This is a genomic window from Microbacterium sp. HMH0099, from assembly GCF_049384025.1.
Lineage (GTDB): Bacteria > Actinomycetota > Actinomycetes > Actinomycetales > Microbacteriaceae > Microbacterium.
In genome coordinates this window covers 606,800-664,470 of sequence record NZ_JBMRJR010000002.1, presented here as the reverse complement: position 1 = coordinate 664,470, position 57,671 = coordinate 606,800, and the positions used below count along the sequence as shown (strand labels likewise).

Below are 57,671 nucleotides of genomic sequence, written 5' to 3'. Positions count from 1 at the left end.
GCCGCCGCGCGCCCGCCCGCGGCCGAGCGGTTGGCGATGAGGCGGTGGCCGAAGACGGGGGCCAGCAGCGCGGAGAGGTCGTCGGGGATGACGTACCCACGGCCGTCCAGGGCCGCGCGCACCTTCGCGGCGCGCACGAGCTGCAGCGTCGCGCGCGGGCTCGCGCCCAGGCGGATGTCGGGGTGGCTGCGCGTGGCCTGCGCGAGCGCGACGGCGTACTCGCCGAGGGCGGGGGCCAGGTGCACGTTCCGCGCCCACGCGATCATCGCGGTGATCTGCCGCGCCGAGACGACCGGTCGCAGGGTGTCGAGCGGGTTGCGGGTGTCGCGCTGGCGCAGCATCTCAGCCTCCGCGCCCGCGTCGGGGTAGCCCATCGAGATGCGCATGAGGAAGCGGTCGCGCTGCGCCTCCGGCAGCGCGTACGTGCCCTCCATCTCGAAGGGGTTCTGCGTCGCCACGACCAGGAACGGCGAGGGGAGCACGTGGGTACGGCCGTCGACGGTGACCTGCCGCTCCTCCATCGCCTCCAGCAGCGAGGACTGGGTCTTCGGCGACGAGCGGTTGATCTCGTCCGCGATGACGATGTGGGCGAACACGGCACCCGGCGTGAACTGGAACTGCCGGTCGACCGGGTTGAACACCGAGACGCCGGTGATGTCGCCGGGCAGCAGGTCGGGCGTGAACTGGATGCGGCGCACGTCGGCGTCGACGGTCGCGGCGAGCGCCCGCGCGAGCATCGTCTTGCCGACGCCGGGGACGTCCTCGATCAGCAGGTGCCCCTCGGCCAGCAGCGCGGTCAGCGCCGCGCGCACGGCCTCGGGCTTGCCGTCGATGACGCGGGAGATGGATGCCACGATCTCGCCGGTCAGCCGGGCGAAGGACTCGCTCGTGAGCTCCGACTCCGGCCCGCCGGCATCGGAGCGTCGCAGGCGGGCGACCGCCTCGGGCATGACCGTCTCGTCCATGGCATCCCTCTGCTCGTGGATGTGCCGGAGGCGCGTCGTGGCCGCCGTGACCCGATCGTAACCTGCCGACGTGGCGAGAAGGCCGTGAGTCGGGGACCCCCCAGCCGCCGCACGGTCGCCGCCCAGGCCCCTAGGATCGGACCGCCGACCGAGGAGGCTCGATGAGCGACGACCGTGTGCCCGCCCCCGTCCTGGCCGTCGACATCGGCGGGACGAAGGTGGATGCCGCCGTCGTCACGGCCGCGGGCGAGGTGGTGCGCGAGAGCGTGACCCGCCGGCCGACCGGCCGCGACGCGTCTCGCGCGGGGATCGCCGGGAACATCCGGGCGGCCGCGACCGCCGCGCTCGCCGCCGTCCCCCACCTGCGCGTCGGGGCGATCGGGGTGGGAAGCGCCGGTCCGATCGACCGGCCGGCACGGGCCGTGTCGCCCCTGAACCTGCCGGACGCGGCGGGGCTCGTGCTCGACGAGGTGCTGCGCGGTCTCGTCGACGGCCCGCTCCACCTCGCGCTGGACGGCACCTGCATCGCGCTCGCCGAGCACTGGCGCGGCGCGCTCGTCGGGTGCCGCGACGCGATGGCGATCGTGGTGTCGACGGGAGTGGGCGGGGGCCTCGTCCTGGACGGCCGCCCCGCGAGCGGGGCGAGCGGGAACGCCGGGCACCTCGGGCAGACGTTCGTCCGGACCGTCGAGGACGGGGACGTCGTGGCATCCACTCTCGAGGCCGTCGCGGCCGGTCCGGGGACGGTCGCCTGGGCCCGGTCGCACGGCTGGGCGGGGGAGACGGGTCTGGACCTGGCGGCGTCGTACCGGTCCGGCGACGAGGTCGCGGTCGCGGCGGTCCGCCGCTCGGCCACGGCTGTCGGCCAGGCGATCGCGGCGGCGACGACCCTGTGCGACCTCGAGGCGGTCGCGATCGCCGGCGGGTTCGCCCGCGTGGCCGACGACTACATCGATCTGGTCCGCGCGGCCGCGCAGCGGGCCGCGGTCCACGCGTACGCCCGCCGGTGCCGCATCGTGGGGTCGGGCCTGGACGGCGACGGTCCGCTCCTGGGCGCCGCCGCCCTCGCCCTCCGCCCCTGACGGGGCAGGGGCAGGGGCTAGAGGACGGCGAGGGCCATCAGACCCGTGGATGCCGCCATCCCGAGGATCTGCGCGCGATCGAGCCGCGTGCGCATCCGCCGGGCCGCCACCGCCGAGAGGCCGAGGTACCCGGCGGCCACGACGAGCAGGAAGGGGATGAGACCGACGCCGTGCGCGTGTCCCGCGCCCGCGGCGTGCCCACCCATCCCGGCCTGGAGGGCCGCCATCACCACCATCCCGAGCGTGGTGTGCACCGTCATCAGCGCGGGCACCCGCGGGGCGCGGCGCTGGCGGGGGCGCCGCCAGACGGCCAGGCCCACCGCCGCCGCCGACAGCAGCGCGGTCCAGTACACCGGCGGAACCCACCCGGCGAGGGCGGCGTCGAGCATCGCGAGCAGCATGAGGACGGATGCCGCCAGCTCGGGCGGCCGCACCCGCGCGCGGTCGGCGGCCACGCAGCAGGCGCCGATCGCGGCGGGGGCGACCGCCCACGCGTGAAGGACCTCGCTCATCCCGTCAGCAGTGGCATCCGTGGCCCGGCGCCTCGCCGGCGTGCGGACCGTGCCCGGGGGCGTCGTCCTCGGCTGCGGGGTGCGCGGCGGGCGCGCAGTGGGTCATGGCCGGCGCGGGGACGTTCAGCACGGGGTTCCGCTCGAAGAAGTTGTACGGCTTCAGCGTGAACTTGGCGTAGTCCATCGGCATGACCGGCCAGTCCTCGTTGCGCGGGAAGTGCGTCAGGCCGAAGGTGTGCCAGAGCACGACGTCCTCGCCCACGAGCGGCTCGTCGCCCGCGATGAACGCGGGGATGCCGGCGCCGCCGGGGTGCTGGTTGACGAAGTCGCCCGCGGCGTAGCGCTCGTCGGGGTCGTACTTCGTGACGAAGAGGTTCTTCGTGGCGAAGGCGGCGCGCGCGGCGATCGACGAGGCGTCGTCGGCGAGCAGGACGGGCGTCTCGGTCGGGAAGAGCATGTACGAGGTCGCCTGTCCGCGTTCGGTCGTCTTCTCGGTCGACGCGATCTGCCAGACGCGGTTGACCGCGCCGTCGGCGACGCGGCCCGACACCTTCTCGGAGGCGATCGGCGTCACCTTCTTGGTGAAGGCGTTACCGGCCGGGTTGGTCTCGGAGATCGGCAGTCGCACCGCGTCGATCTCGTTGACGACGTTGGCGACGCCGTCGACGGTCATGTCGAGTCGGGCGGAGAAGAGGTGCTGGTGGTACGGCGCGCCGAGCCCCGGCGCGACCTCGGACGCGAAGGGGTAGTCCGCACCCGGGTAGGCGGAGGTGAACAGGATGCCGGTGAGCTTGGCCTCGCACTCGATGGTGCCGTCCAGGTAGAGGTACCAGTAGAAGCCGTAGTCGTAGTTGCCGACGGTCGTGAAGAAGGAGATGACGAGACGGCGGGCGCGGCGGACCTCGCTGGAGCCCGTGAAGATGTCGGTGTGCTTCCACAGGGTGCCGAAGTCCTCCTCGTGCATGCACACCGCGTTGCGGACGGTGCGCGGCATCCCGTTCTCGTCCGAGAGCACGGCGTCGACGTAGGTGATGTCGCCGACGCAGTCGCAGCCGAGTTCGAGCTCGTTCGTGTAGCGACCGAAGAGGTACTCGCCCGTGTCGAAGTAGTTCTGCCAGAAGCGGTTGGGCGCCGGGTCGGCGTAGGGGACGACCATCTCGCTGATCGAGCCGCGGTACATCACGGGCCGCCCGGCGAAGGACAGCTGACGCAGGATGAGCCCCTCGCGGGTGTCGAAGCCGATGCGCAGGTCCCACTCGCCCCACGTGACGTGCTCGTCGTCGACGGTGAAGCTCGAGCCCTCCGGCTGCGTGATGACGATCGGCTTCAGCCCCTCCAGCGGCGGGCCCTGGAGCTCCGGGTCGTCGAAGTTGCCGGACGTCTCCGGCACGGTGAAGCCGGGGGTGTCGACGATCTCGATGATCTTCCGGTCGGCGACGTCGATGTACGCCGTGAGGCCGTCGACGGGGTGGGCCCACGGGTGGTCGGCCGGGTGGTCCTGGCGGAACGCGAAGGTGCGCAGCACGCGCCGGCCCACCTCGTTCTCGTAGCCGTAGTGCCCCGCCGACAGGGGGACGAGGACGACGTCGGCGGTGGTGAGCCCGCGCGCGGCGAGCGCAGCGACCCAGTCGGCGCTCTCGTTCGCGATGACCCCGACCTCCTCGAACTCCGCGTCGAGGATCGGCAGCTGTCCGTCGGACCCGTCCAGCTCGGTGGAGCGCAGCACCTCGCCGATCGTGAGCGAGACGACGAGGTCGAGCGAGTGCGCGGTGCGCAGGTTCAGCAGCTGCACGCGGGCGCGGCGGTCCGGGAACGCGGTCTCGCCGCGCTCCCACGCCAGCACCTCGCCTTTGGGCGCCTCCTCCAGGCCGACGTAGGCGAAGCGGGTGGCCTCGTCGACGCCGTCGAGGCCGGCGACGACCGCGTGGACGGCGGTGATCTCGGCGGGGGTGAGGGAGGCCAGGGGATGGGCCGGGGGGGCGGGGGCGGCGAAGGCGGTCGAGGTCGGGTCGGTGAGCGTCATGGTGTCTCTCTCGGGTGGAACGGGTGGGACGGGAAGGAGGAGGGGAGGGATGCCGCGGCGCCGAGGCCGCGGCATCCGGTCAGCCCGCCGCGATGGTGTCGGTGAGCTTGGCGTAGGCGGCCGGTCGGCGACGGCGGATCCACGCGGCCTGGGCGTAGCCGAGGGCGGGGAAGACGACGACGAGGGCGAGCAGCGCCCAGCTCACGGCGCCGAAGACGGGGGCGCCGTCGGCATCCATGTCGCCGACCATCACGGGGAAGTACGCCACGATGATCACCGCCGACACGGCCAGGCCCGCGAAGCCGAGGGCCGGGGCGATCACGGTGTTCCAGACGCGGCGATCGGCTCGCGTGCGCCGGAAGTACACGATGACGGCGACCGAGGTCGCGGCCATGAGCACGGCGATCGCGAGGGTGGCGACGCCGGCGAACCACGTGAACACCTGCAGCAGCGGGTCGAGGTTCAGCACGGCGAAGACCACCGTCAGCACCGCCGCCGTCGCGGTCTGGACGATCGAGGAGACGTGCGGGGACAGGTGCCGCGCGTGCACGCCGCCGAGGCGGTCGGGGAGCACGCCCGCGCCGGACATCGCGTGCTGATAGCGGGTGAGGACGTTGTGGAACGACAGCACGCACGCGAACATCGACGTCAGCAGCAGGACGTTGACGATGATCTCGCCCGCGGTGCCGAGGTAGATCGCGACCGTCCGCAGCATGAGCGTGCCGGGGTCCTCCGCCGCGGCGGCGAGCACCCCCTCGGGACCCCACGCCATCACGAGACCCCACGAGGCGAGGGTGTAGAACACGCCGATGCCGATGACGGCGCCGTAGGTGGCGCGGGGGATCGTGCGGTCGGGGTCGCGGGCCTCGTCGCGGAAGATCGCGGTCGCCTCGAAGCCGATGAAGGCGGCGATCGCGAACATCAGGCCCACGCCGGGGGAGCCGCTGAGGACGTTCGCCGGCTCGAAGGGGGCGGCGCTGAGGCCCTCGGGACCCCCGTTCACCACGACGGCCGCGACCAGCACGAGGACGATGCCGACCTCCGCCACCAGCAGCACGCCGAGCACCTTGCTCGAGAGGTCGATGTGGCGGTAGCCCAGGATGCCGACCAGCCCGACCACGGCGAGCGCGTACAGCCACCAGCCCAGGGCCGGGCCGCCGAGCGAGACGACCGTGATGCTCAGCAGGTAGCCGATGTAGCCGTTGACCGAGATCTGGATGGTCGTGTAGGTGAGCATGGCGGTCCAGGCGGCGGCGAGCCCGGACGGGCGGCCCAGGCCGTAGCCGATGTAGGTGAAGAACGCGCCGGGGCGGGGGACGTGCCGCGTCATGGCGGCCAGGCCGACCGCGAACAGCAGCAGGATCACGGCGCTGACGGCGTAGAGGGTGGGGAAGCCGGCGCCGTTCCCGATGAGGATGCCGAGGGGCGCGGCGCCCCCGACCACGGTGAGCGGCGAGGCCGCGGCGACGACCATGAAGACGATCGCCGTGACGCCGAGGGAGCCCTGCAGCGTCCGCTTCGCCGACGCCGCCACCCCCTTCGATTCGAGCTGGGTCATTCGGTTCCTCCGGAGTGTCGGGTGTCGCGTCCGAGGTTCCTCCCGCGCCGTTGCGGAGCGGTGTAGCGGGCGTGAAGGTGTGCGCGCACCCGGTGAGACGGGCCGCCGCCGGTGTCTCACCCGCGGTCACTCCCCGGAAACATGGGCGTCGCGGCGGGGCAACCGCGTTCCCGTACGGTCGGGGCATCCCGACGGAGACCGACATGACCGCACTCTCCCGCGCCATCGCGCGGCCCGCTCCCGTCGCCGGGTTCGGCGACCGCTCGCCCCTGCACGGTCTGGAGCGGCGGCGGATCGGCGTCGTCGATCTGGCGGCGCAGTCGGTCGCGGCGGTGGCGCCGGCGGCCGCGGCGACCACGGTCGTGCTGATGGTGGCCGGGGTCGCTCCGGGGGTCACCGTCACGGCCATCCTCGCCGCCGCGATCCTCGCCTTCGGCGTCGCCCGCACCGTCGGCGTCTTCGCGCGCCGCTTCGCCGCCAGCGGCGGCCTCTACACCTACACCGCGCGCGGCCTCGGCACGCGGGCCGGGCTCGCCGGCGGGGCCGCCATCCTCACCGGGTATGCGGCGGTGGCGATGTTCGCGCTGCTGGGCGGGGCGTACTACACGTCCTATCTGCTGCGCGGGCTCTGGCCGGACCTGGACGGGGTCCTCGTCGCGGCGGGGGCCGTCGTCGCGCAGGCCGCGCTGGTCGCGTTCGTGCTGGTCCGCGGCATCCGGGTGTCGGCGCGCGCCGCCCTCGTCGTCGAGACGCTGTCGGTCGTCCTCATCGTCGCGCTGCTGGTCGCGCTGCTCGTGAGCATCGGCCCGATCGACCCGTCCGTGCTCCTCGGTGCCGGGGCGGCGGGGGCGACCCCCCTGTCCTTCGCCGCCGGCGCGGTGATCGCGCTGACGGCCTTCGTCGGCTTCGAGTCGGCCGCCACCCTCGGCGTCGAGTCGGTCTCGCCCCTGCGCAACGTGCCCCGGGCCGTCACCGGCACGGTCGTGCTCTCGGGGGCGCTGTACCTCCTCGCCGCGGTCACGCAGGTCGCCGGGTTCGACGCCCTCGGCGCCGACCTCGCGGCCAGCGCCTCGCCCGTCAACGACCTGGCCACCGCCTCCGGGCTCGGCGGCTGGGCCGTGGTGGCCGACGTCGGCATCGCCGCGTCGTTCCTCGCGTGCGCCATCGGCACGACCACCGCCCTCGTGCGCGTGCTGTTCGCGATGAGCCGGGACGGGGTCCTTCCCGCCGCCGTCGGCCGGACGCACGGCCGCTTCGGGACGCCGGCGGCCGCGGTCGGCGCGGCGGTGCCGGTCATCGCCGGGGTCCCGCTCGTGCTCGTCGTGACCGGCGTCGACCTGCGCGACGCGATGCACGTGACGCTGTCCGTGGGGGCGGCCGGATACATCCTGGCCTACGTCCTCGTGTGCGCCGCGGCGCCCGTCTTCCTCCGGCGCATCGGCGAGCTCACTCCGGCCCCGGCCGTGGTCGCGGTGCTGTCGGCCGTCGCGCTCGCCTCGGCGCTGCTGGCGTTCTTCGCCGTCGACGTCTCCTCCGGAGGGACGGTGCTGATCGTGCTGGCCGCCATCGCTCTGTCGTCCGCCGTCGTCATCGGCGTGATCCGCCGCCGGAAAGGTCCGGGCGCGATCGGCCGCTACGACGAGCCGGTCGCCGCCCAGGTCCTCGGCGGGGTGCCCTCGCCGACGCGTCCCGACGATGCGTGAGCGCGGGATGCCGTCCGAGCCGGCCCGTCCGCCGGGCACCGTCCACTCGGCCCTGTCGCTGCTCGAAGCCGTCGCCCACCTCGGGGCGGGGGTCAGCGCCCAGCGCATCTCGGCCGAGGTCGGACTGCCCCGGGCGACGACGTACCGGCTGCTGAACGTCCTCGTTGAGGACGAGTACCTCGTGCGCACGCCGGACCTGTCCGGGTTCGCCCTCGGCGCGAAGGTGGCGCAGCTCGCAGCGGTGGCCGCCCCGCCGGCGCGGCTGTCGTCCGCCGCCCGCTCCGTGATGGACGAGGTGCGCCGGGCCGTGCGCGGGGGAGTGCACGTGGTGCTCTACGTCGACGGGAGGGTCGTCGTGCTCGACGCGGACCCGGACTTCCCGCTGTCCGACCACGGCCGCCTGGCCCGGGAGCCGGCCCGCTACGCGCTCGGCCGTCTGCTGCTCGTGGACGACGCGCGGGCGACCGGCGAGGTGGCCGAGGCGGCCCGCGCGGACGTGGCCCGCTGGGGGGCGACACGCCAGTGCGGCGAGATCGCGCCGACGACCGGATGCCTCGCCGTGCCGCTCCGCGACGACGCCGGCGGTCTGGCCGGAGCCCTGGGATTCTCGGGCGCCCGCCATCGCGTCGACGAGCCGGCCGGGGTGCTCGCCGCCCTGCGGCCGGCCGCTGCGGCGCTCGGGCCGCTCATCGTGTGAGCCGCGTCGGGTAGACTGTTGTCAGCTCTCCGCGCGGCGGCATCCAGGCCAACTCCCCCAGGACGGAAACGTAGCAAGGGTAACCAGGCTCTGCCGGGTGCGCGGAGAGTCTTTTCATGCCCGGGCGAGGGCGCCGCGCGTGCCGCGGCTCAGGCCGGCGCGAACGGCCCGTCGAGCACGGCCCACTGCAGCAGCATGATCGTCTTGGCATCCTGGATCCCGCCGGATCGGATGAGTCCCCGCGCCTCGTCGATGTCGTACTCGAGGATCTCGATCTCCTCGCCCTCCTCCGCGAGGCCCCCGCGGTCGCCGGTGCGGGTCGACCCGTCGTAGGCGGCGGCGAAGAAGTGCAGGCGCTCGGTGACCGAGCCGGGGCTCATGTACACCTCGAACACCGGCTGCACCTCGGTGACCACGACGCCGGTCTCCTCCTCGGCCTCGCGGCGGATCGCGGTGACCGCGTCGTCGTCGTCGAGCAGGCCCGCCGCGGTCTCCACGAGCATGCCGTCCGGGTGGTCGTTGACGTAGACGGGGTAGCGGAACTGCCGGGTGAGCAGCACCGTGCGCCGCGCCGGGTCGTAGAGCAGGATCGTGGCGCCGTTCCCGCGGTCGTAGGTCTCGCGCTTCTGCGTCGCCCAGGAGCCGTCGTCGCCGCGGTAGCGGAAGGTCGTCGCCCGCAGCACGTGCCACCCCGCCGCGAGGAGCTCGACATCGGTCACCTCGACGCGGGGGTTCCGGTCGAGGTCGCGGCCCGTGAGGTGGAGCCCGGTCCGACCGCGGTGGTCGGGGACGGTGGTGCCGGGGCGCGGAGTGGTCGTCATGCCTCGAACGATAGCGGCGGCGGCGCGGACCGGCCCGCCCGTCGCCGCGCGCCGGTCCGCCCGTCGCCCCGCACCGATTCCGATGACTCGACGCCGAAGCAACCCCGTGGCCGTGTCCGAGGCCCGCAATAGTCTGGTCGCGTGACGCAGAGCATCTACATCACGTCAGCCGAAGGACACTCGGGCAAGTCCACCGTCGCTCTGGGCGTGCTCGACGCGCTCAGCCGCGTGACCCCGCGGGTGGGGGTGTTCCGCCCCATCGCCCGCTCGACCGCCGAGCGCGACTACGTCCTCGAGATGCTGCTCGACCACGACGGCGTCGGACTCGACTACGACGAGTGCGTCGGCGTCACCTACGACGACGTCCGCGACGACGCCGACGCCGCGCTCGCCCGCATCGTCGAGAGGTACAAGGCGGTCGAGGCGCAGTGCGACGCGGTGGTCGTCATCGGCAGCGACTACACCGACGTCGGCAGCCCCGCCGAGCTGGCCTACAACGCCCGCATCGCGGCGAACCTCGGCGCGCCGGTGCTGCTCGTCCTCGGTGGCCGCGCGCAGCAGGGACAGGGCGAGACGCTCGGTCTGTCCGTGTCCCGGACGCCGCAGGAGGTCGGGCAGATCGCCGCCCTCGCACTCCCCGAGCTGCTGCACGAGCGGGCCGAGCTCGCCGCCGTCATCGTGAACCGCGCCGATGCCGAACGGCTCGACGAGGTCGTGGCATCCGTCCGCCATGTCGTGGACGTCTCTCCGGTCCTGGCCGCGGGGGACCGTCGGGCCGTACCCGTCTGGGCGCTGCCGGAGGACCGGTTCCTCATCGCGCCGTCGGTGCGCGGAGTGCTCCGGTCGGTGGAGGGCGAGCTCATCAAGGGCGACCCCGAGCTGCTCACCCGCGAGGTGCTCGGCGTGGTCGTCGCGGGCATGTCGATGGTGAACGTGCTGCCGCGCCTGAAGGAGTCCGCGGTCATCGTCATCCCGGCCGACCGCACCGAGGTGCTGCTGGCCACACTGCTGGCCAACGCGTCCGGCACGTTCCCGTCGCTGGCGGCGATCGTGCTCAACGGCGGCTTCGAGCTGCCCGACACCATCGTCCGCCTCATCGACGGCCTCGGATCGCCGCTGCCGATCATCGCGACCGACCTCGGCACGTACGACACGGCCGTGCGCATCATGAACACCCGCGGGCGTCTCGCCGCCGACTCGCAGCGCCGCTACGACACGGCTTTGGCGATGTTCGAGCGCCACGTCGACACCGAGCTGCTCACGCGCGAGCTCGGGGTGGCCCGCACCAGCGTCGTCACCCCGCTCATGTTCGAGTACGGGCTGGTCGACCGCGCCCGCAGCGACAAGCGACGGATCGTCCTGCCCGAGGGCAACGACGACCGCGTCCTCCGCGCCGCCGCCACGGTGCTCTCCCGCGGCATCGCCGACCTGACCATCCTCGGCGAGCCGATCGAGGTACGCGGGCGCGCCATCGAGCTGGGCATCGACATCCGCGACGCCGAGGTGCTCAGCCCCTTCGACGCCGTGCACGTCGACAAATTCGCCACCGAGTACGAGCGTCTGCGCGCGCACAAGGGCGTCACCTACGCGCAGGCCGCCGACACCGTCACCGACGTGTCGTACTTCGGCACGCTGATGGTGCACCTCGGGCTGGCCGACGGGATGGTCTCGGGTGCCGCGCACACCACGGCCCACACCATCCGCCCGGCCTTCGAGATCATCAAGACCGCGCCGGGCGTCTCGGTCGTCTCCAGCGTCTTCCTCATGGCGCTCGCCGACCGCGTGCTCGTGTACGGCGACTGCGCCGTCATCCCCGACCCGACGAGCGAGCAGCTCGCCGACATCGCGGTGTCGTCCGCGGCGACGGCCGAGCAGTTCGGCATCGAGCCGCGCGTGGCGATGCTGTCGTACTCGACGGGGGAGTCGGGCACGGGCGCCGACGTCGAGAAGGTCCGCGCCGCGACCGCCCTCGTCCGCGAGCGGGCTCCCGAGCTCCTCGTCGAGGGACCGATCCAGTACGACGCCGCAGCCGACGCCGCCGTCGCGAAGGCCAAGATGCCGGGCTCCGACGTCGCCGGCCGCGCGACGGTCTTCGTCTTCCCCGACCTCAACACCGGCAACAACACGTACAAGGCGGTGCAGCGCTCCGCCGGGGCCGTCGCCATCGGCCCGGTGCTGCAGGGGCTGAACAAGCCGATCAACGACCTGTCCCGCGGGGCGCTCGTCGACGACATCGTCAACACGATCGCGATCACCGCGATCCAGGCGCAGGGGGGCGCGCAGTGAGCGTGGTCCTCGTCGTCAACAGCGGCTCGTCGTCGTTCAAGTACCAGCTCCTCGACATGCGCACCGAGGCGGTCCTGGCATCCGGGCTCGTCGAGCGCATCGGCGAGGGCACGGGCGTCGCCACGCACACGGTCGCCGCGGCGGCCCTGGCCGGCGACGGGTCGTCCCCGGCGCCGACGGTGACGGACGCCACCAGCCGCATCGAGCGCGAGATCCCCGACCACACGGCGGGCTTCGCGGTCATGCTGGACGCGTTCGCCGCGCACGGGCCCTCTCTGGACGCGCACCCGCCGACCGCGGTGGGCCACCGCGTGGTCCACGGCGGAGCGCGGTTCTTCGAGCCCACCGTCGTCACGCCCCTCGTCGAGATCAACATCGACGAGCTGTCCGTGCTCGCGCCGCTGCACAACCCGGCCAACCTCGCCGGCATCCGCGCGGCGAAGACGGCCTTCCCCGACGTGCCCCACGTCGCGGTCTTCGACACCGCGTTCCACCAGTCGCTGGCCCCGGAGGCGTTCACCTACGCCATCGACCGGGAGGTGGCCGCGGCGCACCGCATCCGCCGCTACGGCTTCCACGGCACCAGCCACAAGTTCGTCAGCGAGGCCGCCGCGGCCTTCGTCGGGCGTCCGCTCGGCGAGCTGCGCCAGATCGTGTTCCACCTCGGCAACGGCGCGTCGGCCGCGGCCATCGAGGGAGGGCGGTCCGTCGACACCTCGATGGGGCTCACCCCGCTGGAGGGCCTGGTCATGGGCACGCGGTCCGGCGACCTCGACCCCGCGGTGCTGTTCCACCTCGCCCGCCGCGCCGACATGGGCATCGGCGATCTCGACACGCTGCTGAACAAGCGGTCCGGCATCCTGGGCATCGCCGGCGTCTCCGACATGCGCGACATCGAGAAGGGCCGCGCCGAGGGAGACCCCGCCGCGCAGCTCGCGTTCGACGTCTACATCCACCGTCTGCGCGCCTACGCCGGCGCCTACCTCGCCCAGCTGAACGGCGTGGACGTCATCTCCTTCACCGCCGGCGTCGGCGAGAACTCCGCCGCCGTCCGCGCGGGGGCCGTGGCGACGCTGGGCTTCGCCGGGGTCGAGCTGGACCCCGAGCGCAACGCGGCCCGGGAGCGTGGCATCCGTCGTATCTCGACGGACGCGTCGCGCGTCGAGGTCCTCGTCGTCCCGACCAACGAAGAGCTCGAGATCGCCCGCCAGACGCTGTCCGTCGCGCGCTGACCCGCCCCGCGCCCCCCGTCGCCGCGCCATGCGCCGTCGCCTCGGCCGGGGCGCCGACCGCTAGCCTGGACGGGCGGCGCCGGGGGGGCGCCCGTGACCGCCGTCCGCCCCGTTTGGAGCCCGTCATGACCGACACCCCCGACCTGCCCGACCTCCGCACCGTCGACGCCGTGCTGTTCGACCTCGACGGTGTCCTCACGCCGACGGCCGACGTGCACATGCGGGCGTGGAAGGAGATGTTCGACGAGCTCTTCGCCCAGTGGGACATCGCCCCGCCGTACACCGACCGCGACTACTTCGAGTACGTCGACGGCAAGAAGCGCTACGACGGCGTCGCCAGCCTGCTGCGCAGCCGCGACGTCGAAGTGCCGTGGGGCGACCCGTCCGACGACCCGTCCGCGGACACTGTCTGCGGCGTCGGCAACCGGAAGAACGCGGTCTTCTCGCGCATCCTCCGCGCGGAGGGCATCGCGCCCTACCCCGGATCCGTGGCTCTGCTGGACGTGCTGGCCGAGGCCGGCGTGCCGACCGCTGTGGTCTCCAGCTCCAAGAACGCCGTCGAGGTGCTCGACGCCGCCGGTCTCCGCGACCGCTTCGACGTGATCATGGACGGCGTCGTCGCCGAACGCGACCATCTCGCCTCCAAGCCCGCCCCCGACGTCTTCGCTGAGGCCGCCCGCATGGTGGGGGTCGACCCGGCCCGCTCCGTCGCCGTCGAGGACGCCCTCAGCGGCGTGCAGTCCGCCGTCGCGGCGGGCTTCGGCATCGTCGTCGGCGTGGACCGCGGCGCGGGGGCCGACGACCTCCGCGGTGCGGGGGCGACCGTGGTCGTCGACGACCTCGCCGCGTTCGTAGACTGAGCCGTCGCACCCGAAGCGACAGCCCCCTTTCCGGAAGGCCCCGAATGATCGACCGCGATCGTTTCCCCGTCGACGAGTGGCGTCTCGTCGAGACCCGCTTCAACGTCGACGACGTCGGCGTGACCGAGACCCTCTTCTCCGTCGGCAACGGCTACCTCGGGTTGCGCGGCAACTACCCCGAGGGGCGTTTCGCCCACGAGCAGGGCACGTTCATCAACGGCTTCCACGAGACGTTCCCCATCCGTCACGCGGAGCAGGCGTACGGGTTCGCCGAGGTCGGGCAGACCATCATCAACGCGCCGGATGCCAAGGTGATGCGCGTCTACGTCGACGACGAGCCGCTGTCGCTCGATGTCGCAGACGTCCGCGAGTACGAGCGCGTGCTCGACATGCGCCAGGGCATCCTGCGCCGGAACCTGCTGTGGGTCACCCCGTCCGGCAAGCACGTGCGCATCGAGGACGAGCGGTTCGTCTCGTTCGACGAGAAGCACCTCGCCGTGCTGCGCCTGACCGTCACGGTCCTCAACTCCGACGCGCCGGTCACCGTCAGCAGCCAGCTGCTGAACCGGCAGGACGGCGAGGGCATCTACGGCGGGTCGCCGATGGCATCCAAGGGGTCCGACTTCGACCCCCGCAAGACCGAGAAGCTCACCGACCGGGTGCTCCAGCCGCAGGAGTACTGGCAGGACGGCGACCGGTCCGTGCTCAGCTACAAGGTCTCGCAGTCGCAGATGACCCTCGCGGTCGCGGCGGACCACCTCGTTGACACCGACAACCCGTACACCGCGCGGCACCTCGTCGAGCCCGACATCGCCAAGAACGTCTTCCGCGTCGAGGCGCGCGCCGGGGTCCCCACGACGATCACCAAGCTGACGAGCTACCACACCTCGCGCGGCGTGCCCGCGGGCGAGCTCATCGACCGCTGCCGCCGCACCCTCGACCGGGCCCGCGACCTCGGCGTCGAGGAGCTCGTGACGCGCCAGATCGACTGGTACGCCGCGTTCTGGGACCGCTCGGACGTCCGCATCGGCGGCCACCCGGACCTGCAGCAGGCCACGCGTTGGTGCCTGTTCCAGCTCGCGCAGGCGGCCGCCCGCGCCGACGGCCAAGGCGTGCCGGCCAAGGGCGTCACCGGCTCCGGCTACAGCGGCCACTACTTCTGGGACACCGAGGTCTACGTCCTCCCGTTCCTCGCCTACACGACGCCGCTCTGGGCGCGGAATGCGCTGCGCATGCGGTCGCTCATGCTGCCCGCCGCGCGCAAGCGCGCGCACCAGCTCAACGAGGCCGGCGCGCTGTTCCCGTGGCGGACCATCAACGGCGAGGAGGCCTCGGCCTACTACGCCGCCGGCACCGCGCAGTACCACATCAACGCCGACGTCGCCTTCGCCCTGGCCAAGTACGTGCGGGCCACCGGCGACGAGGAGTTCCTCGCCGGCGAGGGCGTGGACATCGCGATCGACACCGCCCGTCTCTGGTCGACGCTGGGCTTCTGGCGCTCCAGCGACGCCGGTGAGGACGGCGAGCGCGACTCGTTCCACATCCACGGCGTCACGGGTCCGGACGAGTACACGACCGTCGTGAACGACAACCTGTTCACGAACGTCATGGCGCGGTTCAACCTCCGCTTCGCCGCGCGCACCGTGCGCGACCTGGCCGAGAACGACCCCGAGGCGTACGGCCGCATGGTGCAGCGGATGAACCTCGACCCGTCCGAGCCGGAGCGCTGGGACCACGCGGCCGAGGCCATGCACATCCCGTTCAGCCCCGCCCTGAACATCCACCCGCAGGACGCGGTGTTCCTCGAGCGCGAGATCTGGGACCTCGAGAACACCCCGCCCGACCAGCGCCCGCTGCTGCTGCACTTCCACCCGCTGGTGATCTACCGGTACCAGGTGCTCAAGCAGGCCGACGTCGTGCTCGCGCTGTTCCTGCAGGGCAACCACTTCACGGATGCCGAGAAGCTCGCGGACTTCGAGTACTACGACCCGCTGACCACCGGCGACTCCACGCTGTCGGCGGTCGTGCAGTCGATCCTCGCCGCCGAGGTGGGATACCAGGACCTCGCGCTGGAGTACTTCCGCCAGGCCGCGTTCGTCGACCTCGGCGACCTGCACCACAACGCGGCGGACGGCGTGCACGTCGCCTCCGCGGGCGGGGTGTGGACGGCGCTCGTCAGCGGCTTCGGCGGCATGCGCGACCACTTCGGGCGTCTCACCTTCGACCCGCGCCTTCCGGTCGACTGGCCCGAGCTGGCGTACGTGCTGCACTGGCACGGCACCCGCCTCGACATCACGGTCACCGCGACCGCGATGACCGTCGCGGCCGGCGGCGAGGGCGGACCGGTCGAGTTCGCCGTGCGGGGCGCCGAGTACGTCGTCGCCCCGGGCGAGACCGTCCGCGTCACGCTGCACGGGCAGGGCCCGGTCCGTCCGGGACGCCCGTCGATCCGTCAGCTCGAGGGCTCGGTCCGCGAGGACGGCACGCTCCTCTCGGCGTCGGTGCCCATCGTCACCGCCGCCATCCCCATCGTCACGGACGAGGAGCAGCCGCTCGCGGTCGGCCTCGACGTCTGATCCGTCTCTCCTCGCGAACGCGGCGGTGCCTTCGGGTGCCGTCGCGTTCGCGTGTCCGGCGGCGGCGGCAGGCGTCGCGCGCGGGGCAGGCGTCGCGTCCGGGGCGGGCGGTGCGTCCGGGGCGGGCGGTGCGTCCGGGGCAGGCGGATCCGTCGCAGAGGCGCCTGTCTCCGGCGCATCGCCTGTCGCGGGTGCGGGGCGCGGCCGCGCCCGCGGGGGAGGGGGAGGGATGCCGCCCGGCCCCGGCCCCGCGGTCGGAGACGCGATGTCGGTGGCACGCCGTAGGCTGTTCGGGTGACGACCGCTCTGTACCGCCGCTACCGCCCGCAGGCGTTCGGCGAGATGATCGGGCAGTCCCAGGTGACCGAACCGCTCATGACCGCCCTCCGCGGTGATCGCGTCGGCCACGCGTACCTCTTCTCGGGTCCGCGCGGCTGCGGCAAGACCACCTCCGCCCGCATCCTCGCCCGCTGCCTCAACTGCGCCGCCGGCCCCACCGACACGCCCTGCGGCACCTGCGACAGCTGCGTCGAGCTCGGTCGCGGCGGCGGCGGGTCCCTCGACGTGGTCGAGATCGACGCGGCCAGCCACAACGGCGTCGACGACGCCCGCGACCTGCGCGAGCGCGCCATCTTCGCCCCGGCCCGCGACCGCTTCAAGATCTTCATCCTCGACGAGGCGCACATGGTGACGCAGCAGGGGTTCAACGCCCTGCTCAAGCTCGTCGAGGAACCGCCCGCGCACGTCAAGTTCATCTTCGCGACGACCGAGCCCGAGAAGGTGCTCGGCACCATCCGCTCGCGCACCCACCATTACCCGTTCCGGCTCGTGCCGCCCGCCGCCATGCTCGAGTACGTCCAGGAGCTCTGCGAGACCGAGAGCGTCGGCGTCGAGGCGGGTGTGCTGCCGCTCGTCGTGCGCGCCGGCGGCGGGTCCCCCCGCGACACGCTCTCCCTCCTCGACCAGCTCATCGCCGGATCGGACGTGGATGCCACGGGCTCCGTCCTCGTGCGCTACGAGCGCGCCGTCGCGTTGCTCGGCTACACCCACTCCGAGCTCCTCGACGAGGTCGTGGACGCGTTCTCCGCCGAGGACGCGGGCGCAGCCTTCTCGGCGGTGGACCGCGTCATCCAGACCGGTCAGGACCCGCGCCGCTTCGTCGACGACCTCCTCGAGCGTCTGCGCGACCTCATCGTCGTCGCGGCCACGGGAGCCGGGGCGTCGGCGGTGCTCCGCGGCATCCCGGAGGACGAGCTCGAGCGCATGGGACGCCAGGCCGGCTCCTTCGGGGCGGCCCGCCTCTCGCGCACGGCCGACCTGACCGTCGCCGCGCTCGACGAGATGACGGGAGCCACCTCGCCGCGGCTGCAGCTGGAGCTGCTCGTCGCCCGCGTGCTGGCCCACGCCGGCAGCGCCGGCGTCGCCCCGGCCGCCGCGACCGCGCAGACGGTCACCGCCGCCCCCGCGGCGCCGCCGACGGCGCGCACGGAGGCGCCGTCGCGCCCGGCCCCTGCGACGAACCCCCGCGTCGCCTCGCCCGGCGTCGCGGCACCGGTCGCGGCGCCCGCCGTGGCATCGCCGAGCGCATCGCCGAACGCCGCCCCACGGGTCGCGTCGCCGGGCGTCGCGTCGCCCGCTGCCGCATCGCCGGTCGCGTCGCCGAACGCCGCCCCACGGGTCGCGTCGCCGGGCATCGCGTCGCCCGCTGCCGCCTCGCCGAACGACGCCTCGCGGGTCGCGTCGCCGACCGCCCCCTCACGCGTCGCGGCACCGACCGCGGGTCCGGACGCCTCGAGCCCCGCGCGGGGTCCGCGCGACACCGCCCCCGCCGTCGACATCGACGACATCCCGCCGCTCTCCGACGACGACGCGCCCGCGCCGGACGACGAGCCGCATCCCTTCGACGTGGCCCCGACCGAGGAGCCCCCGGCGGCACGCCCCGCCGCGGGCGCACCCGGACGCGACGACGCGGCGTCCTCGCAGGCTCCGGCGGCCCCGCAGGTTCCGGTGACCGCACAGACCCCGCAGTCACCGGCCGGCGCACAGACCCCGCAGGCTCCGCCCGCCGCACAGACCCCGCAGGCTCCGCCCGCCGCGCAGACTCTGCCGGCGGAGCAGGCCCCGGCCGCCGCGCAGCCCCCTGCAGTCTCCCCGGCGGAGAAGACCCCGTCGGCCTCGCCCGCGGCCTCCGCGACGGCCGGCCCCGCTGCGACCGAGCCCGCTCCGTCGTCCGAGGAGGAGGCCGGTCCGTTCGACCCCTCCCCGCCGACGCCCCCGGCGCCGCCCACCGGTCCCCTCGAACTGTCACAGGTGCGCGACTCGTGGCCGGAGGTGCTGGAGCAGCTCGAGGTGCTCAGCCGCCCGTCCTGGCTCGTGGTGTCCACCGCGTCCGTCGCGGCGTTCGAGGTCGACGTGCTGACCCTCGCCTTCCGCTCGCCCGGCGATCTGACCGCCTTCAAGACCCGCGTCGAGGGCGCCGGCCCCAGCGAGGACCTGCGCCAGGCGATCCAGACCGTGCTCGGCATCCGGGTCAAGTACCTCGCCCGTCTCGAGGGCGACGCCGGCCCCGGTGGTCCGGGCGCGCCTCCCACCGGCGGTGCGCCGCGCGGCGGCGGCTCGACCCCGCCCTCCGGCGGCGGTCGGGCGGAGCCCCGCGCCACCGCCGCGTACTCGTCGGCCTCGGTCACGGAGTGGGCGGTCGCGCCCATCCCGTCGTCCGACGGCACCGCCGGAGCACCGCGGGCCTCCCGTGCGTCGGTCACGACGGCCGAGCGCCCGCCGGTGGCCCCGGCCCTCGCCGTGGACGACGAGCCCGACGAGACGCCCGCGGCTGCGGTCGTCGCCGTCCGGGAGGGCGCCGTCCTGCCCGCCACCGACGTGACCCCGTCCGTCGCCGTCCCCGAGGAGAGGGAGGACGACGACGTCATCCCGCCCGCGGACGAGCAGCCCGACGCCCCGGTGCCGCCCGTGGTCGTCCCCCGTATGGCCCCGCTGGCCGGGGGCGTGCAGCGGTACGGCGAAGCCGTCGTCCGCCAGATGCTCGGCGCCGTCTACGTGCGCGATGAGCCCTACGAGCCGCCCGCGAGGTTCAGCTGATGTACGACGGCATCGTCCAAGACCTGATCGACGAGTTCGGCCGCCTCCCCGGCATCGGTCCGAAGTCCGCCCAGCGCATCGCGTTCCACATCCTGCAGTCGCCGAGCTTCGACGTCTCCCGGCTGTCGACCCTGCTCGGCGAGGTGCGCGAGAAGGTCAAGTTCTGCGAGGTGTGCGGCAACGTCTCCGAGCAGGACCGCTGCTCCATCTGCCGCGACCCGCGCCGCAACGCCACGCTCATCTGCGTCGTCGAGGACGCCAAGGATGTCGCCGCCATCGAGCGCACACGCGAGTTCCGCGGCCTCTACCACGTGCTCGGCGGGGCGATCAGCCCCATCGCCGGCATCGGTCCCGACGACCTGCGCATCGCACCGCTCATGCAGCGTCTCGCCGACGGCACGGTCCAGGAGGTCATCCTGGCCACCAATCCCAACCTCGAGGGGGAGGCCACGGCGACCTACCTCAGCCGGCTGCTGCACGCCCTCGAGATCCGCGTCACGCGGCTGGCATCCGGTCTCCCCGTCGGCGGCGACCTCGAGTACGCCGACGAGGTCACCCTCGGCCGTGCCTTCGAGGGGCGCCGCACGCTCTGAGCCGGAGGCTCCGGGGGAGGGATGCCACCGCTCCCGACCGTTGCGGGCTCGTGCACCGCTCGTTCACCCGCCGCACCCGGGACGGCCATGAGATGAGAGCACTTTCATCTCTGCGGAACAGCACCGGACGACCCGAAAGTCCGGCGCGCACGGCCGCCAGACAGGGGCCCCTCCGTGAGCGATCCGCTCTCCCCGCGCGCCAGCGCGCGCGCACGCGTCGTGTTCGACACGTTCCGTTCCCGCCACGACCCGCTGCTCGCGGCGTGGCTGTCCTTCCGCGCGCAGGTGCTGCCCGGCGCCGAGCTCCCGCCTGCCGGTCCCGTGCGCTCGGTCGACGGCCCGGCCGTCGGCGGCGTGTTCGGCGTCTGGCGCCTGCTCGCGTCGAACAACCGCGAGCTCGCGCGGGGCGCCGACCTGTCGGCATCCCCCGACCGGGCGCGTGCCGCCGTGGAGCTGGCGCAGACCCGCTTCGTCGAGCTCGCCCCCGCCACCGTCCGCGGGACGTCCGCGATGCGGCACGGCTGGTCGCTGCGCCTCGACGGCGAGCCGGTCCTCATGTGCGCGCGGTGGTACGAGTCGCCGGGGGAGGCCGCCGCGGCGGCGAGATCCGTCCGCACCGTCCTCGCCGGCGCGGACATCGCGCTGAGCGTCACCATCGGCACCCGGTCGGGCCGACGGCACCGGCACGGCGCCCTGGATCTCGTTGGCTGACCGAACGACGTCCGCATCCGGCGACGAGGTGCTCGTCGCGGGGCGGTTCCGCGTCTCCGGGCTGCTCGGCTCCGGAGCCACCGCGTCGGTGTACGCGGCGACGGACGTCCGGTCCGCGGCCCGCGTCGCGCTGAAGGTGCTGCACCCGCACCTCGCGGGGGAACGGGCGCTGTCGGCGGCGTTCCTCCGGGAGGCGCAGGTCGTCGAGGGGATCCGGCATCCCGGCCTCTGCGCGCTCCGCGGCTGGGGAGGGGGAGACGGGGATGCCACGACGTGGACGGCCTGGGACCTCGTCGACGGCCGCTCGCTCGGCGAGGTCGTCCGCGCGGAGGGACCGCTGACCCCGGAGGCGGCGACGGCGATGGCCCGCCGGATCCTCGACGGACTCGACGCCCTTCACACGGCCGGGCTCGTCCACCGGGACGTCTCGCCGGCGAACGTGCTCGTCGACCTCGCCCCCGACGGCCTCCTCCGCGACGCCCGCCTGGTCGACTACGGTCTGACCGCCCCCCGCGGGGAGACCGCGCGCGGCGCCGACGTCCTCCGCAGCACGACGGGCGACGGGGTCGTGGGCAACGTCGGCTACGCCTCGCCGGAGCAGCTGCGCGGGGAGGGCGTGGGCCCCGCCGGCGACCTCTACCAGCTCGGCGGCGTCCTGTACTTCGCGCTCGTCGGCCGGCCCCCGTTCGACCGGGCCACCACGGACGAGGTCGTGCGGGCGCACCTCGGCGCTCTGCCGCCGACCCCGTCCGTCTCCGCACCGCGTGTGCCGGTGGCGCTGGATCGCGTGGTCGTGCGGGCGCTGCTGAAGGACCCCTCCGCGCGCTTCGCGGATGCGCCGGCGATGCGGAAGGCCCTGGCGGAGGCGATGCCGTCCCCGGGCCTCCGGGCGGGGCGCGGGACAGCGGGCGCCGTCGCCGCGGACGCCGCCGCCACACGGCTTCTCGCCGCGGGGCCCGGCGCGGCCGCACGCGCCGCCGCGGCGCCCGCCCCCGCCCCCGCCGTCCCGACCGAAACCGCCTCCGCCCCCGCCCTCCCGGCCCCGCCGGCCTCCACCGCCCCGCCCGCCGCGTCCCGGTCGACGTCGCCGTGGCTGTGGATCCTCGCCGGCACCGCGACCGCCGTGGTCGTGGCCGTCGTCGCCGTCGCGGCCCGACCGTCGCCGGCACCCGCGGGCGAGCCGGCCCCGGCCCCGTCTGTCGTCGCCCCCGCGGCATCCGTTCCCCCGCCCTCGCCGACCACGTCGGCGACCGCAGCGTCCTCCGCGCCGCCGCCGGCGACGGTCGCACTCCCGGAGCTGCGCGGTCTGCCGCTCGCCGACGCCGTCGCCCTCCTGGGGCGTCTCGGCCTCCAGCCGGGGACTGTCACCGCGATGGACGGCACGGACGCCGCCGACACGATCCTCCAGACGGACGTGGCGGCGGGAGCGGCGCTCGCCCTCGGCACCCCCGTCGACCTCACCGTCGCGAGCGGCTGGAACGCCGTCCCCGGGATCGTCGGGCTGCAGGAGCGCGACGCCGTCGAACGCGTGTCGGCGGCCGGTCTCACCCCCGTCGTCGTTCGCGAACCGCATGCCGGCATCGCCGGCACGGTGGTCGAGACGGATGCCGCCGCCTCTCCCCGGCTCGCCCTCGGCAGCCCCGTGGTGCTCACCGTCGCCACCGCGCCGACGCCCGCCCCGACCGCCACCCCCACGGCCGGACCGACGCCCACCGCGACGCCGACGCCGGGGGCGACACCGTGACGTGCCTCGATCATGGACGGGTCAGCCGTCCTTCGCGCACCGGTCGTCCGGCGTTCACCTTCCGCCCCCACGATGACCAGGATCCGGTCGGAACCCGCCGCCGGTCGCTCTGCTCAGGACACCCGATGAGTCGATTCCTCCGCGCTGTCGCGCACCCCAGCACCGGCGTGCGCGCGTGACCCCCGCCGGCTCCGACGACCTCACGCAGGTCCTCTTCGCCCCCGACGAGGTCGCGCCGGACGAGGCGACTCCCGCCGCGCAGGCCCCCGCCGCGCAGGCCACCGCCGCGCCCGCGCGCCGCTCGCTGGTCTCCCGCCGCCCGCTCGGCGACACCGTCTTCCGCACGACGGCGTTCGCCGCCGGCGGCATCACCGTGGCGATCATGCTCGCCGTCGGCTTCTTCCTCACCCTCCGCGGGGGCGACGCCCTCTCCGTCGCCGGTCCGTCCTTCCTCACCACGCAGGAGTGGTCGCCCGAGACGCGCACGTTCGGCATCGCCGCGATCCTGGCCGGCACCGTCACCATCGCGCTCGTCGCGATGACCTTCTCGGTCCCGCTGGCGATGGGGACCGCGCTCCTCATCTCGGAGGTCGTTCCGCCGCGCGTCCGGACGCTGCTCGTCTCGCTGGTCGACCTCATGGCCGCCGTGCCTAGTGTCGTCTACGGCCTGTGGGGACTGTTCTTCCTGCAGCAGAACGTCATCCCGGTCGCGCAGTGGATCTCGCACTACTTCGGGTGGATCCCCGTCCTCGCCGTGACCGACCCCGACGGCACCCCGCTCACCGACGCGAGCCAGTTCACGTCCTCGGCCTTCATCGCCGGGATGGTGGTGGCCCTCATGGTCGCGCCGACCCAGACCTCGGTCATGCGCGAGGCCTTCTCGCAGGCGCCCGTGGGCGAGCGCGAGGGGGCACTGGCGCTGGGGTCGACGCGGTGGGGGATGATCCGCACCGTCGTGCTCCCGTTCGGCCGCGGAGGCATCATCGGCGGCACGATGCTGGGGCTCGGCCGCGCCCTGGGCGAGACGATCGCGGTGTACCTGATCATCTCGCCGATCTTCACGATCAACACCGAGGTGCTCAAGACCGGCAGCAACTCCGTGTCGGCCCTCATCGCGCTGCGCTACGGCGAGGCCAGCGAGTTCGGCCTGTCGGCCCTCATGGCCGCGGGGCTCGCCCTGTTCCTGATCACGCTCGTGATCAACTTCACCGCGTCCTCGATCGTCGCGCGATCGCGCTCGGGCGCCCAGAGCGAGGGATGACATGTCGATCGACGACACGATGACCGCCATCGTCGGCGCCGCTCCCGCGCCGCGGGGGACGGGGACCATGGATGCCACGGCCTCCGCCGACGCCGTCGCGCTCGCGCGCACGTTCCGGCCCGTCACGACGGACGAGCCCCTCGGCCCCCGCCGGCGGATGAGCGGGGCCACCGCGGAGGACGCCTTCAACCTGACCGGGGCCCTGGGCGCCGCGGTCGCCGTCGCGACCCTCCTGTTCGGGTGGTTCACCCCGATGACCGGCGCCGTGGGCTGGGCCGTGGTGACGTACCTGCTGTTCGTCGTCGTCTACGCCCTCCTCGTGGCGCTGCGGGCGACGGGGCAGGAGGTCACCGACCGCGTCATGACGGCGCTCCTCTACAGCGCGGCGGCCCTGCTCATCGCCGCCCTGGTCTTCGTCGTCTGCTTCGCGGTGTTCCGCGGACTGCCCGCGCTGCTGAACCTCAACTCGTTCGTGCAGACCATGGAGCCCGCAGGCCCCCTCGACCCGCTGAGCGTCGGCGGCATCGCCCACGCGATCGTCGGCACGCTCATCCAGATCTCCATCGCCCTGTCGATCACGGTGCCGCTCGGCATCGCCACCGCCGTCTTCATGAACGAGATCGGCGGGCGCTTCGCCCGGTTCGTGCGGACGATCTCGGATGCCATGACGGCACTGCCCTCCATCGTCGCCGGCCTGTTCGTGTACTCCGCCGTCATCCAGCTCATCACCCACGAGCGCTCCGGGTTCGCGGCATCCCTCGCCATCACCGTCATGATGCTGCCCATCGTCATCCGCGCGTCCGACGTCGTCCTGCGCCTGGTGCCGGGCAACCTGCGGGAGGCCTCCTACGCGCTGGGGTCGTCGCGCTGGCGGACGGTCTGGCACGTGGTGCTGCCCACCGCCCGCTCCGGACTCGTGACCGCCGTCATCCTCGGCACGGCGCGCGGCATCGGCGAGACGTCACCCGTGCTGCTCACCTCCGGCGTGACCGCGGTGATGAACCTGAACCCGTTCTCAGGACCGATGATCTCGCTTCCGCTGCAGGTGTTCGACTTCGTCAAGTCGCCGGAGCCGAACATGATCGCCCGCGGCTTCGGTGCGGCGGCGACGCTCATCCTGCTCGTGCTCCTGCTGTTCGTCGTCGCCCGCGTCATCGGCGGCAAGGGGCCGGGTCAGCTGAGCGCCCGGCAGCGCCGCGCCCGCGCGACCCGCTCCCGCGACGACCTCCTCCGCATCGAGGGTCGGCGCTCCGCCGCCGTCCCCGCCGCGCCCGATCCCTCCTCCGCCCCCAACCCCCGCGCCGTCCCCGCGACGCCCCCGACGAAGGACCTGCCGTGATCCGCCGCTTCCGCTCATTCCTGGCGGCCTCCGCCGTCGCGCTCCTGGTGGTCACCGGGTTCGTCTCGTCCTCGGGCGTGCCCGCGCGCGCCGACTCCTGGGCCCCGATCTCGGGCACCGGCTCGACCTGGTCGCAGAACGCGCTCGACCAGTGGCGGCGCAACGTCGGCGAGAACTACGGCATGACCGTGAACTACTCGGGCGTCGGCTCCTCGGCCGGCCGCCGCGACTTCATCAACGGCACCGTCGACTTCGCGATCAGCGAGATCCCGTTCCAGTCCCGCCCCGAGGACGGGTCGCAGCCCGAGACGCCCCGCTCGGGCTACGCCTACATGCCGATCGTCGCCGGCGGCACCGCGTTCATGTACAACCTGAAGATCGGCGGCAAGCGCGTCACGAACCTCCGTCTGTCCGGCGCGGTCGTGACGAAGATCTTCGCCGGTGCGATCACCAAGTGGAACGACCCTGCCATCCAGGCCGACAACCCCGGGCTCGCCATGCCCGACCGGGCGATCGTCCCGGTGGTCCGCTCGGACGGCTCCGGCTCGTCCGCGCAGTTCACGCTGTGGATGTCGAAGCAGCACGGCGACATCTGGACCCGCGGCATGACCTCGCAGTTCCCGACCCCGGCCAACGGCAAAGCGCAGAACGGCTCGCTCGGCGTCGCCGGCTACGTCAGCCAGGACTACGGCGAGGGGGCCATCACCTACGTCGAGTACTCCTACGCGGTCAAGTCGGGCTTCCCCGTCGCCAAGGTGCTGAACGCCGCCGGCTACTACATCGAGCCGACCGCGCCGTCGGTCGCCGTCGCGCTCATGCAGGCCCAGATCAACACGGATGCCAACTCGCCCGACTACCTCACGCAGATCCTCGACGGCGTCTACAACAACGGCGACAAGCGCACCTACCCGCTCTCGAGCTACTCGTATCTCATCGTCCCGACGCAGGTCGCGGGGATCTTCACGGCCGAGAAGGGCCGCACGCTCGGCGGGTTCGCCGAGTACGTCCTGTGCGAGGGGCAGCAGTCGGCGACGGCCCTCGGGTACTCGCCCCTGCCGATGAACCTCGTCATGGCCGGATCCGAGCAGCTGAAGCGCATCCCGGGCGCGAACGCCAACGGGATCGACATCAACACGTGCAACAACCCCACCTTCAAACCCGGCGACTCGCCCTCGAGCAACCAGCTCGCCGTCTCGGCGCCGCAGCCCGCGGAGTGCGACAAGGTCGGACCCGACCAGTGCACGTCGGGCACGGCGGGCTCCGCCGGCACCGACACCGCCGTCACCGGCTCCGGTGCGGGCGGATCCTCCGCCGAGGCCGCCGCGGCCGGCGGCGCGGGCGCCGCCGCGAGCGCGGGAGGCGGGGCGGCAGCGACCGGCGGTGCCGCCGCCGGCGCGGCGGACACCGGGGGAGCGGCATCCACGTCCGACGCCGTCTTCGACGCCAACGGCAACCTCGTCTCGGGGAGCGCGGGCGGGGCGGCCTCCGTCGTCGCGGCCTCGACCCCGTACACCCTCGCCGACGACGGGTGGAAGGCGCCGCAGTGGCTGATGCTGGCCGGTGCGGTCCTGCTGCTGGGGGCGATCGTCGTGCCCCCGCTCACCTCCCGCCGCCTGCGCAGCGGATCCCGGCGGAGCTGACCCCGCCCTCTCGCCCCGCCCTCCCGTCGACGGCCGCCGTCGCGGTCCGCTGCCCGCGGACCGCGGCTCGGTCGCGCCGAAAAACACCAGATCAAAAACCCTATCGGCGGCGCCACGAATGTTCTCGACCTCGTTGGTCGACCGTTCACGTGATCGTCACGACCCGCCCTTACTTTCATCGCTGTCGGCACCCCGTGCCGCTCGAACCTGGAGATGTCCGTGCGTAGTGCTCTACCCGAAGGGCGCGCCGCCCGAGGCGCGCTGTCCGGCCTGGCCGGCGCCCTCGTCGGCGGTCTGGTCTTCGCCGCCCTCACCGCCGGCGGTGCCGCCGGCGCGTCGGCCGCGACCGCCGCCGACGACACGCCCGCCACTTCCATCGCCGGAGCCGTGACCGCGAAGGGCTACGACCCCGACTGGGAGAGCTCGCCGTTCCCCGACCTGGCGGTGACGGTGTCGCAGACGAAGGGTCTCGTCGCCCAGGGCCTGAAGGTCAGCTGGACCGGCGGGGCCGAGTCGACGCCGCCCACGCAGCAGTCCGGCGGTCAGAACTACCTGCAGATCGCGCAGTGCTGGGGCGACGACCCGGAGAACCCCGGCCGGCCCGACCGCACGACCTGCCAGTACGGCGCCTTCGGCACGCCCGGCGCGACCCGGGACGGCAACCGCACCGAGGGCAGCGTCGCCGCCTCCGACGCCGCGCTGACGACCACGGCGGCGGGCGCGCTGGACCCGGCCTACACGTCAATCCCGTTCCGGTCCGCCACGGGCGACACCATCGCCTCGGTCGTGGACGGCCGGCGCGTCCCGGGCGTCGACGTGAACACGAACCCGTTCTTCACGCAGTACACCTCCAACGAGATCCCCTGGGCGGGCACCGGCGCCGACGGGACCGGCAGCACCAAGTTCGAGGTGCAGACGGTGACGCAGTCGCGCGGCCTCGGCTGCGGTGCGCGCACGTCCGACGACGCCGCCGCCACCAGCGGCGCCTCGTGCTGGCTCGTCGTCATCCCGCGCGGGACGGCCGACACGGGGGAGTCGGCCAACGTCTCCTCGGGGCTGTTCGCCGACAACTGGAAGCACCACCTCGCCGTCAAGCTCGACTTCCGTCCGGTGGGGCTGCGGTGCGCGATCGGTGCGGCCGAGCGTCAGCTGGCCGGGAGCGAGCTCATCTCCCGCGCGGTGTCGTCGTGGCAGCCGACGCTGTGCGCGCAGGACGGCGGGAGCGTGTTCACGCTTCTCACGGGCACGGAGAGCGACGCCGCGACGGCCGCGAACGCCGCGGCGGGCGACGCGCCCCTGGCGCTGACCTCACTGCCCTACAGCGGTCCGGACGAGGACCGCCTCGTCTACGCACCCATCGGGCTGACCTCCGTCACGGTCGGCTTCGCCATCGACCGGTTCCCGGCGCAGGACGGCTCCGCCTCCGAGGAGGCGCTCGCGCGCGCCCGGCTCCCCCTGACCGACATGAAGCTCACTCCGCGCCTGATCGCCAAGCTGCTGACGTCGTCCTACCTGGACTCGCTGCCGTACCAGGCCGATCGCGGGCATCTCGGCGCGAATCCGCGCAACCTGCTCTTCGACCCCGACTTCCGGGCCATCAACGACCCGGAGTGGTCGCAGCAGGCGATCGCCGGCGTCGCCGTCGCCGACATGCTGCTCCCGCAGGGCCGGTCCGACGTCGCCACGGCGCTGTGGACCTACGTCATGGCCGACCCGGAGGCCCGGGAGTTCCTCGCCGGCATGCCCGACGACTGGGGGATGGTCGTCAACCCGTTCGCGTCGACGACCCCCGAGAAGAACCCCACGGGCACGGGGCTGACGCTGCCCCGCGACAGCTTCCCCAAGCCGGACCCCGTGGAGGTCGCGGCCACCCCGAACGGACCCGCCGCGATCAACTCGGTCACCTGGCGGCCCTACACGAACGACCTCGACAGCGCCGCCTACGCGACGCTGCGCGGCGACGGCCTCGTCCTGAGCGCCTGGGACCCGGCCGGCAACCCGCCGCGCTACTCCCGCAGCCCTCGCAACCTGCCGGGGACCCAGGCCGTCATCTCGCTCACCGACGGTGCCGCGGCCGAGAAGTACCAGCTCGTCACCGCCGCGCTGCGCAACCCCGCCGGGGAGTTCGTCCTCCCCACGACGGAGGGCCTCACCGCCGCCGCGTCCGCGATGACCGCGACCGGCTCGCAACCGCAGGTGCGCTCGTTCGCCCCCACGACGGACGAGGCGGCCCGGGCGGCCGGGGCCTACCCGCTGGCCATGCCGGTCTACGCGGCGGCGAGCCCCTACCTCGGCGATGCCGGCGTGCGCTCCGTCTACGCCGACTTCATGCGGTATGCCGCCGATCAGGGGCAGGTCCCGGGCGTCGAGACGGGTCAGCTGCCCGCCGGGTACGCCCCGCTGCCCGACAGCTGGCGCGTCCAGGCGCGTGCCGCGGCGACGGCGCTCGAGAACGGCCTGACGGCCGCGGCGCCGACGCCCTCCGCCGCTCCGGCCGGGGACACCGCCGGGATCTCGTCGGGGGCGCTGCCTGCCGCCGGCTCGACCTCCGCGGGCGGCTCCGGTGCCGCAGCGGGTGCCTCCGCAGGTGCGGCGGGGGCCGCGCCGGCCGCCGAGGCGACGAACCCCTCCGCGTCGGGCGCCGTGGCGGGGGCCCTCGCCGGCGCTCGGACGGCCGCCGACCCCGACTCCGGACCCCTGCCGGCGGCACTGCCCATCAGCCTGCTCGCCGCGCTGATCGCCGCCGCCGTCGTCCTCCTCATCCCGCGCCTGCCGCGCAGGCCGTGACCCTCGACCTTCCCTTCCCGCAGTTCCCTACCCGCAGTTCCGTTCCTCCTCACCCACAGATAGGTCATCAGTGAAGATCAAGAAGATCGCCGCCCTCGGTGCGGCCGTCGGCCTCGTCCTCGCCGGCGCCGGGTTCGCCTCCACGGCGTCCGCCGAACCGGTGTCGAACAGCTACGCCGTCGTCGGATCCGACACGCTGCAGGACTCCATGAACGCGCTCAGCAACGGCACCACGGTGTCCGGCGCCAGCGTGCGCATCCTGGCCGCCGGACAGACCATCGGAAACTTCGATGCGTTCGGCTCCGCCGCCATCCAGACCAAGCCGGGCGGCGTGTACTTCGCCCGTCCGAACGGCTCCGGCTCCGGTCGCGACGCCCTGCGTGCCTCGGTGAGCGGCGCGGACTGGTCGATCAAGCTCAACCCGACCCCCGCCCGGGCGATCACCGGTCAGGTCGACATCGCCCGCAGCTCCGGCGGCCCCGGCTCCAACGCCAACGCCGACGGTCGTCTGCTCTACGTCCCCTACGCCCGCGACGCGGTCGGGTACGCCTACAAGGGCGGCACCGCCGCCTGGGCCTCCCTCACGCCCGCCCAGCTGAAGTCGATCTACGACGGCACGCTGACCTCGATCGACGGCGTCCCGGTGACCCCGCGCCTGCCGCAGGCCGGCTCGGGCACCCGCACGTTCTTCCTGAACGCACTGGGCTACTCCGGCAGCGCCCCGACCGCCCCCGCCGTCAACGACACGGGAAACGCCACCCCGGAGAACGACGCGACCGTCCTCGGTGACAACGAGATCATCCCGTTCTCCGTCGCCAACTGGGTCTCGCAGGCCAACAACGTCTCGGGCGTCAACACTCTCGCGACGGCTCCGACGGTCCAGCTCGGCTCGCCCGTGTCGGGTCAGGTCCCCTTCACCGGCACCGCGCCGAACCTCGTGCCGAACTCGGGCTTCTACGCCAACACCACGTTCGGTCGCGACACCTATCTGATCGTCGAGCGCGCCAAGGTCGTGTCGTCCTTCACCTACAGCGGCGCGCCCGCCTACGACCCGGTGCTCGCCGGCCTGGTCGACTCGAGCAAGACCACGAGCTTCACCAACTTCAGCACCGCTCCCTTCGCGCCGGGCGCCGTCAAGCGCAAGTACGGCTTCCTCGCTCCCAGCACCACCACCCCCATCGCGGCCTACGCCGCGGGTTGATCCTCACCTCTCCCGAAAGGCATTCCTCTCATGAACCGCATGTCGAAGGTGAAGGCGGCCCTCGCCGCCGCCGTCGCCCTCACGCTGCTCTCCGGTGGGGCGGTGTCCTCGGCCTCGGCCGCCGACACCACGACCTCCGCGCCCCCGTCCCTCGAGGCGATGTACCTGTGGAACAGCGACGAGACGCTGCTCACCAGCTCCTCGACGATCGGCTGGGGCCAGCAGGTGCTCGGCTACCCGAAGAACACGGACTTCACGAACTACGACGCCTACTTCACGGCGCCGTCGCAGGCGGCGCAGCCGTACGTCTTCCTCGCGCCCCGGGGTGACGAGCTCGACCCGCAGAAGTGGATCTCGAAGGCGATCAACGGCTTCGCCCCCGGCACCAAGAAGGTGCTCACGCCGAACCTGGCGCCCGAGAACACCGCCGGCGTGAACCTGGCCTCGGCCAAGGCGAACGGCGGCACCTTCTCGCTCGGTCTGGCCTTCACCGACCAGAACGCGGCCGTCGTCTACGGCGTCACCTTCGTCCACATCACGGTGCAGCCGGGCGGAAGCTACACCTACGAGCCGACCACGTTCGTGACCGGCACCACCCCGACCCCGGCCCCGACCGGGAGCTCGACCGACGTGGGCATCTCGGCGGACGTGCAGGAGGCGGCCGGCGCGCTCACCTTCAAGGTCCCGACCACCTCGATCGCCCTCACCACGGCGATCAACGCCGCGACGCAGCTCTCCGAGTCCACGGGCACGATCAGCGGCATCCGCGTCGACGACACCCGCCGGACGGTCGACCGCAAGGGGTGGAGCCTCACGCAGTCGGTGACGGACTTCACGTCCGGGTCGAACGTCATCGACAAGAAGAACCTGGGCGTCACCGTGTCGAAGGTCTCAGGCTCCGCCGCGAGCGCCGCCGTCGCGCAGGCGGCCGGCTCGGCCGTCTTCCCGTCGCCGTTCGCCACGGGCGACGCGGGCGTGCCCGCGCAGCCCACCACCGAGCTGAAGGCCGACCTCAAGCTCGTGGCCCCCGCCGGCACCCCGGCGGGCACCTACACCTCGAAGATGACGCTCACGCTCGTGTCGAAGTGACCCGACGGGGGAAGGGGCGGCACGACGCGTGCCGCCCCTTCTCTCGGACCAGGGGCGTTCACACCTCGTTCAGCACGGCGCTGCGCCGCCGTAAGCCTTCCCTGCGGAGATATATCGTGCAGTTCTTCCGGACCGCGGTGCGCCCGAACGCCCGCCCCCTCCCCGCGCTCGCCGCCGTCCTGGCCGCCGCGATCGCCCTCGGCTCGGCCGTCCCGGCCGGGTCCGCCCGCGCCGACGACGCGGCCCCCGTCGACGAGATCGGCATCTCCGCCCAGCCCGTCAGCGGTGACGGCGCGACGCGCAGCCGCTTCGACTACACGACCGCCCCCGGGCAGAGCCTCGACGACGCGTACCAGGTCATCAACCGCAGCACCGCGCCGCAGACGTTCACGGTCTTCGCCACCGACGCCTTCAACACCGACGACGGCTCGTTCGCGCTGCTCGAGACCGGCACCGCTCCGACGGACGCCGGCGCGTGGGTGTCCTTCGACGGCCAGAGCTCGGTCGTGATGACCCTCCAGCCCGACGAGAGCGCCACTGTGCCGTTCACGCTGCGGACGCCCGACGACGCGACGCCCGGCGATCACGCCGCCGGCATCGTGGCATCCGTCCAGACCTCCGACGGCCAGGTGCTCGTCGACCGCCGCCTCGGTGCGCGCCTGTACGTGCGCGTCCCCGGAGACCTGCAGCCCAGCCTGTCGATCGCGGGCATGTCGGCGTCGTACAGCCCCGGCCTGAACCCGTTCGCCGGCGAGACGACCGTCACGTTCACCGTGCGCAACGCGGGCAACGTGGCGCTCTCGGGCGACCTCAAGACCGAGGTGCGCGGGCTGTTCGGCATCGGGCTGTCCGCGCCGCTGGAGGAGGAGGTGGCCGAGATGCTGCCCGGCAGCACGCGGACGATCACCACGACCGTCGCCGGCGTCGGGCAGTGGGTCTACCTCGCCCCCGTCGTCACGCTCTACCCCCGCGTGGATGCCACGGCGCAGAACCCGGGTGTCCTGACGAGCGTCAGCCGCGACACGGTCGTCTTCGCCGTGCCGTGGGCCGCGCTGGGGCTGCTGCTCGTCGCGGGCCTCGTCGTCCTGATCGTCCGCGTCCGCCGTCGTCGGGACGCCGTCCGCGCGCAGCAGTGGATGGACTTCGCCGAGGCGGAGGCCCGTCGCAAGGCCGAGGCCGAGCGGGAGCCCGCTGTGGCCGAGACGCGCTCGTGAGGCGCGGGATCGGGGCGCGCCGGGGAGCGCTCGTCGCCGCGCTCGCGGGAACCGTTCTCGCGCTGGCGCCGGTCGTGGTCTCGGCCGCGACCGCCGCGCCGTCCGCCGCGTCCGCCGGCATGGTGCTCGTGTGCCCCACGCCGTCCGCGGCACCGACGCCGGCGCCGACCGGGGCCCCCTCCGACGGCGTGGGCATCACCGCCGTCGTGTGCGGTCCGACGGCCGCGAGCGGCGGCGGCACCTCGCCCACTGCCGGTCTCGGCGGGGCGCGCGGCTCCTCGTCCTCGACCGGGTCGCGTTCGGGCTCCGGCTCGGCGACCGGCACCGCGCAGACGCCGTCGTCGGTGGCGCCGGGAACGACCGACGACGCCGTGGCGGAGGACGCCGTCGACCTCGGCGGCATCCTGTCCATCGGGGGCCTGACGACGGGCAGCAGCCTGTCGCTGAACCCGTTCGGCGGCGACGTGCAGGTCTCGTTCACCGTGCGCAACACGTCGCGCTCGACCATCGACGCGACCGCCGATTTCTGGATGGAGAACGCCTTCGGGATGCGCCTGGCGACCGTCGACGGTGTCGCGGTGGCCGGGCTGAAGCCGGGGGAGACCCGGACCGTCGGCGCCGACCTGCCGGGAGCCGGCCAGTGGACCGTGCTCACCACGCACGCGAGGCTGAACCCGCCCGCCCAGGTGGACGGCGTCGACCTCTCCTCCCTCACCCGCGACGCGACGGTCATCGTGGTGCCCTGGCTCCTCCTGCTGATGCTCCTGGGGTCGGCGGTCGCGGCGACGGCCGTCGTGCTGCTGCGTCGTGCCGTCCTCGGACCCGTCCTGACGGAGGCGCCCGCATGACCGTCTCGGAGATGCACGTGCCCGCTCGCGCCCGCCGTGTGCCGCGGCCGCCCCGTCCGCCGCGCAGGGCGCCCCGCCTCCGGCGCACCCCGGTGCCCCTCACCGCGACCGAGGCGCTGGTCCGCGCGGTCGTGGGGATGATGGCGGCCGTGACGCTCATGTTCGTCCTCGACGTGACGGTGTTCAGCCACCTGCAGCACCTGGTCTCCCAGCAGCGTCTGTCGGACGACTTCCGCGCGCAGCTGGAGGCCGGCACCGCCCCCGTCAGCGAGTACACCTTCGACGACGACCTCCTCGCCGACGGGGCGCCGGTCGGGATCATCGAGATCCCCCGCCTGGGCGTGCACGAGGTCGTCGTGGAGGGCAGCAGCGCCGCCGAGACCGCGCAGGGCGTCGCGCACCAGCGCGACAGCATCCTGCCCGGGCAGGCGGGCGTGAGCTTCCTCCTGGCGCGGTCCGCTGCTTTCGGGGGTCCGTTCTCCGGCATCCAGAGCCTCAGCCCGGGCGACGCCATCTCGGTCCGCACCGGCCAGGGCCTGCAGGAGTTCGAGGTGGTCGGCGTCCGCTACGCCGGCGATCCGACGCTGCCGAACCTGCGGCCCGGCGAGAGCCGGCTGGTCCTGATGACCTCGCGGGGGGCGCCGTACGTACCCACCGGTGTCGCCTACGTCGACGCCCGCCTGGTCGGCGACGCCCAGGCCCGCGGCGCCCGCGTGACGAGCACGGCGGCGCTGCCCCCCGAGCAGCGCCCGATGGCCACGGACACGACCACGGCATGGGCGCTGGTGTTCGCCCTCCAGTTCCTCATCGCGGCCGAGATCGCCGCCGTCTGGGCGTTCCGCCGCTTCGGTGCCCAGCGCACGTGGATCGTCTTCGTGCCGGTGCTCCTGCTCGCGGGCTTCCTCGTCGCCCACCAGCTCACGCTCCTGCTGCCCAACCTGCTCTGACCGTGCCGCGGCCGCCTCGCGGCGGCATCCCCACCCGACCCGCTCGACCCGAGAGTCCCGATGAACACTGAATCCGCATCCTCCGTCGCCGCCGGCGACCCGGCGCCCGCCGACGCCGCGCCCGCGCTGCGCACCGCGGTCGTCCGCGTGCCCGCGCCGGAGCCGTCCCTGCTGACGGAGGTCGTCCGCGTGCCCGACGCGCACGGCCCGGTCGTCCGTGTGCCCGACGCGCACCCCCCGGCCGGGACGCCCGACACCTCGCTCACGGAGGTCATCGTCGCCCCGGCGTCGGGGGAGCCGCCGGTGACGGGCGTGCCCGACGTGGTCGTCGTCCCGGCCGCGTCGCCCCCGGCGGGCCTGCGGCGACGTTTCGGCCGACGCCCCGCCGCCGCCCCCGGCCCGCGCCGTTCCGGTCCGGGTGCCGCGGCGGCCGGCGAGAGCGTCCTGTCCGCCCCCGCCCCGCTCGCCACCCTCGACGCCCGCGGGATCACGGCGTGGTTCGGCGACCACCAGGTGCTCGATCGGGTGTCGCTGACCATGCCCGCCGGCCAGGTCACCGCTCTCATCGGCCCGTCGGGCTGCGGCAAATCCACGTTCCTCCGCATCCTGAACCGCATGCACGAGCTCGTCCCGTCGGCGTCCCTCGCGGGGGAGGTGCTCCTGGACGGCGTCGACATCTACGACCCCGAGCGGCGCCTCACCGACGCCCGCCGCGACATCGGGATGGTCTTCCAGAAGCCGAACCCGTTCCCGGCCATGTCGATCTACGACAACGTCATCGCGGGTCTCAAGCTCACCGGCATCCGCGCCGGCCGCGACGAGAAGGACCACCTCGTCGAGACCTCGCTGCAGAGCGCCGGCCTGTGGAAGGAGGTCAAGGACCGGCTGCGCGCCCCCGGCGGCGGCCTCTCCGGTGGGCAGCAGCAGCGTCTGTGCATCGCCCGCTCGCTGGCGATCAAGCCGAAGGTGCTCCTCATGGACGAGCCCTGCTCGGCGCTGGACCCCACCTCGACGCGCGTCATCGAGGAGACGATGGGACAGCTCCAGCACGAGGTGACCATCGTCATCGTCACGCACAACATGCAGCAGGCGCAGCGCGTGTCGCAGCAGTGCGCCTTCTTCCTGGCATCCCAGGGTCAGCCCGGCCACATCGTCGAGCACGGCGACACCGCGGCGATGTTCGACTCGCCCGTCGATCCGCGCACGTTCGACTACGTCAACGGCCGGTTCGGCTGAGCGCGCGCCGCCCCCTCGGGACCATGGATGCCGCGATCCCGACGCCCGGTCGGAGGCGTGGCATCCCCGGTCCTACTTGCGCAGCCGGGCCCGGGTCCGGATGACGCTGGACAGCGTCGCGCGCAGCGGCTGCCCCAGGTAGATGCCGAGGGAGGCCCCGACGGCGAGCGCGATGCCGATCGTCGCCGCGCTGGCGAGGGTGGTGACGCCGGTCATGAGCACCGCCGGGTCCTCGCCGGACTCCACGACGCCGAGCAGACCGCGGAACACCGCCGCCCCGGGGACCAGCGGCAGGATCGCGGCCGTCGTGATCGCGACCGAGGGCACGTGCAGGCGGTACGCCACGACGATGCCGACGAAGCTGCCGACGAACGCGCCGACGCCGCTGGCCGCGGCGACGTCGAACCCCAGCGACGACGTGGTGACGTAGCCCAGCCACGCGACGATGCTGAGCGCCGCGCTGACGAGGACGATGCGCGCCCCGGCGCCGTTGAACACCGCGACCGCGACCGCGATGACCGCCGCGCCGAGGAACTGCACGGGCAGCGGGCCGAGGGGGAGGGCATTCGAAGGCGCGGACATCCCGAGCCCCAGCACGCGCACCGTCTCGAGCCCGGCGAGGATGCCGATGACCACGCCCAGGGTCTGGGTCGTGAGCTCGAGGATGCGCCCCGTCGCGGTGAGGGCGAACCCGTCGATCGCGTCCTGGGCCGCGCCGACGACGGTGAGCCCGGCGAGCATGAGGACGATCCCGGATGCCACGATGACCGACGGCCGGATCGCCGCCGCCGCCTCGATCCCGGTGTACTCCAGCAGCGGCGAGAGCGCCGCGACGACCGTGAGGACGAAGCCGCCGGCGATCTGCGCGAAGAAGTAGGGCACGCGGGCCCGCGCGAGGGCGTACTGGGTGGTCGCGGCCATCGCCGCCGCGATGAACGACAGGACGAGGGCGAGCCAGTTCGCGCCGAACATGATCGCCACGCCCACGGCCAGCGACGCCTGCGCGGCGACGACGACCGGCGGCCGGTAGCGGAACGGCACCCGGCGGATCGCGCGGCAGCGCGCGACCGCCGTGTCCAGGTCGAGGCCGCCGCCGATCTCGGTGACGAGGGCCTGCAGACGCTGCAGCTTCGCGTGGTCCGGCACCGATCCGCGCACGACCCGCAGCAGCGTCGTCGGGTTCGTCGCCCCGGGGCGGCTGTGCGCGACCGTGATGGAGTTGTACGTCACGTCGACGTGGACGGGGTCGAGGCCGTACGCGCCGCACACCCGGACGATGGTGAGCGTCACCTCGCTGGCGGGCGCCCCGACCACGAGCATCGTCTCGCCGATGCGGATCGACAGGTCGAGCACGCGCGCGGCGAACGCGTCGTCGATCACGGGGAGCACCGTCGTGTCCGGCCCGGACGCCTCCTCGGTGTGGACGATCCGTCGCAGGGACGACAGCAGCCGACGGGAAGTGGGGGGCACCGCACGCCTCCAGGAGCACGACAAGGCGGAACAGGGGGACCGCCCCGATCCTACCGACGCCGCCTCCCCGGATCCTGGGTGGCGCGGCACCGTCGGCGCGGGGACGAGCGCATGGCCGAGGGGGAATGCACGCGCCCCTAGGATGGGTCGTCGGGTGCGTCGTCCGAGCGCCCGTCGCGGCATCCCGACTGCCCGACACATCCGGGGAGTTCCTCTTATGGCGCTGATCGTCCAGAAGTACGGCGGTTCGTCCGTCGCCGATGCCGAGAGCATCAAGCGGGTCGCCAAGCGCATCGTCGACACCCGCCGCGCGGGCCACGAGGTCGTCGTGGCCGTCAGCGCCATGGGCGACACCACCGACGAGCTGCTCGACCTCGCCGGACAGGTCGCGCCCATCCCCGCACCGCGCGAGCTGGACATGCTGCTCTCCAGCGGAGAGCGCATCTCGATGGCGCTGCTGGCGATGGCCATCCACTCGATGGGCTTCGAGGCGCGGTCCTTCACCGGCAGCCAGGCCGGCATGATCACGGATGCCACCCACGGAGCGGCCCGCATCGTCGACGTCACCCCGGTGCGTCTGCGCGAGGCGCTGGACGAGGGCGCGATCGTCATCGTCGCCGGGTTCCAGGGTTTCAACCGCGACACCCGCGACATCACCACGCTCGGCCGCGGCGGCTCCGACACCACCGCCGTCGCGCTCGCCGCGGCGCTGAACGCGGACGTCTGCGAGATCTACAGCGACGTCGACGGCATCTTCACCGCCGACCCGCGCGTCGTCCCCCTCGCCCGCAAGCTCGACCGCGTCGGCAGCGAGGAGATGCTCGAGCTCGCCGCCAACGGGGCCAAGGTCCTCTACATCCGCGCCGTCGAGTACGCGCGCCGTCACGGCGTCCTCATCCACGCGCGGTCCACGTTCAGCTCGGGCGAGGGCACGTGGGTGCTCGACGCCTCCAAGAAGTCCCCGCTCGTCCCCGAGGGAGCCACCATGGAAGAGCCCATCGTCGCCGGCGTCGCCACCGACCTCAGCCAGGCCAAGATCACCGTCATCGGCGTCCCCGACGTCCCCGGCAAGGCGGCCGACATCTTCAAGATCGTCGCCAAGTCCGGCGCGAACGTCGACATGATCGTGCAGAACGTCTCGGCCGCCGCCACCGGGCGCACCGACATCTCGTTCACGCTGCCGAAGGCCGACGCCACCGCCGCGCTCAAGGCGCTCGCGGGGGAGCAGGGCGAGGTCGGGTTCGCCAGCCTCGTGCACGACGACCAGATCGGCAAGCTGTCGGTCGTCGGCGCGGGCATGCGCACGCACTCGGGCGTCTCGGCGACGCTGTTCGAGGCGCTGAGCATGGCCGGCGTCAACATCGAGATGATCTCGACCTCCGAGATCCGCATCTCGGTCGTGGTCCGCGGCGTCGACCTGGCCGAGGCGGCGCGTCTCGTGCACACCGCGTACGGTCTGGACGGCGACGCCGAGGCGACCGTCCACGCCGGCACCGGCCGCTGACCTGACGCCCCCGCGGGGTCCGGCGCGCGCGTCCGCTCTCGTCGAACTCCTGAGTTTTCCCGCGCGGCCGCCCCTTCCGCGGCGTATTTCCGCCACTCGGCGCTGCATTCCGGACCGATTCTCCGGAGTTCCGCGGGGGCGAGGACGCCCCCCGGCGTTCGCGCTAGTCTGACCCGGACGCCGCGCTCGCGGCATCCATCCACCCGAACATCCGAGGTACCCGCATGACCCGCATCTCCGATTCCGGAATATCGCTCGCCGTCGTCGGCGCCACCGGCCAGGTCGGCACCGTCATGCGCGAGATCCTCGCGGAGCGCTCGTTCCCGATCCGGGAGCTGCGCCTCTTCGCCACCGCGCGCTCCGCCGGCACCACCGTCGAGTTCGCCGGGCAGCAGATCGTCGTCGAGGACGTCGCCACCGCCGACCCCGCGGGCATCGACATCGCCCTCTTCTCCGCCGGTGCCACCGGCAGCCGCGCGCACGCGCCCCGATTCGCCGAGGCCGGCGCGACCGTCATCGACAACTCCAGCGCCTGGCGCATGGACCCCGAGGTGCCGCTCGTGGTCAGCGAGGTGAACCCGCACGCGATCGATCAGGCGGTCAAGGGCATCATCGCCAACCCGAACTGCACCACCATGGCGGCCATGCCCGTGCTGAAGGTGCTCGACGCCGAGGCCGGTCTGGAGCGCCTCATCGTCAGCACCTACCAGGCCGTCAGCGGCTCGGGCCTCGCCGGTGCGCAGGAGCTCCTCGGCCAGGTCGAGGGCGTCCTCGCCCAGGGCGACGTCGAGCGTCTCGTCCGCGACGGCTCGGCGCTGGACTTCCCGGCGCCGCAGAAGTACGTCGCGCCCATCGCCTTCGACGTCATCCCGTTCGCGGGCAACCTCGTCGACGACGGGCAGAACGAGACCGACGAGGAGAAGAAGCTCCGCAACGAGAGCCGCAAGATCCTCGAGCTGCCCGACCTGCGCGTCGCCGGCACCTGCGTCCGCGTGCCCGTGTTCACGGGGCACTCGCTCAGCATCAACGCCGAGTTCGCCCGCGACATCACGCCCGACCGTGCGCGCGAGCTGCTCGCCGACGCCCCCGGCGTCCGCCTCGAGGAGGTGCCCACGCCGCTGCAGGCCGCCGGCGCCGACCCGAGCTTCGTCGGCCGCATCCGCGCCGACCAGTCCGCCCCCGAGGGCAAGGGCCTCGTGCTGTTCATCAGCAACGACAACCTGCGCAAGGGTGCGGCCCTGAACGCGGTGCAGATTGCCGAGCTCGTCGCCGAGCGTCTGGGCGCGCGCGCCTGACCACCGGCATCCGGATGCCTCCGGCCCGCTCTCCCGCGGCCGGAGGCATCTCCTTTGTCTCGATGTCGAAGGGACGTTTCTCTCGATGTCGAGAGACCTCCCAGGGCCCGCCTAGAATCGTCGGGTGACTGAAAACGTCGACGTTCTCCTCATCGGTGGCGGCATCATGTCCGCGACGCTCGGCACCCTGCTGAAGGACCTGCAGCCGGACCTCAAGATCGCGGTCGTCGAGCGCCTGAGCGAGGTCGCCCAGGAGAGCTCCAACGCCTGGAACAACGCCGGCACCGGCCACGCCGCCCTCTGCGAGCTCAACTACATGCCCGAGGGCAAGGACGGCTCGCTCGACCCGTCCAAGGCCGTCGCGATCAACGAGCAGTTCCAGCAGAGCCGTCAGCTGTGGGCCTCGCTCGTCGCCCGCGGCGTGCTCGACGAGCCGTCGACCTTCATCAACGCGACCCCGCACATGACCTTCGTGCGCGGCGAGAAGGACGTGGCGTTCCTCCGCAAGCGCTACGAGGTGCTCAAGCAGCAGCCGCTGTTCGCCGGCATCGAGTACAGCGAGGATTCCCGCGTCATCAACCAGTGGGCCCCGCTGCTCATGCACAAGCGCCGCAAGGGCGAGCCGTTCGCGGCCACGCGCGTCCCGGCCGGCACCGACGTCGACTTCGGCTCCCTCACCCGCCAGCTCTTCGCAGACCTGCGCGAGAAGGGCGTCGACGTCGCCACCAACCACGACGTCAAGAAGCTGAAGAAGCTCAAGGACGGCACCTGGCGCGTCAGCTACCGCCACGTCATCGGCGGCACCCCGGGCACGATCAACGCGAAGTTCGTCTTCGTCGGCGCGGGCGGTTGGGCTCTCAAGCTCCTGCAGCGCTCGGGCATCCCCGAGATCAAGGGCTACGGCGTCTTCCCCATCGGCGGCCAGTGGCTCAAGACCAGCAACCCCGACCTGGTCGCCAAGCACCGCGCAAAGGTGTACTCGCAGGCCTCCGTCGGCGCGCCGCCCATGTCGGTGCCGCACCTGGACACCCGCGTGGTCGACGGCGAGGCGTCGCTCCTCTTCGGCCCGTTCGCGACGTTCAGCCCCAAGTTCCTCAAGAACGGCTCGATGCTCGACATCGTCACGCAGGTGCGCCCCCACAACATCCTGCCGATGCTCAAGGTCGCCATCGACAACCCCGGCCTCATCAAGTACCTCGTCAGCGAGCTGCTGAAGAACCACGCGAAGAAGGTCGACAGCCTCCGCGACTTCATGCCGTCCGCGAAGGACGAGGACTGGGAGCTGCTCGACGCCGGGCAGCGCGCGCAGGTCATGAAGCGCGACAAGCAGAAGGGCGGCGTGCTGCAGTTCGGCACCGAGGTCGTCACCTCGAGCGACCGCTCCATCGCGGGTCTGCTCGGTGCCTCGCCGGGGGCCTCGACGGCCGTCTCGATCATGCTCGGCCTGATCAAGACCTGCTTCCCCGAGCGCATGCCCGAGTGGGAGCCGCGTCTGCGCGAGCTCATCCCGAGCTACGGCGAGACGCTCAACACGCGTCCCGAGGTGGCCCGACGCGAGCTGGATGCCACGGCGCACGCGCTCGCGATCAACGCCTGACCCCGTCGTGGCGAAGCTGTACTTCCGCTACGGGGCGATGAACTCGGGCAAGTCGACGGCTCTGCTGCAGGCGGCGTTCAACTACGAGGAACGCGGGCAGCGCGTGCTGCTGGCCAAGCCCGCGATCGACACGAAGGGCGCCGACCAGATCGACAGCCGTCTCGGCGTCTCGCGCCCCGTCGACTTCCTCGTCGGCCCGGACGACGATCTGCGGACGGAGTTCCGCGCGGTGGCGGGCGACGCGGCCGCCGGTGCGGAGCCGGTAGCCTGTCTCCTCGTCGACGAGGCGCAGTTCTTCACCCCCGCGCAGGTCGACGACCTTCTGCGGATCGCCGTGCTCGACGGCATCCCGGTCCTCGCCTACGGCATCCGCACCGACTTCCGCACCGAGGCGTTCCCCGGCTCCGCGCGCCTCCTCGAGATCGCGCACAGCCTCGAGGAGCTCAAGACCATCTGCCGCTGCGGCCGCAAGGCGATCTTCAACGCGCGTCTGATCGGCGGCCAGTTCGTGTTCGACGGCGACCAGGTCGCGATCGACGAGGAACAGGATGCCGGCGAGGTGACGTACGAGTCGATGTGCGCCGTCTGCTATCTGTCGGCCTCCGGCGGCAGGCTCGACGGCAACTGACCGGCGCGCAGCGGTGCCGCGCTCCGGGACAGACGGGCGGAGGCCGCGTCCACCGATCCCGCGCACCCCGTTCGGGTGACGTTTCTCCGGAGCCCGGCACGCCATCCGGCCGCGACCGGGCCGGTTCGCGCAGCACCGTTCGGTAGCCTGGGGGCATGCGTGTTCTGCTCGCCGGCGGTGCCGGTTACATCGGTGCCCACACGGCCGTCGCTCTCCTGGATGCCGGACACGAGGTCGTCCTCCTCGACGACCTGTCGGGGACGCACGCGGTCGCGGCCGAGCGGGTCGCCGCGATCACCGGCAAGTCCGCCCCGCTCGTCGTGGGCGATGCGTCCGACGAGGCGGTCGTCGCCGCGGCGTTCGACGCGCACGGGCCCATCGACGCGATCATCCACCTCGCCGCCTTCAAGGCCGTGGGGGAGTCGACCCAGAAGCCGCTGGAGTACTACTCCAACAACCTCGACACGACGTTCTCCCTCCTGCGCGTGGGGATCGCCCGCGGCATCCGGAGCTTCGTCTTCTCGAGCACCGGGACGGTGTACTCCGACCCGGCCGACCTGCCGTTCACCGAGGAGTCGACGACGAGCGTCGACCTGTCGAACGCGTACAGCAAGTCCAAGCGGATGAACGAGGTCGTCCTCGCCGATGTCGCCCGGGTGAACCCCGAGCTGAACGTGACCGTGCTGCGCTACTTCAACCCCGTCGGCGCGCACCCGTCCGGCCTGATCGGCGAGGACCCCGCCGGCATCCCGAACAACCTCATGCCGTACGTGTCGCGCGTCGCGATCGGGTCGCTCGACGAGATCGGCGTCTTCGGCTCCGACTACGACACCCCGGACGGCACGGGCCTCCGCGACTACATCCACGTCGTCGACCTCGCCGAGGGGCACGTCACCGCGCTCGAGAAGGCGCAGCCGGGCCACCAGGTCTTCAACCTCGGCACGGGGCGTCCCGTCAGCGTGCTGGAGCTCGTCGCGTCGTTCGAGAAGGCCGTCGGCCACGAACTGCCGAAGAAGATGCTCGACCGTCGCCCCGGCGACGTCGCGGCGACGTACTGCGACCCCGCGAAGGCGGCCGAGGTGCTCGGGTGGCGCACGCGTCTGACGATCGACGACGCCTGCCGCGACTACTGGAACTGGCAGACGAAGAACCCCGCCGGCTACGCGACCGCCGAGGACTGACCGCCGCGTAGGGTGGGGCCGTGTGGTCCGGCCACACCGGACCCCGGCGACGAGGAGAGGGATGCCATGCCGACCGACGCCCCGCGCGCCTGGCAGATCGTCCTGGAACGCATCGAGGGCGACCTCCGGGACGGTCGTCTCGTCCCCGGCGACCGGCTGACGCCCGAGCGGGAGCTCGCGACGCAGCTCGGGGTCGGCCGGTCGAGCGTGCGCGAGGCCATCCGCGTCCTGGAGGTGCTCGGCGTGGTCCGGACGGCCACGGGCTCCGGTCCCAGCGCCGGCGCGATGATCGTGACGACCCCGCGGGGTGGCCTGGCCGCGTTCCTCCGCCTGCAGGTCGCGGCGAGCGGCTTCCCGATCGCCGACGTCGTCCGCACCCGCATCGTGCTGGAGTGCGATGTCGCAGAGAGCCTTGCCGGCCGGACGGCGGACCTGGCGGAGGTGCACGGGATCCTGGATGCCATGGACGACCCCGCTCTGGCCGCGGGGGAGTTCCTCGCCCTCGACGCCCGCTTCCATCTCGCTCTCGCGGAAGCGTCCGGCAACGCCGTGGTCGCCGCGATGATGGCGGGGCTGCGCAGCTCGATCGAGTCGTACACGCAGCTCGGCGCCGCACGGATGCCGGACTGGGATGCCACCGCGCACCGCCTCCGCGAGGAGCATCGCCGCATCGTGCAGGCGGTCACCGACGGCGACGGCGCCGCCGCGCGCGCGGTGGTGACGGCTCACATCACGGACTACTCGCGGCAGGTCGCCGCGGCCATCGCGCGGGTCGACGCCGGCGAGCCGCCGTCGGAGGAGGCCGCTCCCGTCCCCGCGGCGGGCGCCCGCGACGCCCTCGCGCGCGTCCCCGCTGTCCCGCCCGGTGATGCCGGCGCCGTCCGAGAGGAACATTCATGACCGATCGCCCCCTCCGCCCGCCGCGCCCGCAGCACGTGCTCGAGGTGACCTCGAGCGAGTGGGTGACGCCGCACATCGTGCGCCTGCGGGCGACGGCCGCCGACCTGTCGGCCTTCCGGGAGAGCCCGTACACCGATCGCTACGTCAAGATCACCTTCGTCAAGCCGGAGCTGGGACTGGAGCCGCCGTACGATCTGCCGGCGCTGCGCGAGACCCTCGCCCCCGAGGACCTCCCGGTCACGCGGACGTACACGATCCGCGAGGTCACCGACCGTGACCTGGCGATCGACTTCGTCGTCCACGGCGACGAGGGCCTCGCCGCGCCGTGGGCCGCACGGGCGGTGCCGGGCGATCGGCTGGTCGTCTCGTCGCCCGGCGGCGGCTACGCCCCTGATCCGTCGGCGGACTGGCACCTGCTCGCGGGCGACGACTCGGCGCTGCCGGCGATCGCGGCGGCGCTGGAGGCCTTGGCCCCGGATGCCACCGGCACCGCGTTCATCGAGGTGCAGGGGCCGGACGACGAGCTGCCGTTGACCGCGCCGGGCGGCGTGGACGTCGTGTGGCTGCACCGCGGGGAGGCCGTGCCGGGGACGTCGTCCGTGCTCGTCGACGCGGTCGCGGCGTGGGCGCCGCGGGACGGTCGCGGGCAGGTGTTCGCTCACGGGGAGCGCGAGGCGATGAAGGGCCTGCGCGATGTGGTGTTCGGGCGCTGGGGTCTGGCGCGCGACCAGGTGTCGCTGTCCGGGTACTGGGCGTACGGGCGCACCGAGGACCGTTTCCAGGCTGAGAAGCGCGAGCCGATCGGTCAGATCATCTGACGCGAGGGCGGCTCGGACCGGCTGCCTTCCCACGCGGGTCGGGCGGGTGCGGCGGGACGGCCGGCGTCTCGCGTCGGAGGCCTTCCCGCGCGGGTCAGGCGCGCGCGGGCAGCGTGGGGATGAGCGCGTCCAGGTAGGCGGCGGTGTCCTCCCAGCCGTGCACCGCGTGGCACTCGACGCCCATCGCGAGGACGGGGTAGTCGTTGCCGTCCGGGTCGAGGCGGTCGCCGACGAACAGCATGTCGTCGAGGGGGATCCCGGTGGCCTCGACGAGCTGGTTCATGCCGTACGCCTTGTCGATGCCCTGGTGGGTGATATCGACGGAGGTGGAGCCGCCGGAGCGGACTTCGAGGTCGGGGATCCGGGCGGCGACGGCCTCGCGCAGGCTGTTCTTCTTCTGACCGGTGGGGTCCCACGCCATCTTGGCGTCGAGCGGCGCCTTCTGCCCGAGGGCCGAGAAGGTGATCTGCGACCCGCGGTCTTCGAGGATGTCGCCCCACGGCTCGGCCTCCCACAGCCCGAGGCGCTCCGCCTCCTCGCGGACGGCGGTGAGGGCGCGGGTCTTCTCGTCGTCGGTCAGCGAGCGGGCGTAGACGGTCTCGATGCCGTCGGACGTCAGGCGGTAGTACTGCGTGCCGCACGTGGGCATGAGGTGGAAGTGCGACAGGATCTCGTCGCTCGTCTCGGGCAGCCGGTCGATCACCTGGGTGCGGAACTGCTGCAGCTGACCGCCGGAGATGATCGCGACCTCGACGCGCTCCGCGAGGGCGAGGAGCAGATCGCCGATGCGGAGGTCGATGGCCGTCTTCGACGGGGCGAGCGTGTCGTCGAGATCGAAGGCGACGAGGCGAGGTGAGGTGTCGGACATAGGGCTCCTATCGGACGACGCGATTTCGATACACGAAAGGCTCCGCCCGTGGGCGGAGCCTCTCTGCGGTCGGGGTGACAGGATTTGAACCTGCGGCCTCGTCGTCCCGAACGACGCGCGCTACCAAGCTGCGCCACACCCCGTGAGCAACCCTACGATTCTACCCTCTTCCGACCCGTGCTCCGAACCACCGTGCGCTCCGGGCGCGTCCCCCTCCCGTCGGCGCCGGGCGGACGGCGACGAGCGGGACCGCTGGACGGCGGCGCGGGGACCGCTGTACGGCGGCGGGGAGGTGCGGCGGACGGCGACGAGCGGGACCGCTGGACACCGACGAGGAGGCGCGGCGGACGGCGACGGAGAGGCGCGGCACGGCTCGCGCTCGACCGCACCGCGCCTCCCGGGGCCGTCAGACGCGGGTGCGCCTGCGGTGCACGACAGCGGCGATGACGCCGCCGACGAGGGCGAGTGCCGCGCCGCCGGCGGAGAGTCCCGCCAGGGCCGTGCCGTCGGTTCCCGTGGTGGCGAGCGCCGCCGGTGCAGGGGCGGGGGCGGGCGGTGCCGTCTCCTCGACGACCGGCGGGGTCGGCACGGGCGTCGGTGTGGGCGTGGGGGAGGGCGGCGGCGCCGGTGCCCACTGTGACGTCTGCGCCGGTTCGGCGAAGCGCTCGCGCCAGACGTAGTCCGTCGGCAGGTGGGCTGCGACCTCGGCATCCTGAGCGGCCCGCTCGATGCGCCAGACCGCGATGTAGACCCCGGGTCCGGGGACGGCCTCCTCCGTCGACACGGACACCGTGCCGACGCCCGTGGACGGGTCGCTCACGACCTGCAGCGAGGAGACGGGCGACAGGCCGTCGGGGATGTCGTCGGACTCCGCGGGGAACGCCGACGTCCGGTAGAGGTCGGCCGACGCCCGGATCGGAACGGGCGTGCCGTCCGCCCGCTGGGGCCAGACGCCGTCCTCGGTGACGAAGGTGACGGCATCCACGAACCGCCCGTCGTCGTCCATGTGCGCCCGGGTGGTGATCCGCGGCGCGAAGCGCACGGGGCGCGGCGCCGCGTCCTCGCCGGTCACCTCGAAGACCGTCATCCCGCCGGGCCCGGCCGTCTCCTGCTGACCGGTGGTCACGAACAACCGGACCGCGGCGGAGCGCGAGGCGAACGTGCCGCGAGCGCGGACCGTGTAGGGGCGGACGTCGCCGTCGGGATGCGCCGCCGTGATGGCGAACACCTCGCCGTCGTGCACGCCGCCGCGGTCGGGGCTCCCCGTGTCGCTGAAGACGGCGTTCTCCAGATGGAGCTCGCCGGTGGCGTGCGGGTCGACGTCGGCGGTGACGGTGCCGCGGGTGGGGTCGTCACCGTCGGTGGTGAGCACCAGCGAGCCGTCGGTGCGGGGCGGTGTGATGGCGGCCGCTTCGGCGAGGTACTTCTGCGCGAGCTCCTGGATGGCGGGGTTGGCGTCCGGGGCGACGCGACGCATGATCCAGTCGATCGCCTCGGGGAACGAGTCGCCCGTGTATCCCCACGAGTGCAGCGTCGTGTCGAGGTCGGCGATGGCCTTCACCGCCCAGCCGACCGCGGCCGCCTGTACGGCGTCATCGGTCTGCCCGTACGTGGACACGAGGTGGTTGATGGAGACCAGCTGCTGCGGACTCATGCCGTTGGCGTCGGTGCTGATGCCCATGTCGGTGCTCGTCCCGGTCGGGACGGGCTCTCCGGGATTGACGCAGTACGTATGGGAGTCGCCGGCGATCATCGAGCCGTGCCAGCCCTGCGAGGACAGCGGGGCCCAGGTGCCGAATCCCGAGCCGCGGTCGGCGCCGTGCGCGGTCGGGGCGGCGAGGGCGACGCCGACGATCGCCGCACCGGCGAGCGCCAGCCCGAGCAGCCGGCGTCGGGGCCCGTGAGCGGGTGGGGGATGGTGCATGTCGAGAGTCCTTTCGTCGAGGAGCCTCGATCGTGTCGGTCCCGACGGTCGCCGCGATGGCGAAAGGGGCCGATCCGTGAAGGATCGGCCCCTTTTGGCGGCTGGGGAGGAGACGTCAGCGCGGCAGCAGCGTGACGAGCGACACCTCCGGCCGGCAGCCGAAGCGCACCGGCGCATAGATCGAATGGCCGAGTCCGGCGCTCACGTTCAGCGGAACGGTGCGACCGTCGTGGGTCCACTCGCTGAGCCCGCGGGCCTGGTCGAGCGGGATGTCGCAGTTGGCCACGAGAGCCTTCCGCGAGAACGGCACGCGGACCTGTCCGCCGTGCGTGTGCCCGCCGAACAGCACGTCGGCGCCCAGGTCGACGAACTCGTCCAGCGTGCGACGGTACGGCGCGTGCATCACCCCGAGCGTCAGGTCGGCGGCATCCAGGGTGTCCAGGATCGGGGGGAGGAGCTCCGGGTGGTCCCACTTCCGGTGCGCGTCGTTGACGCCCATCGCGGTGATGCGGGTGCCCTTCACCTCGAACGACACGGCGGTGTCGTCGAGGAGGTGCCAGCCGAGGTCGTCGCCCAGGAAGCGGTCGAGCGCACCGACATCGAGGTGCTTGTGCTTCGGCTGCGTGCCGGACGGGCCGAGGAAGTAGCGCAGCGGGTTCCGCGGCGACGGCTCCTGGTAGTCGTTCGACCCGTGGACGAACAGACCCGGGATGCCGCGGAGCGGCGCGAACGCCGTCCGGATCCCCGTCAGTCCGTCGCGGTGTCCGAGATTGTCGCCGGTGTTCACGACGAGATCGGGCTCGAGCTCCGCGAGCTGCGCCATCCACTCCTGCTTGCGGTGCTGCCAGGGGGCCATGTGCGCGTCGGAGACGTGCAGGACGCGCAGGGGCTCGGCGCCCTTGGGCAGCACCCGCAGGGCGTGGTATCGGACGGTGAACAGGTAGCGCTCGATGCCGACGCCCCACACCGTGGCCCCGACAGCGGCCGCCCCCGCGACCCCGAGGGGTGCGAGGGCGGCCTTCAGGACGGGGCCCGTCATCCGCAGTTCTTCGCGATCACGTCGATGGCGATCGGCGTGTTGCGGTTGGTGCTGGTTCCGGGGCCGGGGTTGGTCCCCGTGGCCTGGCCCTGGTCCGGCGCGTCCGGCTGCGTGACGCAGTTGCCGAGACTGAGGCTCGTGAACCCGGCGCCCTGGAGGGTCGCCGTGGCCTCGGGCAGGCTCTGCCCGGCCACGCTCGGGACCGTCGCACCCTCCCCGTTGCCGGGACTGAGCGTGATGGTCGATCCGGCTGCGGCGGTCGACCCGCTGGGGCTCTGCGCGGCGACCGTGTCCGGACCGCTGGTGGAGTCGATCGGCTCGCCGACCGAGACGCGGAACCCGGCGCGCTCGAGCGTCGAGCGGGCGCTGTCGAGCGACTGTCCGACCACGTTCGGCAGGTCGCGCTGAATCGTCCGGATGAGGTTCGCGGAAGGACCGGGGAAGTCGTCGCCGCCGTACAGCTCGTCCGCCGTCTGCTGGATGCTGCGTGCCAGGCCGTATCGGACGTCGGCGAGGCGGCCACCCTGGAAGTAGCGGCTGAACAGGTCCACCTCGCCCTCGATGTTGCCGACCCACACTGCGGTGGTGACGTTGGTCGACGACTCGATCATCCAGGTCTGCCAGCCTTCGTGGGTTCCCGTCTTACCGATGACCTCGGTGCCGTCGCCGGGGTTGGCGCTCTGACCGGTACCGCCGCGGCCCATGACGCCCTGCAGTGCATAGGCCGCGGTCGCGGCGACCTCGGGGCTCATCGCGGCCGAGCAGGTGCGCTCCGGCGCGGCACGCTCGCCGCCCTTGTTGTCGGTGACGCGGTCGATGACCTTCGGCTGGCAGTACGTCCCGCCGTTGGCGACGGCGGCGTAGGCGCCCGCCATCGCGATGGGGGAGACGTTGTCACTGCCGATGACGTTGTTCGCGACGGCCATCGTGATGTCCTGACCGCGACCGTTGGTCACGCCGAGCTTCTTGGCCACCTTGGCGATGTCGCACATGTCAAGCTCCGCCGCCATCGCGAGGTAGCCGGTGTTCAGCGAGTCGCGCGTGAACATCATGGGCGTGCCCACGTATCCGGGGTCACGGGCGAAGTTGTTGATCCGGGTCTTGCTGGCGTTGACCCAGTTGCCCGTGCAGGAGTTGGTCATGTTCGGCGCCGGCCCGACGCGTCCGTTGAGCGTCTCGTTCAACGAGTGGCCCGTTTCGAGCCAGTCGACGAGCGTGAAGAGCTTGAACGTCGATCCGGCGCTGAAGCCGATCGAGCCGCCCTTGTCCAGGTCGCCCGCGAACACGATCGAGCTGTAGGACGGGTCGTTCGCGGCGAGCTCGCCGTCCTGCGTGAACTTCGTGTTCTGCGCGATGGAGAGGACGCGCCCGGTCTTCGCCTCGATGTTCACGGCCGTCGAGCCGAACTTCATGTTCTCCATCGACTGCGGCGCACGCTCGTTCATCTCCGTCTGCGCCACGTCCTGCATGCGCAGGTCGAGGGTCGTGTAGATGTTCAGACCGTCCTGGCGCAGCGCGCGGACGCGGTCCTCCTCGGTCTCGCCGAAGGCGGGGTCGTCGAGGATCGTCGCCACGACGTACTGGCAGTAGTACGGGGCGGCCGAGCTGGCGCAGCCCTGGGAGGGTTGCGTGATCTGCGGGGTGATGGGCTCGATCGCGGCGGCCACGTACTCCTCGTGCGTGATCTTGCCGGTCTCCTCCATCTGGCTGAGGACGTACAGCTGACGACCCTTGGTCGCGCTGTAGCCGTCGGCGGCGTTCAGCAGCTGCTCCTGGGTGATCTCGCCGTTGTCGAGCAGCGTGTAGAGCGCCTGGATCGTGCTGCGGTCGACGTCGTCGATCGAGCCGTCGGGGGCCTTGTTGTAGCCGATCGTGCCGTCGGCGCTGAAGATCGAGCCGTTCGGCAGGTCGATGCGGAAACGGTTCGGGTTCTGCACCATGCCGGCGAGCATGGCCGACTGGCTGACGCTGAGCTGCGAGGCGGGCACGCTGAAGTAGTACTTGGCTGCGGCGTCGATGCCGTAGGTGGTGCCGCCGAAGTTGGCGATGTTGAGGTACCCGAGGAGGATCTCGTCCTTGGTGTAGCGCTTCTCGAGGCTGATGGCGTAGCGCATCTCCTGCAGCTTCCGCTGGTAGCCCTCCACGCCCTCGGCCTGGATCGCTTCCGTCGCGCACGCGCGCAGGACCTCGTCGCGGGTCTGCGCGGGCTGCGTGTCCGTGGCCTCGGTGGCGCGCGCGTTGCGCTCGCACCGCTGCACCAGCACGTTCTTCACGTACTGCTGGCTGATGGACGAGCCACCCTGCGTCTGCCCGTTGGCCGCGTTGTTCAGCAGCGCTCGGGTCGTTCCGATGAGGTCGATGCCGCCGTGCTGGTAGTACCGGGGGTCCTCGGACGACAGGACGGCGTCGTACATGACGGGCGCGACCTGGTCGAAGGTGACGGGGGAGCGGTTCTGGTCGAAGAACTGCGCGAGTACCTGGTCGCCGGCCCAGAGGGTCGTCGGGAGCATGAGCTCGTCGATCTCGAGGTAGTCGGGCATGCTGTCGAAGATCGAGATGGCGCTGTTCGCCGCGGCACCGGACACGGCGATGGCCGGGGTGACCGCCGCGGTCACGAGGACGCCGGCCGCCGCGCTCAGGCCGACGAGGCCGACGATGCCGCCGAGCACACCGTTGGCCGTTCGTTTGTTCTCAGGCATAGGCTTGATGCTAAGCGACGTTGCTGGGCGATGCCTCGAAGGCGTGCGCTCGCGCGCGTACGCGTCCACCATCGCGCTCGCTCGTCGAGCTGACCCGCCGGGAGCCTCGTATGACCACGTGGGAGTACCTCACCACGCCGCTGCTGATCCACAACACCGCCGCGATCCTCAACAACTGGGGCAAGCAGGGCTGGGAGCTGGTGCAGGTCGTGACCGGCCCCGAAGGCGGTCTCGTGGCCTACTTCAAGCGCCCCACCGGCGGCGGCGCCGCCAACGCCGGACTCGGCGCGGCCGAGACCGCGGCCCGTCAGTTCGAGGGCCAGCAGTGACCGTCTCGGAGCGTCTCGCCGATCTCGGCGTCGACGTCCCCGCGGTCGTGCCGCCCGTCGCCTCCTACATCCCCGCGAAGCGCCACGGCGACCTCGTCTACACCTCCGGGCAGCTCCCGATGGTGCAGGGCGCGCTCCCCGCGACCGGCAAGGTCGGCGAGACCGAGGGACTCGTCGCCCCCGCCGACGCGAAGGACTACGCCCGCCAGTGCGCCCTGAACGCGCTCGCCGCGGCCGCCGCTCTCGTCGGCGGAGTCGACAACATCACCGGCGTGCTCAAGCTGACCGGCTTCGTGGCATCCGTCCCCGAGTTCACCGGGCAGCCCGGCGTCATCAACGGCGCGAGCGAGTTCCTGGGCCAGGTCTTCGGCGAGGCGGGGGCGCACGCGCGCTCGGCGGTCGGCGTCCCGGTTCTGCCGCTGGACAGCCCCGTCGAGGTCGAGGTCGTCTTCACCGTCGCCTGATCCCGCGCATCGCCGGGCCAGGAAGGTCCCGGATGCCTCTCGCCCGAGGCATCCGGGACCTTCGTCATTCACAGGGCCGGAGTCAGATCCGTGCGGGTGAAGTCGTCGCCGACGAACAGCAGCGGTTCGTGGCGCTCGGCGGCGAGGGCGTAGCTGAAGCAGTCGCCGAGGTTCAGCTGGGCCGGGTGGCCGGATCCGCGGCCGTAGTCCCGGTACGCCTGCCGTGCCCGCGCCGCGTGCGCGGCCGTGAACGGCACGATCTCGGGGTCGATCGCGGCGATCAGCGCGTCGAAGCGCGCCGCCCTGACCGGGTCGCCGCCCTTGTCGGCGACGATCGTGGCCTCGACGAGCGTGGCGGCCGAGAGGGCGGGCCGCTCCTCCGCGGAGAGTGCGGCGAGGATGGCGTCGGCCGTGCCCTCGGCCTGCACCACGGCGATGAGCGCCGACGTGTCCACGATCATCGGGGGAGCCCGGCATCGTCGTAGAGGCCGCGCTCGGCGGCGCGGAGGTCGACGCCGGCGAAGGCGTGCTGCGCGGCGGCCGCTGCCCGGGCGATCCGTGCCGCCCGGTCCTCGGCGGAGGGGGCGGCGTCGAGGGCGTCCAGGGCGGCGCGTACGGCGAGCTCCACCGCGGAGGTCTGACCGACCCCGAGGCGCGCGGCGAGCTCGCGCACGGCCGCGTGCACGCTCTCGTTCTTGATGTTCAGGCTCACGGTGGAAGTCTACCCGTACCGTCTTACCGTCTACCCTCATTCGGCGCGAACGGAGAAGGTCCCGGATGCCGCTCGCCGTGGCATCCGGGACCTTCTTCTCTCACCGCGTCACTTCACCTGCGCGCTGATCACGCTCATCACGGCGGTGTCGGCGAGCGTCGTGGTGTCGCCGACCTCGCGGCCCTCGGCCACGTCGCGCAGCAGGCGTCGCATGATTTTGCCGGAGCGGGTCTTGGGCAGTTCGCCGACGATGTAGACGTCCCGGGGGCGGGCGATCGGGCCGATCTGCTCCCCGACCCAGCGGCGCAGCACGTCGCCCAGGCCCTCCACGGGGTTCTGCTTCAGGTACCGGCTCTTGATGATGACGAACGCGACGACGGCCTGGCCGGTGGTCTCGTCCGACGCGCCCACGACCGCCGCCTCGGCGACGCCCTCATGTCCGACGAGCGCCGACTCGATCTCGGCCGTGGACAGGCGGTGGCCCGAGACGTTCATGACGTCGTCCACGCGGCCGAGCAGCCAGACGTCGCCGTCCTCGTCCAGGCGGGCGCCGTCGCCGGCGAAGTAGTAGCCCTTGTCGGCGAACTTCTCCCAGTAGGTCTCCTTGTACCGGTCCGGGTCGCCCCAGATCCCGCGGAGCATGCTCGGCCACGGCTCGGTCACGACGAGGAGGCCGCCGTTGCCGTTGCCCACCGGCTCGCCTGCGTCGTCGACGACCGCGATCGAGATCCCGGGGACGGGCACCTGCGCCGACCCCGGTTTGGCCTCCGTGACGCCCGGCAGGGCGGAGATCATGATGGCGCCGGTCTCGGTCTGCCACCAGGTGTCGACGATGGGCGTCTCGTCGGCGCCGATGATCTCGCGGTACCAGACCCAGGCCTCCGGGTTGATGGGCTCGCCGACCGAGCCGAGCAGACGCAGCGACGACAGGTCGAAGCTCTGCGGCACGTCGCGGCCGATCTTCATGAACGACCGGATCGCGGTCGGCGCGGTGTAGAAGATCGTGACGCCGTGCTTCTCGATGAGCTCCCACCAGCGGCCCGGGTGCGGGGTGTCGGGGGTGCCCTCGTACAGCAGCTGCGTCGCGCCGTTCGCCAGCGGACCGTACGTGACGTAGGTGTGCCCGGTGATCCAGCCGATGTCGGCCGTGCACCAGTAGACGTCGGTCTCGGGGTGCACGTCGTGCACGACCCGGTTCGTGAACGCCGTCTGGGTCAGGTATCCGCCGGAGGTGTGCAGGATGCCCTTCGGCTTCCCGGTGGTGCCCGACGTGTACAGGATGAAGAGGGGGTTCTCGGCCGGGAACGGCTGCGCCTCGTGGACCGCGGATGCCACCGGCACCACGTCGTGCCACCAGATGTCCCGCCCGTCGTTCCACTCCACCTCGTTCTCGCCGCGCCGCACGACGAGCACGTGCTCGACCGTCTCCTGGACGCCGGAGCCGTTGCGGTCGGCCAGCGCCTGGTCGACCGCGGGCTTGAGCGGCGACACCTTGCCCTTGCGCCAGCCGCCGTCCGCGGTGATCACGAGCTTCGCGCCGGCGTCGTCGATGCGCGCGCGAAGGCTGTCGGCGGAGAAGCCGCCGAAGACGACCGAGTGGACGGCGCCGATGCGCGCGACGGCCAGCATCGCGGCGATGGCCTCGGGGATCATCGGCAGGTAGATCGCGACGCGGTCCCCGCGCTCGATGCCGAGGTCCGTCAGGACGTTCGCGACACGCTTCACCTCGTCGGTGAGCTCGGCGTAGGACACGTTCCGGGTGTCGCCCGGCTCGCCCTCCCAGCGGAGGGCGATGCGGTCGCCGTTGCCGGCCTCGACGTGGCGGTCCAGGCAGTTGTACGCGACGTTGAGCTCGCCGTCGGCGAACCACTCCGCGAACGGGGGGTTCGACCAGTCGAGCACCGTGGTGAACGGGGTATGCCAGTGCAGCTCCCGCGCCTGGTCGGCCCAGAAGCCCTCGCGGTCGGCCGCGGCCTTCTCGTAAAGGGCCGCGTCGGCGACGGCCGCGTCGGCGAATCGGGCGGACGGCGCGAAGCGCCGCGTCTCGGTGAGGAGGTTGTCGATCTGGCTGCTCATCGCGGCGCTCCTTCGCGTCATGATCGGAATCGACGGATGCCGCACGGCGTGCGCCATCGTCACCCGGTCAGGCTAGCCACGCGTCGCGTCGGGCGAATACCCCCGATAGTTGGCATGGCGCGCGAGGACGACACCGCTGATATATCGGTGTGAATAGACGTGTCGCGAGTTGGCTCGGGCTCCGGGTGTGCATAAAGTAGGGGCGCCCGAACATCGCTTCCGGCATCCGCGTCGGTGGGAGCCCCCCAACATTCCGCCGGCGCGTGGCGGCATCCCTCGCCCCCCACTGATGGGATGCCGCCCCCTTCTTCTTTCGGCCCCGCGCCGCGTCTTCAGGCCCTTTCCGCCGCCTTCCGCCGGCCCCGGGTCGTGGTCCTCTCCTTCCCAGGTGGGGATCTCGTCGAACCGTTCACCAAACGGCTTTTCTGCCCGGCGGGAGAGGTGGCCCGCTCCGTATCGTCCCGGGCATGCCGCTTCCGACATCCCCTCCCCAGCCCCCTGGCGGGGACTCCCGCAGCCTCGTCCGCGAGGACCTCCGCACCGCCGATGCGTGGCGGGACCCCGCGCTGGCGTTCCTGCGACCGTTCCTCGATGACGACGCCGTGACGGACGTGTTCGTCAACGGCGAGGCGGGGCTGTTCGTCGACCACGGCGTCGGACCGCAGCGCATCCCGGGCTGGTGGGCGCCGGAGGCGGACGTCCGTCGGCTGGCCGTGCGTCTGATCGCGATGGGCGATCGTCATCTCGACGACGCCTCGCCGTGCGTCGACGTGCGTCTGCCCGACGGCATCCGCGTCCACGCGGTTCTCGCCCCGATCGCGACCTCGGGGACCGCGATCTCCATCCGGGTCGCCCGGTGGGCGGCACCGGACCTCGACCGGCTGCAGCGGACCGGGATGTTCGACGCCGTCGGTCGCGCTCGGCTCGAGGGTCTCGTCGAGGGACGTGCGAACGTCCTCGTCACGGGTGCCACCGGCGCCGGCAAGACCACTCTTCTCAGTGCGCTGCTCGGTCGGGTGCCCGCACGCGAGCGCCTCATCACGATCGAGGAGGTGGCGGAGCTGCGGCCCCGCCATCCCCATCACGTGGCCCTGGAGGCGCGTCAGCCCAACCTGGAGGGCGCGGGCGGGATCGACCTCGCGCGTCTCGTGCGCGAGGCGCTGCGGATGCGCCCCGACCGGCTCGTCGTCGGCGAGTGCCGCGGCCCCGAGATCCGCGACCTGCTGATGGCGCTGAACACCGGGCACGACGGCGGTGCGGGGACGCTGCACGCCAGCGGCCTGGGGGAGGTGCCGGCGCGGCTCGAGGCGCTGGGCGCCCTGGCCGGAATGGATGCCACCGCCACCGCGCGTCAGGTGGCGAGCGCGATCACCTGCGTCATCCACGTCGAACGCGGACCGCGCGGACGCCGGATCGCAGGTGTCGGACGCCCCGTCGTACGGGACGGGCGGCTGGAGATCGCGGGGGAGTCGTGGTGAGCTCGCGCCGGCGCGACCGGATCGACGCCGCCGTCCTGGAGACGACGTTGCGGCTGGCGGTCGTGCTGTCGGCCGGAGTGACACCGGTCCGGGCCTGGGCGCTCGTCGCCGAACGGTCCGACCTCTCCGGAGAGGTCGCGCCGGTCGTCCGCGGGGCCGCCGCCGCGCTCCACGCCGGTGACGACGCGTCCGCGGTCCTCCGTCGCGGGGGAGAGGAGTGGCACGCGCTCGCGGCGGTGTGGCAGGTGGCGGCGACCGTCGGTGCGCCGCTGTCGGAGACGCTGCGCGACACCGTCGGGGCTCTGCGGGATGCCGCCGAGGTGCGCGACGACGTCCAGGTCGCGCTCGCCGAGCCGCGGTCGACGGCGCGTCTCCTCGGCTGGCTCCCCGTCCTCGGGGTCCCGCTGGGCGGCGCGCTCGGCGTCGACGTGTGGGGTGTGCTCACCGGCGGGACGGTCGGCGTCGTCTGCCTGGTCGGAGGCGTCGGCCTCGTCGTCGCGTCCCGTGTCTGGGCGCGGACGCTCGAGCGCCGTGCCCGTCCCGGGACCGAGGTGCCGGGACTGCGTGCGGAGCTGTTCGTCGTCGCCCTGGCCGGCGGGGTGTCGGTGGATGCCGCGCGCGCGCTCGTCGAGCGGGCTCTCCCGTCCCCGCGCGATGTCCGGTCGTCG

At 72.8% G+C, this 57,671-nt stretch carries 45 protein-coding genes, 1 tRNA gene and 1 other RNA gene (2 of these 47 running past the window's edge); 33 read left to right on the top strand and 14 right to left on the bottom strand.

All coding sequences use genetic code 11. The features are described 5' to 3' along the window. Positions 1–950: the 5' portion of an AAA family ATPase gene (locus ACO03V_RS06860; RefSeq protein WP_414685799.1), read on the bottom strand. It extends 70 nt beyond the left edge of the window; 950 of the gene's 1,020 nt are visible here — the first part of the coding sequence; the start codon lies at positions 948–950; its stop codon lies off the left edge, out of view. Between the two features lie 176 nt (positions 951–1,126). Here ACO03V_RS06860 and ACO03V_RS06855 point away from each other — a divergent pair, with 176 nt between their 5' ends. After that, positions 1,127–2,047 carry an ROK family protein gene (locus tag ACO03V_RS06855; RefSeq protein WP_423137072.1) on the top strand — a complete coding sequence of 307 codons (921 nt, stop codon included), beginning with the start codon at positions 1,127–1,129 and terminating at the stop codon, positions 2,045–2,047. 17 nt (positions 2,048–2,064) lie between these two features. Here the strand turns inward: ACO03V_RS06855 and ACO03V_RS06850 are convergent, their stop codons facing one another. From ACO03V_RS06850 to ACO03V_RS06840, 3 genes are all read right to left on the bottom strand, one after another. Next, the gene (locus ACO03V_RS06850) at positions 2,065–2,559 is read right to left on the bottom strand and encodes a hypothetical protein (protein WP_423137071.1); all 495 of its coding nucleotides are present in this window, start codon (positions 2,557–2,559) and stop codon (positions 2,065–2,067) included. A 4-nt stretch (positions 2,560–2,563) separates the two neighbouring features. After that, complete coding sequence (locus tag ACO03V_RS06845; protein ID WP_423137070.1) at positions 2,564–4,582, bottom strand: primary-amine oxidase; 2,019 nt, start codon at positions 4,580–4,582, stop codon at positions 2,564–2,566. A gap of 79 nt (positions 4,583–4,661) precedes the next feature. After that, positions 4,662–6,140: an APC family permease gene (locus tag ACO03V_RS06840; protein WP_423137069.1), complete on the bottom strand. Its 1,479-nt coding sequence runs from the start codon at positions 6,138–6,140 to the stop codon at positions 4,662–4,664. 203 nt (positions 6,141–6,343) lie between these two features. Between ACO03V_RS06840 and ACO03V_RS06835 the strand changes: the two genes are divergently transcribed. The 3 genes from ACO03V_RS06835 to ffs all read left to right on the top strand — a co-directional run bounded on the left by ACO03V_RS06835 (position 6,344) and on the right by ffs (position 8,657). Further along, a complete protein-coding gene (locus ACO03V_RS06835; protein ID WP_423137068.1) occupies positions 6,344–7,843 on the top strand; it encodes an APC family permease in 1,500 nt (499 codons plus the stop codon). Between the two features lie 7 nt (positions 7,844–7,850). Further along, complete coding sequence (locus ACO03V_RS06830; RefSeq protein ID WP_423137067.1) at positions 7,851–8,540, top strand: helix-turn-helix domain-containing protein; 690 nt, start codon at positions 7,851–7,853, stop codon at positions 8,538–8,540. 20 nt (positions 8,541–8,560) lie between these two features. After that, positions 8,561–8,657: signal recognition particle sRNA small type (gene ffs, locus ACO03V_RS06825), an RNA gene on the top strand. A gap of 32 nt (positions 8,658–8,689) precedes the next feature. Here ffs and ACO03V_RS06820 read toward each other — a convergent pair. Further along, positions 8,690–9,361, bottom strand: a complete 672-nt coding sequence (locus ACO03V_RS06820; RefSeq protein ID WP_423137066.1) for an NUDIX domain-containing protein — start codon at positions 9,359–9,361, stop codon at positions 8,690–8,692. Between the two features lie 141 nt (positions 9,362–9,502). On the opposite strand from ACO03V_RS06820, the gene pta reads away from it, so the two are divergent. The 18 genes from pta to ACO03V_RS06730 all read left to right on the top strand — a co-directional run bounded on the left by pta (position 9,503) and on the right by ACO03V_RS06730 (position 36,021). Beyond that, a complete protein-coding gene (pta, locus tag ACO03V_RS06815; RefSeq protein WP_423137065.1) occupies positions 9,503–11,647 on the top strand; it encodes a phosphate acetyltransferase in 2,145 nt (714 codons plus the stop codon). Further along, the gene (locus tag ACO03V_RS06810; RefSeq protein WP_423137064.1) at positions 11,644–12,879 is read left to right on the top strand and encodes an acetate/propionate family kinase; all 1,236 of its coding nucleotides are present in this window, start codon (positions 11,644–11,646) and stop codon (positions 12,877–12,879) included. The genes pta and ACO03V_RS06810 overlap by 4 nt, the downstream gene beginning before the upstream one ends. Positions 12,880–13,004: 125 nt before the next feature. Then, a complete protein-coding gene (locus ACO03V_RS06805; RefSeq protein WP_423137063.1) occupies positions 13,005–13,739 on the top strand; it encodes an HAD family hydrolase in 735 nt (244 codons plus the stop codon). 44 nt (positions 13,740–13,783) lie between these two features. Then, positions 13,784–16,315, top strand: a complete 2,532-nt coding sequence (locus ACO03V_RS06800; RefSeq protein WP_367726113.1) for a glycoside hydrolase family 65 protein — start codon at positions 13,784–13,786, stop codon at positions 16,313–16,315. Between the two features lie 294 nt (positions 16,316–16,609). Beyond that, positions 16,610–19,411, top strand: a complete 2,802-nt coding sequence (locus ACO03V_RS06795; protein ID WP_423137062.1) for a DNA polymerase III subunit gamma and tau — start codon at positions 16,610–16,612, stop codon at positions 19,409–19,411. Beyond that, a complete protein-coding gene (gene recR / locus ACO03V_RS06790; RefSeq protein ID WP_367726115.1) occupies positions 19,411–20,004 on the top strand; it encodes a recombination mediator RecR in 594 nt (197 codons plus the stop codon). The genes ACO03V_RS06795 and recR overlap by 1 nt, the downstream gene beginning before the upstream one ends. Before the next feature lie 174 nt (positions 20,005–20,178). Further along, positions 20,179–20,715: a hypothetical protein gene (locus ACO03V_RS06785; protein WP_423137061.1), complete on the top strand. Its 537-nt coding sequence runs from the start codon at positions 20,179–20,181 to the stop codon at positions 20,713–20,715. Beyond that, entirely contained in the window at positions 20,708–22,459 is a 1,752-nt protein-coding gene (locus ACO03V_RS06780) for a serine/threonine protein kinase (protein WP_423137060.1), read from the top strand. Before ACO03V_RS06785 ends, ACO03V_RS06780 begins: the two co-directional genes overlap by 8 nt. Positions 22,460–22,634: 175 nt before the next feature. Further along, positions 22,635–23,720: a phosphate ABC transporter permease subunit PstC gene (gene pstC, locus ACO03V_RS06775; protein ID WP_423137059.1), complete on the top strand. Its 1,086-nt coding sequence runs from the start codon at positions 22,635–22,637 to the stop codon at positions 23,718–23,720. 1 nt (position 23,721) lies between these two features. Continuing rightward, the gene (gene pstA / locus ACO03V_RS06770; RefSeq protein WP_423137058.1) at positions 23,722–25,059 is read left to right on the top strand and encodes a phosphate ABC transporter permease PstA; all 1,338 of its coding nucleotides are present in this window, start codon (positions 23,722–23,724) and stop codon (positions 25,057–25,059) included. Then, positions 25,056–26,699: a phosphate ABC transporter substrate-binding protein PstS gene (gene pstS, locus ACO03V_RS06765; protein ID WP_423137057.1), complete on the top strand. Its 1,644-nt coding sequence runs from the start codon at positions 25,056–25,058 to the stop codon at positions 26,697–26,699. The genes pstA and pstS overlap by 4 nt, the downstream gene beginning before the upstream one ends. A gap of 219 nt (positions 26,700–26,918) precedes the next feature. Next, positions 26,919–29,486, top strand: coding sequence for a hypothetical protein (locus ACO03V_RS06760; protein ID WP_423137056.1), 2,568 nt, complete (start codon positions 26,919–26,921; stop codon positions 29,484–29,486). Between the two features lie 70 nt (positions 29,487–29,556). Further along, positions 29,557–30,687, top strand: a complete 1,131-nt coding sequence (locus tag ACO03V_RS06755) for a hypothetical protein (protein WP_423137055.1) — start codon at positions 29,557–29,559, stop codon at positions 30,685–30,687. A 39-nt stretch (positions 30,688–30,726) separates the two neighbouring features. Beyond that, positions 30,727–31,776, top strand: coding sequence for a hypothetical protein (locus tag ACO03V_RS06750; protein WP_387053178.1), 1,050 nt, complete (start codon positions 30,727–30,729; stop codon positions 31,774–31,776). Positions 31,777–31,892: 116 nt separating this feature from the next. Beyond that, the gene (locus tag ACO03V_RS06745) at positions 31,893–32,990 is read left to right on the top strand and encodes a WxL protein peptidoglycan domain-containing protein (RefSeq protein WP_367726125.1); all 1,098 of its coding nucleotides are present in this window, start codon (positions 31,893–31,895) and stop codon (positions 32,988–32,990) included. After that, positions 32,987–33,838 (top strand): hypothetical protein, encoded by an 852-nt coding sequence (locus ACO03V_RS06740; protein WP_423137054.1) that lies wholly within the window; start codon positions 32,987–32,989, stop codon positions 33,836–33,838. Before ACO03V_RS06745 ends, ACO03V_RS06740 begins: the two co-directional genes overlap by 4 nt. After that, on the top strand, positions 33,835–34,785 hold the full coding sequence (locus tag ACO03V_RS06735) for a sortase (protein WP_423137053.1): 951 nt from the start codon (positions 33,835–33,837) through the stop codon (positions 34,783–34,785). Before ACO03V_RS06740 ends, ACO03V_RS06735 begins: the two co-directional genes overlap by 4 nt. Positions 34,786–35,229: 444 nt before the next feature. Continuing rightward, positions 35,230–36,021 carry a phosphate ABC transporter ATP-binding protein gene (locus tag ACO03V_RS06730; RefSeq protein WP_414685801.1) on the top strand — a complete coding sequence of 264 codons (792 nt, stop codon included), beginning with the start codon at positions 35,230–35,232 and terminating at the stop codon, positions 36,019–36,021. Between the two features lie 72 nt (positions 36,022–36,093). On the opposite strand, the gene ACO03V_RS06725 is transcribed toward ACO03V_RS06730, so the two are convergent. Continuing rightward, positions 36,094–37,491, bottom strand: a complete 1,398-nt coding sequence (locus tag ACO03V_RS06725) for a threonine/serine ThrE exporter family protein (RefSeq protein ID WP_367726128.1) — start codon at positions 37,489–37,491, stop codon at positions 36,094–36,096. 217 nt (positions 37,492–37,708) lie between these two features. Between ACO03V_RS06725 and ACO03V_RS06720 the strand changes: the two genes are divergently transcribed. The 7 genes from ACO03V_RS06720 to ACO03V_RS06690 all read left to right on the top strand — a co-directional run bounded on the left by ACO03V_RS06720 (position 37,709) and on the right by ACO03V_RS06690 (position 45,414). Beyond that, positions 37,709–38,995, top strand: a complete 1,287-nt coding sequence (locus tag ACO03V_RS06720; RefSeq protein ID WP_367726129.1) for an aspartate kinase — start codon at positions 37,709–37,711, stop codon at positions 38,993–38,995. 224 nt (positions 38,996–39,219) lie between these two features. Beyond that, on the top strand, positions 39,220–40,290 hold the full coding sequence (locus ACO03V_RS06715; protein ID WP_423137052.1) for an aspartate-semialdehyde dehydrogenase: 1,071 nt from the start codon (positions 39,220–39,222) through the stop codon (positions 40,288–40,290). A 124-nt stretch (positions 40,291–40,414) separates the two neighbouring features. Continuing rightward, positions 40,415–41,887, top strand: coding sequence for a malate:quinone oxidoreductase (locus ACO03V_RS06710; protein ID WP_367726131.1), 1,473 nt, complete (start codon positions 40,415–40,417; stop codon positions 41,885–41,887). A gap of 7 nt (positions 41,888–41,894) precedes the next feature. After that, complete coding sequence (locus ACO03V_RS06705; protein WP_423137051.1) at positions 41,895–42,515, top strand: thymidine kinase; 621 nt, start codon at positions 41,895–41,897, stop codon at positions 42,513–42,515. Between the two features lie 155 nt (positions 42,516–42,670). Then, complete coding sequence (galE, locus tag ACO03V_RS06700; protein WP_367726133.1) at positions 42,671–43,696, top strand: UDP-glucose 4-epimerase GalE; 1,026 nt, start codon at positions 42,671–42,673, stop codon at positions 43,694–43,696. 66 nt (positions 43,697–43,762) lie between these two features. Beyond that, complete coding sequence (locus tag ACO03V_RS06695; protein WP_423137050.1) at positions 43,763–44,596, top strand: FadR/GntR family transcriptional regulator; 834 nt, start codon at positions 43,763–43,765, stop codon at positions 44,594–44,596. Then, the gene (locus tag ACO03V_RS06690; RefSeq protein ID WP_423137049.1) at positions 44,593–45,414 is read left to right on the top strand and encodes a siderophore-interacting protein; all 822 of its coding nucleotides are present in this window, start codon (positions 44,593–44,595) and stop codon (positions 45,412–45,414) included. Before ACO03V_RS06695 ends, ACO03V_RS06690 begins: the two co-directional genes overlap by 4 nt. 94 nt (positions 45,415–45,508) lie before the next feature. Here the strand turns inward: ACO03V_RS06690 and ACO03V_RS06685 are convergent, their stop codons facing one another. The 5 genes from ACO03V_RS06685 to ACO03V_RS06665 all read right to left on the bottom strand — a co-directional run bounded on the left by ACO03V_RS06685 (position 45,509) and on the right by ACO03V_RS06665 (position 51,944). Continuing rightward, positions 45,509–46,282 (bottom strand): HAD-IIB family hydrolase, encoded by a 774-nt coding sequence (locus tag ACO03V_RS06685; RefSeq protein WP_423137048.1) that lies wholly within the window; start codon positions 46,280–46,282, stop codon positions 45,509–45,511. A gap of 69 nt (positions 46,283–46,351) precedes the next feature. Then, a tRNA-Pro gene (locus ACO03V_RS06680) sits at positions 46,352–46,425 on the bottom strand. A gap of 263 nt (positions 46,426–46,688) precedes the next feature. Further along, entirely contained in the window at positions 46,689–48,206 is a 1,518-nt protein-coding gene (locus ACO03V_RS06675; protein ID WP_423137047.1) for a hypothetical protein, read from the bottom strand. 115 nt (positions 48,207–48,321) lie between these two features. Beyond that, complete coding sequence (locus ACO03V_RS06670) at positions 48,322–49,245, bottom strand: metallophosphoesterase (RefSeq protein ID WP_423137046.1); 924 nt, start codon at positions 49,243–49,245, stop codon at positions 48,322–48,324. Then, positions 49,242–51,944: a transglycosylase domain-containing protein gene (locus ACO03V_RS06665; protein ID WP_423137045.1), complete on the bottom strand. Its 2,703-nt coding sequence runs from the start codon at positions 51,942–51,944 to the stop codon at positions 49,242–49,244. Before ACO03V_RS06665 ends, ACO03V_RS06670 begins: the two co-directional genes overlap by 4 nt. Before the next feature lie 110 nt (positions 51,945–52,054). Here ACO03V_RS06665 and ACO03V_RS06660 point away from each other — a divergent pair, with 110 nt between their 5' ends. Together ACO03V_RS06660 and ACO03V_RS06655 are read left to right on the top strand one after the other, a co-directional pair. After that, entirely contained in the window at positions 52,055–52,273 is a 219-nt protein-coding gene (locus tag ACO03V_RS06660) for a hypothetical protein (RefSeq protein ID WP_056229468.1), read from the top strand. After that, entirely contained in the window at positions 52,270–52,737 is a 468-nt protein-coding gene (locus ACO03V_RS06655; RefSeq protein ID WP_367726140.1) for a RidA family protein, read from the top strand. The genes ACO03V_RS06660 and ACO03V_RS06655 overlap by 4 nt, the downstream gene beginning before the upstream one ends. A gap of 68 nt (positions 52,738–52,805) precedes the next feature. Here ACO03V_RS06655 and ACO03V_RS06650 read toward each other — a convergent pair whose 3' ends face one another. The 3 genes from ACO03V_RS06650 to acs form a co-directional block, all read right to left on the bottom strand. Next, positions 52,806–53,198, bottom strand: a complete 393-nt coding sequence (locus ACO03V_RS06650) for a type II toxin-antitoxin system VapC family toxin (RefSeq protein ID WP_423137044.1) — start codon at positions 53,196–53,198, stop codon at positions 52,806–52,808. Next, positions 53,195–53,449, bottom strand: a complete 255-nt coding sequence (locus ACO03V_RS06645; protein ID WP_423137043.1) for a type II toxin-antitoxin system VapB family antitoxin — start codon at positions 53,447–53,449, stop codon at positions 53,195–53,197. The genes ACO03V_RS06650 and ACO03V_RS06645 overlap by 4 nt, the downstream gene beginning before the upstream one ends. 108 nt (positions 53,450–53,557) lie before the next feature. Further along, positions 53,558–55,525, bottom strand: coding sequence for an acetate--CoA ligase (gene acs / locus ACO03V_RS06640; RefSeq protein ID WP_423137042.1), 1,968 nt, complete (start codon positions 55,523–55,525; stop codon positions 53,558–53,560). A 467-nt stretch (positions 55,526–55,992) separates the two neighbouring features. On the opposite strand from acs, the gene ACO03V_RS06635 reads away from it, so the two are divergent. Together ACO03V_RS06635 and ACO03V_RS06630 are read left to right on the top strand one after the other, a co-directional pair. Continuing rightward, positions 55,993–57,003, top strand: coding sequence for a TadA family conjugal transfer-associated ATPase (locus tag ACO03V_RS06635; RefSeq protein WP_423137041.1), 1,011 nt, complete (start codon positions 55,993–55,995; stop codon positions 57,001–57,003). Then, a protein-coding gene (locus ACO03V_RS06630) for a type II secretion system F family protein (RefSeq protein WP_423137040.1) crosses the window boundary here: on the top strand, positions 57,000–57,671 show its 5' portion. Its footprint extends 291 nt past the window's final position; 672 of the gene's 963 nt are visible here — the first part of the coding sequence; its start codon is at positions 57,000–57,002; its stop codon lies beyond the right edge, outside the window. The genes ACO03V_RS06635 and ACO03V_RS06630 overlap by 4 nt, the downstream gene beginning before the upstream one ends.

Coding starts and splice junctions, on each gene's coding strand:
- ACO03V_RS06855 (WP_423137072.1), top strand. CDS start 1,127: ATGAGCGACGACCGTGTGCCCGCCCCCGTCCTGGCCGTCGACATCGGC.
- ACO03V_RS06850 (WP_423137071.1), bottom strand. CDS start 2,559: ATGAGCGAGGTCCTTCACGCGTGGGCGGTCGCCCCCGCCGCGATCGGC.
- ACO03V_RS06845 (WP_423137070.1), bottom strand. CDS start 4,582: ATGACGCTCACCGACCCGACCTCGACCGCCTTCGCCGCCCCCGCCCCC.
- ACO03V_RS06840 (WP_423137069.1), bottom strand. CDS start 6,140: ATGACCCAGCTCGAATCGAAGGGGGTGGCGGCGTCGGCGAAGCGGACG.
- ACO03V_RS06835 (WP_423137068.1), top strand. CDS start 6,344: ATGACCGCACTCTCCCGCGCCATCGCGCGGCCCGCTCCCGTCGCCGGG.
- ACO03V_RS06830 (WP_423137067.1), top strand. CDS start 7,851: ATGCCGTCCGAGCCGGCCCGTCCGCCGGGCACCGTCCACTCGGCCCTG.
- ACO03V_RS06820 (WP_423137066.1), bottom strand. CDS start 9,361: ATGACGACCACTCCGCGCCCCGGCACCACCGTCCCCGACCACCGCGGT.
- ACO03V_RS06805 (WP_423137063.1), top strand. CDS start 13,005: ATGACCGACACCCCCGACCTGCCCGACCTCCGCACCGTCGACGCCGTG.
- ACO03V_RS06800 (WP_367726113.1), top strand. CDS start 13,784: ATGATCGACCGCGATCGTTTCCCCGTCGACGAGTGGCGTCTCGTCGAG.
- recR (WP_367726115.1), top strand. CDS start 19,411: ATGTACGACGGCATCGTCCAAGACCTGATCGACGAGTTCGGCCGCCTC.
- pstA (WP_423137058.1), top strand. CDS start 23,722: ATGTCGATCGACGACACGATGACCGCCATCGTCGGCGCCGCTCCCGCG.
- ACO03V_RS06750 (WP_387053178.1), top strand. CDS start 30,727: ATGTCGAAGGTGAAGGCGGCCCTCGCCGCCGCCGTCGCCCTCACGCTG.
- ACO03V_RS06735 (WP_423137053.1), top strand. CDS start 33,835: ATGACCGTCTCGGAGATGCACGTGCCCGCTCGCGCCCGCCGTGTGCCG.
- ACO03V_RS06720 (WP_367726129.1), top strand. CDS start 37,709: ATGGCGCTGATCGTCCAGAAGTACGGCGGTTCGTCCGTCGCCGATGCC.
- ACO03V_RS06715 (WP_423137052.1), top strand. CDS start 39,220: ATGACCCGCATCTCCGATTCCGGAATATCGCTCGCCGTCGTCGGCGCC.
- galE (WP_367726133.1), top strand. CDS start 42,671: ATGCGTGTTCTGCTCGCCGGCGGTGCCGGTTACATCGGTGCCCACACG.
- ACO03V_RS06695 (WP_423137050.1), top strand. CDS start 43,763: ATGCCGACCGACGCCCCGCGCGCCTGGCAGATCGTCCTGGAACGCATC.
- ACO03V_RS06690 (WP_423137049.1), top strand. CDS start 44,593: ATGACCGATCGCCCCCTCCGCCCGCCGCGCCCGCAGCACGTGCTCGAG.
- ACO03V_RS06685 (WP_423137048.1), bottom strand. CDS start 46,282: ATGTCCGACACCTCACCTCGCCTCGTCGCCTTCGATCTCGACGACACG.
- ACO03V_RS06675 (WP_423137047.1), bottom strand. CDS start 48,206: ATGCACCATCCCCCACCCGCTCACGGGCCCCGACGCCGGCTGCTCGGG.
- ACO03V_RS06670 (WP_423137046.1), bottom strand. CDS start 49,245: ATGACGGGCCCCGTCCTGAAGGCCGCCCTCGCACCCCTCGGGGTCGCG.
- ACO03V_RS06665 (WP_423137045.1), bottom strand. CDS start 51,944: ATGCCTGAGAACAAACGAACGGCCAACGGTGTGCTCGGCGGCATCGTC.
- ACO03V_RS06660 (WP_056229468.1), top strand. CDS start 52,055: ATGACCACGTGGGAGTACCTCACCACGCCGCTGCTGATCCACAACACC.
- ACO03V_RS06650 (WP_423137044.1), bottom strand. CDS start 53,198: ATGATCGTGGACACGTCGGCGCTCATCGCCGTGGTGCAGGCCGAGGGC.
- acs (WP_423137042.1), bottom strand. CDS start 55,525: ATGAGCAGCCAGATCGACAACCTCCTCACCGAGACGCGGCGCTTCGCG.
- ACO03V_RS06635 (WP_423137041.1), top strand. CDS start 55,993: ATGCCGCTTCCGACATCCCCTCCCCAGCCCCCTGGCGGGGACTCCCGC.